Below are 54,836 nucleotides of genomic sequence, written 5' to 3'. Positions count from 1 at the left end.
ACCATGGAAGATTACGAGATTTGCCGGGTTCGAGATCGGCAGGACGAAGCTCGCCGCATTTGCCACGATGGCGCAGGTGAAGAGATAGGGCAGGGGCGGAACGCGCGCATGGCGTGTCACCGCGAGAACGGCAGGCGTCAGCACAACGACCGTGGTGTCGTTCGACAGGAAAACCGTCACGCCCGCGCCGACCAGGTAGAGGATGAAAAACAGGCGCCGTGCGGACCCAGCAGCTGCCTGCACCGCGCGGGCGGCAAGATGGTCGAAAAGGCCCTCACGACCGGCGACTTCGGCGAGAAGCATCATGCCGAGCAGGAAGAAATAGACCTCTCGGCCTTCGCCGATGGCATGCAAGGCATCGGAGAGTGGCAGTGCCCCCAGAAGAACCACCGCTGCGGCGCCGCTCACGGCAAAGATCCAGTCAGCCCAGCCAAAGGGGCGCAGGATCACGCCCGCCGTCGCGAGAGCCGCGATACAAAGACCGATAATCTCAACCATCACCAACGTGTCCGACGCATCAGGCCGTTCCCATTCGCTCCTAGGCCCCATGCAATGGCCGATCTGGCGAAAGCTGTCGATGGGTCCGCATAAAGATGACGCAAAGATGTCTCAATGGCCAAATTTCGCCTTAAAGTTGTCTTAAATGTTGAGCTCGAAGCACGTGGATGCTTCCGAAAATTTCTGAAGATTCTTTGGATTTGATATGGCTCGGAAATTTGGCAGAGGTGCAACTGCGAAAGCGCAATCTCCAAGCGCATTCGTCCGGGATCAAATGGATCGCGTTTCGACCGGCGAGCAGTTACATTTCGCCGCCCCCCTCCTCCTTCCGAAGCGCTGCATTATTTACTGTGGCGCAGGCGGTCTGATCGGCGCGGAACTCGCTGAAATTTGTGACCGCGAGGACGCGAGATTACTCATATGGCCGGAAGGGGTGTTGCCCGAAATTTGGCTGGCGCTTCATACCGACGAGATCGACGTCCTGATGGTCGACGGCGATCATTTGGGAGACATTGAAGACACGATTGATTTTTGCATGCGCGTAAGGCGCGCTTGCCCCTCGCTCCCCTTGATATTGGTCTCCAGCGAAATGCGCGCGGATGACCTTACCAGCGAACGTATGCAAGCCTGCGATGTGACCCTCAAAGTTCCAGTTTCGCAAATCCGGTTGGAAGGCGCGATTCAAGCGGCTCGTCAGAACAACGCGTATTTTCTGTCACGCCGGCATTGGGAGAATTCGTAGCAACTTATTATCGAGCGCGCTGGAGAGGTTGGGGGTTGGGCGATGCGGCCTTCACAGGATCGTGGTAATGATCGGCCGGGATGGGCTGATGTTAGGCGGCGAGGGCCAGCGGGAAGGCGCAAGCGGCCTGAACAGTCGCGGCCAAGCTGCGCACCTTGGCTGCGCACGAGCCATCTCTGTCACGACCTCATTCTAGAGTTTCGGCGCTCGGAGAAGGCCACCTTTCCTGCATCGCACCGTAATATGTTCCTGTCTTGAGTTTCAGCGTGTCCTTCGAGCCATCGCAATAGACCGGGGCGCCGTCGTTACAAAGCCATATTGCTCATAGAGCCGATCCGCAGGAACGTCCGCGATCAAACTCAGGAGTGCCGGCTCGCATAGGTTGAGACAAATCAATGACGCTGCCGCCATCTCGGCCGAGTGTAAAAGCATGTTCTGAAGAAACCGCTTTGAGAAGCCTCGCTGGGGAGTGCCGGATTAATGCCGACCAAGAAAAAAGACGTCGAGGACGATAAGCCCCTGATGACTGGCATGCTTGCGAAGTCTCGCGAAACGCTCCGCGCAGCCTGCGAGCGGCTCAACATCCATCCCGACGTCTACGAAGAGCTGAAATGGCCCCGCGAGACTTTGGCCGCAACGCTTCTGATCCGGATGGATGACGGGAGCCGCAGGGCGTTCCAGTCATGGCGGTGTCGCTATAACGATCGACGGGGGCCGACCAAGGGTGGCGTTCGTTTCCATCCAAACGTCTCGCTCGACGAAATCGAGACCCTTTCCTTCTGGATGACATTCAAATGCGCCGTCGCCAACCTACCGTTCGGCGGCGGTAAGGGCGGGGTCTGTGTGGACACGAAGACGCTCTCGGCCAACGAGTTGGAGCATTTGAGCCGCGCCTATGTCGAAGCCTTCGCTCCGTTCATCGGCCCCGATCGTGATATTCTGGCGCCGGACATGTATACGAACGGGATCGTCATCGCGTGGATGGCGGACCAATACAGCTGGATTTCAGGGCAAGCCTCCCCAAGCGCGATTACCGGCAAACCTCTCGCCTTCGGGGGCACGAACGGGCGGGTCGATGCGACGGCACGCGGCGGATATTATGCGCTGCGCTATCTGGAATCCGCACTCGCTCTCGACCCGAATACGGCCACGGTGGCGATCCAGGGGTTTGGGAATGTCGGCTTCCACTGCGCCAAGCTGCTGCATGCAGACGGGTATAAAATCGTCGCCATTTCGGATTCCGGAGGCGGTATTTATGACCCGGGCGGTTTGGACCCGCTCGCTGTCATGCAACACAAGCATCAGACAGGGGGCGTGAAAGGTGCAAAGGGTCAAGGCAAGACCAAAGAGATCTCAAACGCCGAACTCCTGGAGCTTGATTGCGAGGTGCTGGTGCCTGCCGCATTGGAACGGCAGATCACGCTTGAGAATTGCGACAGGATCAAAGCCCGCATCATTCTGGAAATGGCGAACGGACCGGTGTCTCCCGAGGCCGACAAGAAGCTGACGGAAGCGGGGCATATCGTCGTGCCCGATATCCTCGCAAATTCCGGCGGCGTTACGGTTTCGCATTTGGAATGGGTTCAGAACAGATCGGGTTTTTATTGGGACAGTTCGCGCGTCCGGGATCACCTTAAAACGACGATGGAAACCGAGACGCAATCGATCTGGACGTTGCACAACGAGATGGAACTTTCGATGCGCGATGCCGCCTACATCCATGGCCTGCGTCGGATCGCGGAATCCGTGGAAGCCCGGGGCACTCCCGCTTATTTCGAGGGGTCTTAACAGGCGCTAGCGCCCGGTTGGATTGGTGGGGGAGCCCGCAGGGCTGGTGAGGTCAGTCAGGTCGCTCCTGCGAGCGGACATATTCCTTGATCGTTTCCAGCGGGGCGCTGCCACAGCTGCTCACGAAGTAGCTCGGAGACCAGAGAGCGCCGCCAAGGCGTTTCAGGCTCGGGAAGTCCCTCCGGAGACGCCGCGAGGTGGTGGTCTTCACCGCATTCGCAAAATCGGCGACCGCCTCGGCGGGCGGCAGCGAGAACAGGATATGGATGTGATCGGCTTCCGCGCCGAACTCCTCCAGCGCGCCGCCGCGAACATCGCAGCGCTCCCGGATCGCGACCTCGGCCGCCCGCAGCATTTCGGATGTCAGCACTGCGCGGCGCTGCTGCGTCACTAGAACCATATGGTAGTGGAGACTAAAAACGCAATTGTTTGTGCGACTATAGGATTGATCCGACATGTCGGAACCAATATAATAAAAGGACCATGACCGCAACTCGATCCCTCTCCTTCAAGCTTTACCCCTCGCCCGCCCAGGCGGCGGCGCTGGCGCGCAAGCACCTGATGCTGAAAGACCTGTGGAACGCCGCGCTCGAGGAGCGGATCGGTGCCTGGCGGCATAGCCAAACCCGGGTCTCGCGCTCCGACCAGGAAAAGGCGTTGAAGGAGATCCGCCTCGGTCTCGAGGGCTGGTGCGGGCTCGTCCACACGCATGAGGCCCAGGTCGTTCTGAAGCGTCTGGATCTCGCCTTCCAGGCTTTCTTTCGCCGCTTGCGCGCGGGGGAAACGCCGGGCTTCCCGCGCTTCAAGAGCGCCGAGCGCTTCCGTGGCTGGGGCTACAAGGAGCACGGCAACGGCTTCAGGGTCGAGATGCGCGACGGGGGCCGGCATGGCCATGCCACGCTGTTTGGCATCGGGCGGATGCGGATGCGGGGCATCGCGCGCACGCCGGGCCGCGTGCTCAAGGCCGATGTGACCCGGACAATCCGCGGCTGGAGGCTCAACGTCGTCGTCGAGACCGGCTGCGCCGAGCGCGCGCCGGCCGAGGGGCAGGCGGTGGGGCTCGACTGGGGCGTCTCGACTTTTGCCACGCTCGCACATGAAGACGGCGCCTTCGAGGAACTGCCGAACCCGCGCCACTGGGGTCTCGAGGCCGAGGACCTCAAGGCTGAGCAGCGCCGGCTCTCGGCCGCGGCCCGGGCGCGAAAGATCTCCCAACGGGCGCTGCGGAAGCATCGCCGCGCTCTGGCGCGTCGTCATGCGAAGATCGCTGCGCGACGGAAGGACTTCCTGCACAAGACGAGCGCGCGGATCGTCGGGCGGCACCGTCTGATCGCGACCGAGGCGCTGACGGTGCGCAACATGACCGGCTCGGCCCGGGGCACCGCGGAGGCGCCGGGCCGGAATGTGGCCCAGAAGGCGGGCCTGAACCGATCGATCCTGGACACGGCCCCGGCCGGGTTTTTGAACATGCTCCGATACAAAGCGGAAGAAGCTGGTGCGGAGTTCCTCGAGGCGAAGACGCGAGAGCTGAAGCCGTCACAGCGCTGCCCGGACTGCGGCGCGGTGCGGAAGAAGACGCTCGCGGAGCGCCACCATGATTGCGACTGCGGCTGTCGTCTCGGGCGAGACGAGGCCGCGGCCCTCGTTTTGCTGCGGTGGGGGCTCGTGGAGAGCCGACGTCGCCAGAACGCGGAAACGATCAACTCGGCCGGGACGGTCGGGGTTCAGGCAGCTGCCTGATCCGAAACCCCTTCCAGCCTACGAGATTGGTAGCGGCAGGTTCATGAAGAATTACAAGTCTGGCGGCCCCCCGCGGTGTTCTACGGCCTGTCCGAGACGCAAGCCGAGAAGCGTCCGGTCAAGCCCGGCTACGTCCCGGCGAACTGATCGAAGCGGCTCGGGTCGAGGGCGCGAGCTGGTTCCGGCTCTCGACCGGCATAGAATATTCGGGACACTAGACCATCGAGAACGCCTAAGCCTTCGCGATCAACGGGACTCGGTCGCGGAGTGCCTATGTTTGCGACGGTCAAGCTTTCCAACTTGGTCGACTGCTTGATCTCCGGTTCGACGAGCCGGGCAAGGTTCTCCAGTGACTGTTGCCAGCCGAGGTAGCAAGCCTCGACCGGGATAGCGTCTGGCACCCCGGCCCATATTTCCCATTGGGTGGCCGAACATCCGCGCGAAGATCGGCGTCACAGTGAGGATGCCGATGATTTCGAAACACACGGCTCGGCGAATACGATCTGTGGTGCAGCGCATGGGAAGGCTGCAGTCCCTCCCGCGGCTTTGTCTTCCATCGTCACGCGATCCGTTCGCGTCCTTGCGGCGGAAAGATCGTATCGTATCCCCAAGTGAAGACGAAGGCGTAGCCGAGATAGAAGCCTGCAAAAGACGCTTCCATCATGAGAATGGTCAGCAGGGAGGTCTCGAGCCACCATGCGAATATCGGAAGAAGCAGCGCGAGCAGCGTCGCCTCGAAAAGCACCGCGTGAACGATCCGGAGCGGTATCGTCTTGCGGACATCGCCGCGACGCCAGAGCAGGATGTGATCGAAAGCCAGGTTGAAAAGGTAATTCCAGGCGGTGGCCGCGGTCGCCCCGAGAACGACCAGCACGCCCATATCTCCCATGGGGTGATCGAAGACCCAGGCGAAGAGCGGCGTCACGATGAGGATGCCGATGATTTCGAAACTCACGGCTTGGCGGATACGGTCTGGGATGCTGCGCATGAAAAGTCTTCGTTAGGTCAGGCGGTCAAGCGTGCAGACCGTGTGCTCGGGCAGGGGGACGGGTCTCCCTATGGTGGGTCCCGCGGGCTGGCTTTTCAAGCCGGACCCGACGCTGATCGCGCCGGCCCGCAATTCAGCCGTTCAAGAAAGCCAGCAATGGTCGGTCTCATAGCTAGCTTTTCGCCTCAGCATCTGGCGTCAGTTCTCGCAGATGCGTTCCTGCTCGTTTTCTGGTCTGCCGAGCATCCTCTCAAATACCAGCTTTCAAATGGGGAGTGCTCAATAAACGATATTGCCACATCGCGAACCGCGAACTTCTAGACTGTTTATCGAGCACTCGCGGTCCAGGCGCTTTTTGTGCTCGATCATCTACCTTCCTGGCGTCATGTGGCGTTAATCGAGCTCCAGGGGTGGCCTCTGCGGCTCCCACAGCGCGCCGGATCTTTTGACGCCTTGCCCTGGGGATGCCGGAGATGGTCAGCGGTCTGAAGGCGGCTTCAGGCCGCAGCCGCATAGCTCGATTGAAGACCCGAACCTGCGCTCCTTCCCACAAGCGCCGGCCCGTAACAGGTGATTTCTGCAATTCAATCAGGGGCATCGTCGTGTTCCCGCGTGTTTGCGCTCATGAATTTCGAAGTTTTGGCGGGGTTCTTCCGAGCCTTTTCGCCCCGCGGAACGGCAATTACCTCATCCGTGTTCTCCTCCTGTCGGCCGATGGTCGGCGCATGAAATGCCGAGTGGATGGCGATGGAATACGAGTCTCTTGGGCGTTCGGCGACCGTCTCGGCCCTTCTCGAGAGCGCATCCATTCAGGACGCGGCTTATCGTGCGCGGTTTGCGGAAGGGTTTCGCAAGGCGGGTTTGGCCGAAGAGTGAGCGTTGAAAAGGCGCGCGACAAGGGGGCACGCGCTTAGCCGCCGAACTCCTTGCGCGCCGTCGTCGCGGCTGCGTGCAGGTGGGTCCGCATCGCTGTCTCCGCCCAATCCGGGTCGCCCGAGCAGATCGCGTCGGCGATTTCCTGATGATGCGCCGCGGAGCGCTGGATTGCCGTCTCGTCATAGCTGTGGAAGGTGCGCGCGACGAGGGCGAGGTTTACTACGAGAGACAGCATCGCCTCCAGCCGTGGCGAGCGCGAGGTCGCGAGGATCAGTTGGTGGAACTCCCGGTTCGCCTCGGTGATCTCCTGGAAATCCGCATCGCCGCGCGGCGGCACATGGTCGGCCATGCGCTTGGCCAGGCGCTGCAACTCGGCGCATTCGGCTGCGTCGGCAAAGCCTGCGGCGCGTTTCGCGGCATAGGATTCCAGCAGCAGGCGGATCTGGAAGATCTGCTCGATCTCGTCGGGGCCGAGGCCCACGACGCGCAGGCCGGGGCCTGCCTCGCGGGTCAGCAACCCTTCGAGCAAGAGCCGCTTTACCGCCTCGCGGATCGGCGTGCGAGACATCTTCAGGCTCTGCGCGATTTCGGCCTCGGTGACACGCTCGTTCTCGGCGTAATGGCCCGAAAATATTCGTTTCCGAATGGCAAGATAGGCCTGCTCGGCGGCGCCGATTTTTTCGCCGCTTTCCTCCTTGTGTCCCATTCCCCCCTCCTTCGCCGGATCAGGCCGTCTGAGGCTTCGGGAAGCCGCCTGCTTTCATGAGCATCCCCGGCACCGTGTGCCCCACGGCCTCTTCGAGGGCCTTCGCTGTCTCGATCGCCTTGTCCAGATCGTATCCGGTTGTAATACCGGAGCGTTCGAACATGTAAACAAGATCCTCACTCGGGACATTGCCGGTCGCGCGCGGTGCGAAAGGGCAGCCGCCGACACCGCCGAGCGCCGCATCGAAGGAGCGCACGCCCGCCTCAAAGCCCGCCCATGCATTCGCCAGCCCGGTATTGCGGGTGTTGTGGAGATGCAGGCGGATCGGCAGGTCGGGGTAGCGCTCGCGCACAGCCGCTACGCGCTCTGTGACGTCGCGGGGCGAGGCTACGCCGATCGTGTCAGCTAAGGTCAATTCGTCGGGCGCGGTCTCCATAACCTTATCGAGCACCCAAGTGAGCCGCGATACCGGAACCTCGCCCTCGAAAGGACAGCCGAAGCCCGCGGCGAAGGTCACGTTGGTCTTCTGCCGTCCCTTCGCGCCAGCGGCGATGTCGCGCCATTGCGCGATGCCCTCCTCGGTCGTCATGCCCTGATTGCGCTGGCTGAACGTGTCGCTGAGAACGATCGCGTAGTTGATCTCGTCGACGCCAGCGACCTGCGCGCGCAGGAAGCCGCGATGATTTAGCACCAGCCCTATATAGCGCATCCCGTCTCGGGGAAGTCGTGCGCAGATTTCCTCGGCATCGGCCATCTGCGGCACCTTCTTGGGATTAACGAAGCTGGTGATCTCCACCCGGCGCGCGCCGGCGCCGATAATGCCCTTCAAAAGCTCCAATTTTGTATCCACGGAGAGGGTCCGCTTCTCATTTTGGATACCGTCCCTCAGAGAAACGTCCACTATTTCAACGTTATTTCTCAATATTTCGCCCTCCCGAAGAAAAAATGTTGCCATGCAACTTCAAAAATGTATGCATTATTTTTGAGGAGAGTCGAGTCCGCTCTGGTGGGCCGACGTGAGGAAGAGGATGACAAACCCTATGGCCACGAAGGCAGAAACCGCGCGCAGCGGGCCGCTTAATGATGTTCGCGTGCTCGAGATGGGACAATTGCTGGCAGGCCCCTTCTGCGGTCAGTTGCTTGCCGATTTCGGCGCCGAGGTCATCAAATGCGAGCAGCCCGGCTCCGGCGATCCGCTGCGGGTCTGGGGGCAGGAAAAGCCCTATGGGAAATCGCTCTGGTGGCCGGTCGTCGGGCGCAACAAGAAATCGCTGACGCTCAACCTGCGCACAGAAGAGGGGCAGGAGATCGTGCGCGATCTGATCCGCTCGACCGACATTCTGATCGAGAATTTCCGCCCCGGCACGATGGAACGCTGGAATCTCGGCTACGAGGATCTGAAGAAGATCAATCCGCGCCTCATCATGGTGCGCGTCACCGGCTTCGGCCAGAGCGGGCCGTATTCCAAGCGCGCTGGTTATGGCGCGATTGGCGAGGCGATGGGCGGTCTGCGCTACGTCGTGGGTGATCCCTCGACCCCGCCGAGCCGCATGGGCATCTCAATCGGTGACGAACTCGCGGCAGTCTATGCCTGCATGGGCGCGCTGATGGCGCTGCATGCGCGCGAACGCACCGGGCAGGGCCAGATCGTCGATAGCGCGATCTACGAGGCGGTGCTGGCAATGATGGAAAGCACGGTCAGTGAATACGACGTGGCGGGCTACGTGCGTCAGCGGACAGGCGCGACCCTGCCGAATGTCTCGCCTTCGAACGTCTTCGAGACCCGCGACGACAAGTTGCTGCTGATCGCGGCCAACCAGGACACGGTGTTCCGCAGATTGGCGGCCGCGATGGGGCAGCCCGAGCTCGCCGAGGACGAGCGCTACGCGACCCACTCGGCGCGCGGCAAGAACATGCGCGCGCTCGACGGCAAGATCAACGAATGGACCAAGACACTCGATCTCAAGCCGCTGGAGGAGTTGCTGCACGAACATGGTGTGCCCTGCGGTCTGATCTACAGCGCGGCCGAAATGATCGACGATCCGCATTTTCAGGCGCGCGAGGCGATCGTGGAGCTGCCGCATCGCGATTTCGGCTCGATCAAGATGCAAAACGTCGCGCCACGCCTGTCCGACACCCCCGGCGAGATCCGCCATGTCGGGCCGGAACTGGGCGAGCACACGGAGGAAATTCTGGGAGGTGAGCTTGGCATGAGCTCCGACCGTATCGCGGAGCTGCGCGAGGCGGGGATCGTCTGAGCTTTTCGTTCGGCGCGTGCCGAGGAGGAGCGGCGCGCGTCGGGCATTGATGGCATTTCGCCAGATTAAGGCCGGCTGGAGGTCGGCATTCATTGGGAGGACTATCATGAAATCATACGCAATTGCTGCGATGCTCGTCGGCAGCGCGCTGATCGGCACCACTGGACAGGCGATGGCCGAAAAGACCCTGCGCGCGACCGTTCAGGTGTCGGTCGATCATCCGATCGGCGCGAACCTCGTAACTTTCAAGAACGAGGTCGAGAAACTCTCGGACGGCGATATCAAGGTCGAGATCTATGATAGCGCGCAGCTCTTCAAAGGGAGCGAGGTCCCGAAAGCAGTGGCGAGCGGCGCGATCGACATGGGCGTCGTGCTGGCGGACGAGTATTCCGGCACCGTCCCCGCCGCCGGCATCTTCAGCGAGCCCTTCCTGTTCCCGAGCTATGATGTGCTCGCCAAGGCGGCCGAGCCCGACAGCCCGGTGCGCAAGACCTTCGACGAGCTGATCGGCAAGACCGGGACGAAGGTTCTCTGGTGGCAGGATTACGGCCCGGTCCAGATCCTCTCGAAGGACGAGCCGATCCGCACCCCCGCCGACATGAAGGGCAAACTGGTGCGCGCTCTGGGCAAGCCCTCGGGTGACTTCATCGAGGCTGTGGGTGGCACACCGGTTGTGATGGGCGGCTCCGAGCAGTTCATGGCCTATCAGCGCGGCACCGTCGATATCGGCATGAGCGGCACGACCGCCACAAAATCGCGCAAGCTCTATGAAGTGATGAACAACGTTACAATGACGAACCACGCGCTGGCCGAGTTCATCGTTGTCATCAATCCCGATGTCTACGCTTCGCTGAGCGACGAGGAGAAGGGCTGGGTCGATCAGGCCGCGCATGATGCCGAGATGTCGATGCGGGCCAATACCCGGCAGGAGAACGAGGATGCCGCGAAATGGCTGCAAGAAAGCGGCAACGCGACGGTGACCGACCTGACCGACGATGAGATGGAGCAGTGGCGCAAGGCTTCGGCCCCGGCGATCGATATCTATATCAAAGATGCGGGCGATGTCGGCCAGAAGTTGGTTGACGAAGTTCGCGCGCTCTACTGATCGCGGCTCCGCGCCATTATGGATGAGCATATTCCTCAGCGGTCGGAGGCCCCTTCGGGGGGCTCCGGTTCCCCGGGCGGTCCGCGCGCCTTGCGGGCCGTCGACGCTGTTTCCTCCATCGCAGCGTGGGGGGCTGATATCACCATCGTCGCGATCTGCTGCATGGTCAGCTACGAGGCGCTCGCGCGCTATGTTCTGCACGCGCCGACGCGCTGGACGGCGGATGTCGCGACGACACTGATGCTGTGGCTGACCTTCATCGCGATGGCGCAAAGCCTGCGCCATCGGCGGATGATCCGGATCACCGCGCTGATCGCAAATCGCAGCCCCAATGTCGCTCGACTGGTGGAGCTGTTCTCGCTGGTCGTAATTGGCGGCTTCTCCGTCATGGCGGTCTGGCTCTGCTGGGGCGAGTTGATTGAAAGCTTCGAGATGGGGCGACGAACGGCGAGCATGCTGCAGATGCCGCAATGGATCGTGGAGGCGCCCGTCGTCGTGGGCTACGCATTGCTCGCGCTGCAGGCCTTCGCGGATGCAGCCCGGCTCTGGATGCGGCCGCCGCCCGAGTTCAGCCATGCTGAAGATCCGGAATTTCACGAAGACGAGGGGCAGGGCGCATGATCCCGGTTATGATTATCCTCGGCCTGATCGCGTTGCTGCTGACAGGGCTGCCGGTGGCTTTCGGCCTCGCCACCTTCGGCACGCTTCTGATCGTGCTCAAGGGGCTGCCGCTTGCGCTGATCCCCGCGAACCTTTTCGGCGGAGTAAATGACTTTGTCCTGCTCGCGGTGCCGCTGTTCCTGCTGATGTCCAACATCCTGCTGCGCGGCGGGGTAGGGCGCGATCTGTTCGTGGCGCTGCAAAGCTGGGTGGGCCATCTGCCCGGAGGGCTCGGCATCGCGGCGCTTCTATCCTGCGGTGTCTTCGCGGCGATCTCGGGCAGTTCGGTGACCACCGCCGCGACCGTCGGCACCGTCGCGATCCCGGAGATGACCAATCGCGGCTACGGCAAATCCTTCACGCTGGGGCTGCTTGCGGCGGGCGGCACACTGGGCATCCTGATCCCTCCCTCGATCCCGCTGATCGTCTACGGGGTGATCGCCGAGGAAAGCATCGGCAAACTTTTTCTCGCCGGGATCGGTCCGGGCCTCGCCCTGATCGTCGCCTTCGGTATCTACGCGGTGTTCGCCTCCACCATCGGTTCGCGCGCGAGCGCCACGCCGAAAGCTACCTGGCCCGAGCGCTTCCGGGCGAGCCGCCGGGCCATGCCGACCGCGATCCTTGCGGTGATCATGCTGGGAGGCATCTACTCCGGCGCTTTCACGCCCACCGAAGCCTCGGGCATCGGCGCCTCGGTCGCGCTGCTAATCACGGTGCTGCAACGCTCGCTTAGCTGGAAGGGCTTCCTTGCCGCGGTGCGGGATTCCGTCATGACGACCTCGGTGATCTTCCTTATCGTCATCGGCGCGAAGATCTTCGGTCGCGCGATCACCCTCTACCAGATCCCCGCGCAGGTCGCGCATATGTTCGAGATCGCCGGAGACAACCGTTGGGTCTTTCTGCTGATCGTGTCTATCATCCTGCTCTTTGTCGGGCTGTTCCTCGAGAGCATGTCGATGCTGCTGATCATGGTGCCGGTGTTCCTGCCGACCGTGATCGGGCTGGGGATCGATCCGGTCTGGTTCGGCGTCTATTTCGTCCTGCTGATCGAAATTGCGCTGATCACGCCGCCGGTCGGGCTCAATCTCTTCGTCATACAGGCGATCGCGAAAACCGGGATCGGCACGGTGATCAAGGGGGTGACGCCCTTCGTGTTGCTCATGCTGCTCGTCGCGGTGACGATGTGCCTGCTGCCCGGCCTCGCGCTTTTCATACCGTTTCGCTTGTGACCGGGTCGGGCGGTGCGACATATTGCGGGGCCGCGACCGAAGCGTGGCCCGGACGCTCCGCCCGCGCGGGGCCGCGGGCGTGGCGCGGGATTTGTCGGGGTCGGGGAGGGCTGCGACAGTCTCGCGAAGACAGATGGTCAGGGAGAGACCAGAGGGAGGAGAATATGCGTCTTGGATTTTCACAGGATAGGCCCGCCGGATGATTGAACCTGTCATCGTGGTGATTGCCTTGATCGGCCTGATCGGCATCGGCGCGCCGATCTTTCTCGCATTGGGCGCAAGCGGGCTGCTCGGGCTTTGGATGGCGCGTGGATCGCTCGCCTTCTTCTTCGCGCCGACCTCGTTTTTCGGCCAGCTCAATTCGTTCGAACTGATCGCGCTGCCGTTGTTCATCCTAATGGGCAACTTGCTGGGTGCGACGCCTGTGGGCAAGAACCTGTTCAAGGCGGCTGCGCTGTGGCTGCAATGGCTACGCGGCGGGCTGGCGATCGCGACCGTGGGTGCGTCTGCGATCTTCGGCGCGGTGTCCGGGGTTTCCGTCGCGGGTGTCGCGGCAGTGGGCTCCATCGCAGTGCCGCAGATGCTGGAGCGCGGCTATTCTCGCGGTCTCGCGGCTGGTTCGGTCGCCTCGTCGGGTGCGCTTGCGATGCTGATCCCGCCCTCGGTGCCCTTCATTATATACGGCGCGGTGTCGGGCGTCTCGGTCGGCTCGCTCTTCATCGGGGGTATCCTGCCCGGGATCGCGTTGGCGGCGGCGCTGTCGCTCTACATCTATATCCGCGTGCGACTGAAGCCCGAGCAAGCCCCGCGCGAGGAAGGTCCCGCCCCGTCGATGGGAGAGAAGTTTCGCTCGCTCGCCGGTATCTGGCACGCTTTGCTGCTGGTCGCGATCGTGCTGGGCTCGATCTATTCCGGCATCGCGACCCCATCCGAGGCCGCGGCCTTCGGGGCGTTGGGAGCGTTTCTCATCGCGGTTCTGGTGTTCCGCGCACTGACATGGCGCAGCTTCGCGCTGATCCTGTCTTCCTCGGTCAAGGTTTCCTGCACGATCCTTCTGATTATCGGCTGCGCGAAAATTTTCGGCGATTACCTCAATCTCGTGCGGGTGCCCGAGATCGTGGCGGAGAGCCTGACCTCGACCAGCCTGCCCAACTGGGGAATCCTCGTGATCCTGATGCTGGCGCTGATCCTGTTGGGGATGCTGGTCGATGCCGTGTCGCTGATCGTGGTGACGACGCCGATCCTGCTGCCGCTGATCCAGACCTTGGGATACGACCCGCTCTGGTTCGGGATCATTCTGGTGATGAACCTCGAGATCGCGGTGGTCACGCCGCCGGTCGGGCTGAACCTCTACGCGCTTCGCGGGGTCTGCCCGATGCTCAGTGTCGAAGAAATCGTCCGCTCCATCGTGCCCTTCGTCGCGGTGCAATTCGTGATGCTGATGATCTTCGTGCTGTTTCCCGGGATCAGCCTCTGGCTGCCAAGCCTGCTGTGACCGGACCGTTGCTGCAAATTCAAAGGGAGGAGAACCTAAAATGACGCAGACAAGACGCAATTTCCTGAAAAGCGGGGCCGCACTCATGGGAGGGAGCGCGGTTCTGGGGATGGCTGGCAGTCCGGCCTTCGCGAGCACTACGCTGACGGGCGTGAGCTACCTTCCGCCAAGCTACAAGGCGCTGGCCTACGGCTCGGCGGGTTTCGTCGAGCGGCTCAACAAGAGCGATGCCGTCACGGTCGATTACTACGACAGCGCGAAGCTGCTGAAGGCCGACGAGCAGCTGCCTGCCCTGCGCGCCGGCACGATCGACTTCATGTTCCATACCACGAGCTACATCACACGTTCGGTGCCGATCCTCGGTGTGACCGGTCTGCCTGGCGTGGTAGAAGAGCTTTACGAGAATCCCGACCGTCTGAAGAAAGGCAGTCCGCTGTTCGACCTGATCAACGAGCAGCTGGCGAAGGAAGACCTCTACATGGTCTCGATGATGGGCAACATCCTGCAGCCGGAATACATCTGGTCGAGCTCGGACGCCCCAGTCCGCTCGATTGCCGACGTGAAGGGCAAGAAGGTCCGCGTCGTCAGTTTCGAGGGCACGAAGGTCATCGAGAACTTCGGTGGCGCGGCAGTGCGTATCCCTTCCTCGGAACTCTATCTGGGTCTGCAGCGCGGCACAGTCGACGCAGCAGTCGCCAACATCTCGACGATCATCGGCCGCTCGCTGCAAGAGCAGCTGCACCAAGTCTACAAGCTGCCGATTACCGGCTTTGGGATCGGTCTCTTCGTCACGCCGAAGCGCTGGGAGGCGATGGATGCCGACGCCAAGGCCGCGTTCGAAGCCGCCGCAGACTGGTTCGACGAGAACGGCGCGAAGGAGGCCAATGACGTCATCTACAAGGATGAATACTGGCCGATGGTCGAAGAGGCAGGGATCGAGGTGATCGAGCCCTCGGAGGAAGATTTGCAGGCTCTGACCAAGGCGGCCGAAGAGGTGCGCGCGGCTTGGATCGACGAGGTCGGCAAGGACCTTGGCGAGCGCGCCATCGCGCTTGCGACCGGTCGGGCGAGCTAAAGGGAGGGCGCCGTGAGGACGATTTTCAACCGTATCGTGCGGGGCACGCGGTTCCTCGGCCAGCTGGTTCTGGTCTTCATGGTTCTGACGATCTGCTACGATGCGATGATGCGATACATCTTCGCGGCGCCGACCTCCTGGTCTCTCGAGATCAACACGTTCCTGATCGTCTATGTCGCCGTGCTGGTGGCCGCGGACGTCCAGCGAACGGATAGCCATATCCGGATCACCTTCTTCGTCGAGACTGCGCGCCCCCTGATGAAACGAGGTTCGCAGGCGATCATCGCGCTGGCGGGAATGGCGTTTGCGGGGATCATGACATGGCGGGGCTTCCTGATGGCCTTTCAGGCTTGGGATTACGGCGAGCGGGTCTCGTCGAGCTTCGGCACGCCGATGGTGATCCCCTACGCGCTGCTGCCGCTCGGTTTCGGGACGCTGACATTGCAGTTCCTTTTCGACTTGCTCGACGCGACGATCTGGCCGGATAGGGATATCGGCACCGGTCAGCAAGACCTCCAATAGCGCATGACCATCAAGCGCCAAGACGACCCTCGCTTCGGTATCTGAAAGACCCTTGGTTGACCTCTGGGTAAAGCCCCTCTTTTCGTGACGGTTGGTGAACCGACTTCGAACTAAACGCTCATACTCGTTGATCGCGCGATCTGAAGGCAGTTCATACCATCAGCTCATCCTTCGCTGCGCTGTCGATCTGCGAGGCGATGAACGATCGTGGTTTGCTGTCTGAGGCCGAGGTCGTCGGCGTGCTCGAAGATGCGGCCACAAGTCGTGAACACGCGGCGGCCGCATCTCTCGCAGGGGAGGTGTATCTGACCACGGCAGAGCTGATCCGCGCAATCGTCGGAGGCGGAAATCCCGTGCGCAGGCTTTGGTCGGGATTTAGGGATCTTTCGAGAGCCGGAGTCGGCGCAACAACGCGAACAGGACTGCCCTTTAGATCTTCCTGAAACCGGTTTTTCTCAGGAGGTGAGGCTCCGCATAAGGGGGGCGTTCGAGCGAGGATATCTAGGGCAAGCTTTGCCTAGTCGAAACCCGTGGTCTTTCGCCATTGACTGGGCCGCGAGAATGAATCGGATATCGGATCGAGAGGCGCGTCAGGAGTTCGGGGTCCGGACCGGAGATTGAACTAGATCTTAGATTCCTCGGCGCCTGACCATCGTAAAGCAGATCCTTGGTCCCCATATAGATCACACCGGCGACAAGCATCCCGGTCCGACATGGACCAAGAATTGACGTCGGTCGATAAAAGGATCGATGACATGTCCTTCAAGGACCTGAATACTCGGGCCGCAGCGGCGCTGAAGCCTGCGCCCGAGAAGACTGCCAAGCCTTCTGCCGAGAAGAGCGAGCCTAAGGCCGCCAGCAAGGAAGCGCCGGCGAAATCCAAGACTTCTTAAGACCTGCGCAGACCCGCGCCCCGGCCCTGGCAAGGGCGCGGGTCATTCGCTCATGATGTGAGAGGATTAGGCCAGTGGAAGAACTTACACGCAAGACCGTCGCGGTTTTTTCCCGCCCGTTCAACATTCCGGGGTTTGCCGAGACACTCCCGGCGGGAGAGTATGAGATCGAGACGGAGCTGGTCTCGCCTCCGGATCGGAAGGACCCCGAAACCTGGAAAGCTTCCGTCATGGTGAAGCTTCATCCCAGAGCCACACATCCCGGATTGGTAAGGACGCTGACCGTTTCCCTGGCCGATCTCGATCACGCGCGTGCCAGAGACAAGCTTACGGGCCGTGCCCTGTCGGACTTTTTCGTGGAAGAGATGCTTTCGGATCCGATGGTGCGCCTCGTGATGGAAGCCGATGGTGTCTCGGAGGCGCATCTGCGCCATCTCTACTCGGTATTCCGATCGCCTGATCCTGATCTATCCAGACTGGAGCCCCAGCCGGCTCCCGAAAGACGGCGCTACGAAGCCTCCATTCTGGCCGCCGAAAACGAAGGGATGCCGACGAGTCCGGAAACACGACCGAGAAATTAGCGGCTTAGCGAGGCGTCTGGCTGCCCCATTGCTAGCCGACATGGCTGTGGGCGTGGCTGCCACTCTTATCTGACCGTATTGGAGCGTCATTTGGCCTGCCTCGACATTCTTCACACAACGACCTACCGATACCGGGGAGACGTCTCTCTCGGGCCGCACAGGTTGATGCTGCGCCCGCGCGAGACGCGAGAATTGCGGCTGCTCTCGCACGCGCTCTCCATTACGCCGACGGCGCACATAACATGGGCGCATGATGTGGCGGGCAACGCCATCGCCACTGCCGTGTTCGACGGTCAGACTGATCATCTGGCAATCGAAAGCCGTGCGACCGTGGAATTGACGGCGTCGGCCTGGCCGGTCTTCGCCATCGCTGCATCGGCAGCCCAATATCCTTTTCTCTACGCTGCGGACGACTGGACGGACTTGGGGGCGCTGACCAAGCCGCAATATCAAGACATCCAAGGCCGCCTTTCTCGCTGGGTCGAGAAGTTCGTCATGGGGCGCCCGACTGACACATTGTCTCTGCTGAAGGACATCAGCACCGGGGGGGTCACGCAGATTTCCTACCAGAGCCGGGAGGATGAGGGCACCCAATCGCCGGCCGAAACACTCGACCGGTGCTGGGGTTCGTGCCGCGACTTCGCAGTCCTGCTTGCCGAGGCCGTCCGCCATCTCGGTTTCGGAGCCCGCATCGTCTCGGGGTATCTCTTCAATCCCGAAATGAACCTTGTGGGATTGGCTGGCTCAGGGGCGACCCACGCATGGGTCGAGATATTCGTCCCCGGCGCCGGATGGATCGCATTCGACCCGACAAATCGCAGCGTCGGGTCGCAGAACCTGATACCGGTCGCGGTCGGTCGAGGCATCCATCAGGTCTCACCGATTTCGGGCAGCTTCTCAGGATTTGGCAACGCGCTCTATGATCTCTCTGTTGAGGTCTCCGTTCAAAACGGGCGCGCCGCCGTGTCCGTGGCGGAGGAGGCAAGTTTCGACGACCTGCCAAGGCGTTAATCAGGTGATGGGTGCTTTGCGCGTTCAGTCGCGATGAAAGTCGATATTTCCGAATTCTTTCCGGGTGCGCTTTTTGACCGCTTGAATACAATCCTCTGGCACGTCGCAGGTGAAGCCGCCTGATCCGCTAATACTCACGAAGCCATCCCGTGCGCGTCCTTCAAACCGGAAGATCGTTTTTTCTGCGCCAGTCACAAGAACGCCTTGGCCGGGCTGAATTGCATCTTCCATTTTCAATCTCCCTCTCGTTTCCGCCCTCAGGCAGCTAATGAAACGAACCGCCATACTCCTGCAAAGAGCCTCAACCTTTGCGGTGCGGATTGACATGGCCGCACCGGGGAGGCTCGCGGGTCAAGAAAGCAGCAATAACTCAATAACCCCTGACATGCTCCCCCGAAACGTCCTCGTTTTGAGACGAGCCTGTTTCCCAAACGAGGAGAGTCGAGTTGGGCTTAGGGCTGCTTCATTGCCGCGATGACGCGCGTCTGCAATTCTGAGGGCAGGGTGTCTATCGCGCGTGCAATGGCAAAGAGGTCCTGTCGTGCGGCATGCAGCTGGTCAAGGAGCGACATCACGATCGCCAACGCCGTTTCGTCGAGGTCAAGATCATGGGAAAGATCGCATAATAGCTCCAACCGCGCGATGTCGATGCGGCGGAAAATATAACCGGTGTCGCCCTTTGCCGGCCGAACGAGTTCGCCTTCGATAAAGCTCAAAAGCTGACTTCTTGTGAGCCGGGTGACGTTGGAGATCACGTCCTCTTCGGAAAACCCGTCCGTCATGCGCTGGCCCTCTTCATCAAATCAACACGCGGATCGAAGCGATGTGTCTTGCGCCACTCGGTGAGGAAATTGCGCAGATCCTCGTCAATGCTTGGCGGTGTCACGATCTTCAGCTCAACTCGCTGATCACCCTTGGTTTTGCGCTTCGCGTTGGCGATGCCACGTCCACGCAAACGTAAGACCTGGCCCGAATTCGCGCCCGCTGGGATCGTGAGCCCAACGGGGCCGTCAATGGTCGGTGTGGTGACTTTGCCGCCGAGAACGGCCTCTTCGATGGTGATGGGGAGCATTACCAGGATATCATCGCCGTCTCGGTCGAAAACCGGATGCGCCCCCACCAGAACGGTGATCAACGCATCCCCCGCAGGAGCACCGCCATAGCCAGGCGCCCCCTTGCCGCGCAACCGAAGTGTCTGGCCGTCTTCAGTGCCCCGTGGGATCTTGACTGTCAGGCTTTGTCCATCGGGCAGCGTGATGTGGGTTTCCGCTCCGCGCGCAGCATCCAGAAACGGCACGTTGAGCGAATAGCGCGCGTCGGCGCCGCGCGCGGAAAAACCACGGTCGCCGAAGTCGCCAGCGCCAGACCGTCCGCGATTGCGCAATATGTCAGCGAAGATATCTGCCGGATCGACATCCGGTCCAAACCCGCGCTGTCGATGATAGCCGTTGTCGGATGAGCCCGAGAAATCACGGTAATACTGGCGCTGCGGACGTTCTGCACCGAGGCCATCGATTTCTCCGGCGTCATAGCGCGCACGGGTTTCGGGATCTTTCAGGATGTCGTAAGCGGCCGATATCGCCTTGAACCGCGCTTCGGCGCCTGCGTCATCCGGGTGCAAATCAGGATGGCTTGTCCGCACAAGTTTGCGATACGCCTTCTTGATTTCGTCAGCTGTGGCGGCCTTGGTCAGGCCAAGGACTTTGTATGGATCATCGGGCATCCAGGTTTCCTGTTCGGCGAGCGATGCATCGTAAGACAGAGCGCGTGCGAAAATGCGTTCACTTGTCGTTGGATGCCACGAGAAGAGGTCTTAGGTCCGTGATCCACGTCAATGTGGAAATGCCGTGAGCTGAGCGATGTGGGGCCAAACGGCTGCGAACCCACGGCAAACGCGGCGAGCGAGGAGGCTGCCACCCATGAGGGAGCCTTGACCCAAAGCCAGCATCAAGACGTCTCAATAAGCATTCAGGAAAATGGCTCGTGCTGAACGTCGACTGATCAGCCCCGTCTCTTGGGGAGCGGCCATCAGGTAGGTTCACTCGGGGAGCGGGGAAATCAGTTAACTCGGTGCGGCTGTTTATTTCGTCACAGCCTGTTTTGCGCCGGTTTTGACAGGGGTCGGATTTGTCGGCGCACGACGAAAACCGACGCCTTTCCGGAAGCCTTTCTTGGCGGGCTGGCTCAGGAAATCCTTGAGGTCGAGTTGTTTCTTTTGAGGGGAATAGCCCATGATCGTTCTCCGCGTAGACAGGTGAATTTTGAACCCGCCCGCACATCCTGATCCGCAATGCCGGATGGGTGGTTCTACAGATGTTTCGAACCTGGACTGCGCAAAGGTATTCGAGCAGAGAAGACTCTCGCCCCATGGGCGCGTTCGCGGACCGGAAGACACCGGTCCGCGAACGGTTTTATCAGGCGAGTTCGAGATCCTTGGCGGATTCCCGACCATCGCGGCCGGTTTCGATCTCGAAGGTCACTTTCTGACCGTCGTCAATCTGGGAAAGGCCCGCCCGTTCGAGCGCGCTGATGTGCAGGAACACGTCCTTGCGACCGTTCTCGGGTTGGATAAAGCCGAAGCCTTTGCCGGGGTTGAACCATTTCACGGTGCCATTGGCCATCGTGTCGTCTCCTTGTTTGGAAATCTGCCCGCAGGATGCGGCAGGTCGGCCGGTCAGATCGAAAAGCAAACTGAGGCCGATGAAGGAGACAGGGTGCGGTCGGAATAACGAAGCTCCCTATAGATGGGGCGGGCGGGCGGCGATACAAGGTGCAACCGAGAAATGAGATGAGAAATGCGTCTCTCAACCCAGATGCGCATTCGGGGGGAGGGCGGGCGGCCTTGCTCGAAATCGAGAAACGCCTCGACCTGCGCGCTTACTTCGGCGGCCGGAGGCCCGGACGGTATCACCAGGGAGCAGGCGCCCGTGCCCTTGCGCCAGCCCCATTCTCCACGATCGGCAGGATCAGCTTGCGGTGAAGCGAAAGGGCCGTAAAAAAGCTTCGATCACATAGCCTGCAGCCTTGGCGCTTCGCGCGGCGGGCCCCGTTACGGACGGGGTGCCGCAGGGGCGAACCGGTCAGGCCGCAAGGGCACGAGCCGCTGGTTCAAATGGCACGAAACCGGCGGTGCCTGCGGCACCGAGGAAGGCGCTGCGGGCATCGCCCACGGAACCCAGGCAGTCCATCGCGGCCTCGATGCATTCGATCGCATGGTCTTGCGCGGTGTCGGCGACGGGCCACTTCTTGCGAAGCCAGTAATGCACCTGTTCGATGGTGCTGAAGTTCTTGACGTCGCCTTCGGGCGACACGACGAGAGAGATGGGTTTGCCCCAGTAAATTTCGATCATGTTTCGTATCTTTCCACGAGTGCGTGAAGGGACCAGTCTGACTGGTCGCGCGATCACGGAGGCACGGTGCGGGCGAGGCCTGCGCCATGCGGTGAATTGGGTCGACGCGCGGTATTGCGCGCCAGATGTCTTTCCGTTCGGATCGTGACGCTTCAGCGTCAACGCGCGCGGATCACGATCCGGCACTTTCGATGTGCGAAGCTCGCGGCGAACCCGCAAGGGGTGGAATATGTGCTATCGACCAGAGCCCGCGAGGCATGGTTGCTGAGAGGCTGGTCTGCTCGAACGGCGTCACGGCGCTATGGGCCGGGTGAGGCTCCTTTTCCTTATGCCGCCTTCGAAAACGCGCGGCCCGACAAAGCTCAAGATCGTCGCTGAGCCGGAAGGAACAGGGTCCGAGAATTAAGATATGCAAGTTCACAGATAAGCGATCGGCGCCGCGATTGCGAGGAAATTGCAGTGCGCGCCCGCGTTTTCGCACAACAGATTGATTGTGCCCGATATTAATCGGCTTTCGTCAGGGGGAGGCCGGGTAGCGCGATGGAGTGCCGCGCATTTCCTTTGCTTAATGGGTCAAACTGGCGTAGACAGATCGAGATACGTTATTCCCTTCTGCAACCTGTCTCCCTACTTGGCTTCAGTCTGCCTTTTTGAATTGACTGAGCCGGGCTGTCGCATTCCGCGGACCGCAATATTTGAGGAGACATCACGATGGCCAATGGCACCGTGAAGTGGTTCAACCAGACCAAAGGCTTCGGCTTTATCGAAGCGAAGACCGGTGGGCGTGACATTTTCGTCCACATTTCGGCCCTCGAGCGCGCGGGCCTCTCGCAGCTCGATGACGGACAGGCCGTCACCTACGAGATCGAAACCGGACGCGACGGGCGTGAGTCCGCCTGCGATCTGGCGCTCGGCTGAACGCAAAGGTTCCATATCCGGCCCGGTGGGCCGGATTTCGCAACCAAGGAGGGCATATGCCCCGCAATTACAATGTGGACGGCTTTTTCCGTGATCTGCCCAAGAAAGCCACGACGGCTCAGGACAAGACGGATGCTGCAGTGCGCCTCATCCGTGACGATGACGCCGAGAAAAGAGCGGAGCTGACCGCGAGTTTGCGCGCGGCGCGCATGGAGCGGGATGCGGACGAAAGTGCCGCGGCAGAGGCTCCGCGCGGGAAGAAGCCGCGACGCTGACCGGATATTTCGGTCATCCACAGGAATTCCCCGAGTATCTCTCGGGGATTAAAGGGAGGGCCGAAATATGGCTGTCGAAAAAATGCCTGCGGGCAAGAAGTCCCAGACGAAGGACCACGCGCATTCCAAGGGCCATGCAGCCCTTGCTTGGCACCACTTCTTCCGGAGTTTGTCCGAAGAAAAGATATCGGACGAGCGCAGCGCCCTGTCGGGCGGTGTTCAGGAATAGTCTTCCCTGAAAATAGGGACCGGAGTTCCTGGCAAGAGGGCTGAGCGATGTGAGGTTTCACAAGAACTTAACGATGCTCGCCTCACGACTTGTCGGGAGGCAAAGCGGCGGGAGGAAACTCCTGCCGCTTCGCTTTCTTAGCGAATGGGTTTTCTGCCTTCAGAATTCTAAAACCGAGAATCGGATAGAGCGATCCGACGAGCAGAGCGGCCATCGTGAAATTGAAGACGGTTCGACAACCAGCGCCGAACGACCGTTCCGCTCAAGAGCGATATCGACCTGCCAAATCCGATCGTCGCGGATCCGCAGCGGCCCGGGCAATTGCTGTCGAACCTGTTGGGTAATGCGGTAACGCATGGCGACCGGAGCCAGCCGATCCAGGTGCGGGGCTTTGAAAGAAGCGGCGAATTGTTCCTCTCGGTCAATAACCGAGGCGCGCCGATCCCAGATGCGGTTCGGGCTTCGCTGTTCCAGCACTTTTCGCGACCCGGAAAGCAGAGCAGCCTGCAGGGATTGGGGCTCGGTCTTTACATCGCGGCCGAAATCGCGCGCGCCCACGATGGAGAGTTGACCGTCGAGTCCAGCGCTTCAGCCGACACGACCTTCAAACTGCGGATGCCGTCTCAGGCGCAATAGAGGATATTGAGAGTCTTTCGTCAGGTGACGGCCGCGGCGAGTTCGCCGGGGCTGATCGGTTTTGACACAAAAGCACTGCGCTTGGGCAGGTCTAATGTTTCGTGCGCTGAATGCCCCGACATGATGATGATCTGGCACGCGGAAAATCTGCGCCGCACCTCATGCGCGAGTCCCACTCCGTCCATTTTGCCTGGCATATCGATATCGGTAATTAGCAGGTCAATTTCATGCCGTGCTTCTAGCAGGTTGAGTGCAGCATCAGCGGAGTTCGCCTCGATCACATCGTAGCCCAGTTCTTCGAGCCCGAGAACGAGATCCATCCTTATGATGGCCTCGTCCTCGACGACGAGCACCTTGATTGCGTCATTGCGCATCGCTTCACCTTGGTGCCTGAGGAAGAGGTGCGCTTTGCCAAGACACAAGGACAACACGCCATAGCGGAAGAGCATCTGGCATACAGAATACGTTGGCTAACGCTGTCGCACATGAGAGGTTCCCTTGCGAATTTAATATTTATCTATTCTCGGTGCGTGTCGCGTCAGTCACGGTCAAAACGGCGGGGTCGGTATGGGACGTCACGGGGCGCTCGGCAACAAATGCGGCAGTCGTGTCGAGATCGGCGCTAATCCGCGAGATGATCCGCGATCGGAGCCCGGTCCGTGTGGCTTGGAACCTGGCTGCGGCCATTGGGGATGGCTTTGAAGACTTGCCGCGAAGTAGGGGCTCGCTTTCTAGTATCCAATAAACGGCTGCTGGTCGGCACGTGCCCTCGCGAGCGTCTAAAGTGGCCAGACGATCAGTAGCAGCGGCAAGCTTACGGCCACGACGATCATCTCGAGCGGCAGTCCAAGCTTCCAGTAGTCGCCGAAGCGAAAACCGCCCGAGCCGAGGATGAGCGTGTTGTTCTGATGCCCGATCGGCGTGAGGAAAGCACAAGACGCCCCGATCGCCACCGCCATCAGGAAACTGTCGGGGTTCACGTCGAGCGAAGCGGCGATGCCCAGGGCAACTGGGCTCAGCACCGCTGCCGTGGCCGCATTGTTCATCAAGTCGGATAGGAACATCGTGGTGATCAGAATTGCCGCCAGAGCAGCGATGGCGTTCCCGCGTGCGATCGTCTCGACCAGAAAACGCGCCAGAACATCTGCCGCGCCAGTGGTCTGCATCGCGCCAGCCACCGGGATAAGCGATCCCAGCAGGACGATGACTGGCCAGTCGATGGCTTTGTAGACCTGCCCGGGCGGCACGGTTCGCAGGAGCATCGAGCCCAGCACCCCCAACGTAAAGGCCACGGATGCTGGCAGCAGGCCGAAGGTGGCAATGCCGATAGAGCCAAGCAAGAGCGCGCTGGCGATGATCGCCATTCGCGCGTTGGGAAGATGCAATTCCCGCTCTCCCAGAGGCGCGCAGCCGGTCTCGTTCATGAAATCGGCCATGATCTCGGCGGGCCCCTGCATCATCAGCAGATCGCCGGGCTTCAGCTTCAGCGTCCGCAGCCGCGTCCGCGGGGGGCGGCCTTCCCGTGAGACGGCCAGAAGATTGAGGCCGTAGCGCGTCCGCAGCCGCAGGTCTGTCGCGGACTGCCCGACGATTGTGGAGCCCGGAAGCACCGCGAATTCGCGCAACACGATATCCTCGTCGCGGTCCGAAGGCTTCGTCGCTGCAGCGGTGTCCTCGGCGAACGTGTTGCTCTCGGCTTCGTCGTTTTCGGTCTGTGGCGTCGTCTCTCCGGCTTTCCTTTCCGCTCGCGCCGACCCGCTCTCCTCCTCTTCCAGCGTGATGCCGAAGGCCGACAACACTTCGCCCAGCTCTTGAGCTTCGGCCTCCAGGATCAGAACGTCGTCCGCCTGTATGCGCCGTCCGCCATGTGGCGCGGTCATCCGCACGTCGTTGCGGATTAGCCCGATGATCTGCGCACCGCTTTTTTCAATCCCGCGTTCGAACTTGCGCAGGGTCAGCCCCACGGCCTTACTTTTATCGGGCACCCGAACCTCGGTCAGATAGCTGCCGGTGTCGAAACCTGCCGTGCTCATCGGTTTGCGGGCAGGCACGATGCGCCATCCCAGAAGCGCGATGAACGCCACGCCGACGACGGCGACCCCCACACCTACGGGGGCATAGTCGAACATACCGAACTGCCCCGATCCGGCTTCGGCGCGAAAGCCCGAGACGATCAGGTTAGGCGGTGTGCCGACCAATGTCGTCATGCCGCCGAGGATCGTGCCGAAGGCCAGAGGCATCAGCATCTGCCCAGGTGTCAGGTCCAGCCGCCCGGCGAGCCGGATCGCGACCGGCATGAGAAGCGCCAGCGCTCCGACGTTGTTCATGAAGCCAGAAAGAACAGCCGAAAGGGCTATGAGCGCCGTCATGCTGGTCAGACGCTTTGCCTCGGAAGGTAGAATTGCCCCCGCCAGCCAGTCTACCGCCCCGGTATTTTGTAATCCCTGACTTAGTATCAGAACGCAGGCCACCGTGATCACGGCAGGATGGCCAAATCCCGCAAACGCCGCATCGCCCGGAACCAACCCGGTCAAGACGCAGGCCATCAGCGAAGCCAAGGCAACCAGGTCGTGGCGAAGCCTCCCCCACAGAAACAGCGAGAGGGTTCCGGCCAGAATCGCAAACAAGGTGATTTGTGGCGCTGTCATCATGCGATCCTTGGTCGTGAGGTCCGCTGCTATGATGGCAGGAACCACATGCCTTCGATACGCACCAGATGGAATTTCGCACGCATTTATCTTGCCTTGCCAGCGTGAAGGTCGGAATTCTTTGCTCTGTTTTTTGCTGATCGCCAGACGACCTGGTCCCGGTCCATCCGATCTGACCAAAAGACCTCACCACAAGCCCCTTCCCACCTGCGGGATTGGTGGGGGAGCCCTTCGGGGTGGTGAGGTCAGTCATCTCGCTCCTGCGAGCGGACATATTCCTTGATCGTTTCCAGCGGGGCGCTGCCACAGCTGCTCACGAAGTAGCTCGGAGACCAGAGAGCGCCGCCAAGGCGTTTCAGGCTCGGGAAGTCCCTCCGGAGACGCCGCGAGGTGGTGGTCTTCACCGCATTCGCAAAATCGGCGACCGCCTCGGCGGGCGGCAGCGAGAACAGGATATGGATGTGATCGGCTTCCGCGCCGAACTCCTCCAGCGCGCCGCCGCGAACATCGCAGCGCTCCCGGATCGCGACCTCGGCCGCCCGCAGCATTTCGGATGTCAGCACTGCGCGGCGCTGCTGCGTCACTAGAACCATATGGTAGTGGAGACTAAAAACGCAATTGTTTGTGCGACTATAGGATTGATCCGACATGTCGGAACCAATATAATAAAAGGACCATGACCGCAACTCGATCCCTCTCCTTCAAGCTTTACCCCTCGCCCGCCCAGGCGGCGGCGCTGGCGCGCAAGCACCTGATGCTGAAAGACCTGTGGAACGCCGCGCTCGAGGAGCGGATCGGTGCCTGGCGGCATAGCCAAACCCGGGTCTCGCGCTCCGACCAGGAAAAGGCGTTGAAGGAGATCCGCCTCGGTCTCGAGGGCTGGTGCGGGCTCGTCCACACGCATGAGGCCCAGGTCGTTCTGAAGCGTCTGGATCTCGCCTTCCAGGCTTTCTTTCGCCGCTTGCGCGCGGGGGAAACGCCGGGCTTCCCGCGCTTCAAGAGCGCCGAGCGCTTCCGTGGCTGGGGCTACAAGGAGCACGGCAACGGCTTCAGGGTCGAGATGCGCGACGGGGGCCGGCATGGCCATGCCACGCTGTTTGGCATCGGGCGGATGCGGATGCGGGGCATCGCGCGCACGCCGGGCCGCGTGCTCAAGGCCGATGTGACCCGGACAATCCGCGGCTGGAGGCTCAACGTCGTCGTCGAGACCGGCTGCGCCGAGCGCGCGCCGGCCGAGGGGCAGGCGGTGGGGCTCGACTGGGGCGTCTCGACTTTTGCCACGCTCGCACATGAAGACGGCGCCTTCGAGGAACTGCCGAACCCGCGCCACTGGGGTCTCGAGGCCGAGGACCTCAAGGCTGAGCAGCGCCGGCTCTCGGCCGCGGCCCGGGCGCGAAAGATCTCCCAACGGGCGCTGCGGAAGCATCGCCGCGCTCTGGCGCGTCGTCATGCGAAGATCGCTGCGCGACGGAAGGACTTCCTGCACAAGACGAGCGCGCGGATCGTCGGGCGGCACCGTCTGATCGCGACCGAGGCGCTGACGGTGCGCAACATGACCGGCTCGGCCCGGGGCACCGCGGAGGCGCCGGGCCGGAATGTGGCCCAGAAGGCGGGCCTGAACCGATCGATCCTGGACACGGCTCCGGCCGGTTTTTGAACATGCTCCGATACAAAGCGGAAGAAGCTGGTGCGGAGTTCCTCGAGGCGAAGACGCGAGAGCTGAAGCCGTCACAGCGCTGCCCGGACTGCGGCGCGGTGCGCAAGAAGACGCTCGCGGAGCGCCACCATGATTGCGACTGCGGCTGTCGTCTCGGGCGAGACGAGGCCGCGGCCCTCGTTTTGCTGCGGTGGGGGCTCGTGGAGAGCCGACGTCGCCAGAACGCGGAAACGATCAACCCGGCCGGGACGGTCGGGGATCAGGCAGCCGCCTGATCCGAAACCCCTTCCAACCTACGAGATTGGTGGGGGAGGTTCATAGAAGAGAAACTCAGCTTCGGCTTCATCGGACTCAGTATCATGGGCCAGCACATGGCGGGGCATATCTTCGCCGCCGGGCATCCGCTCAACATCTACAACCGCACCCGCGCCAAGGGCGATGCCCTCGTCGCGAAGGGGGCGACATGGTGTGACAGTCCCGGCGCCGTGGCCGAGGCCAGCGACATCAAGATCACCATCGTGGGCTACCCCGCCGATGTCGAACAGGCCTACCTCGGTGAGGGCGGGATCATCGCCAAGGCGCGCTCTCGCCCGCAGTTAGGCCTTCCGACTTTTCAAGAAGCGCCGGACGTAGAAGCCGAGGCCTACCAGGATCGCAACCAGCACCACACCGTTGAGGGCGTGCATCGTGTTGCGCAGGGCCGGGCTTTTGTCCCACTCTTCGCCGAGTTTGAGGCCGACATAGGCAAGGACGAGGCACCAGGGCCACGAGCCCATGAAGGTGTAGATCTGGAACTTCCAGAACGGCATCCGTGCGATGCCGGCGGGGAGGGAGATGAAGGTTCGCACCAGCGGCAAGAGCCTCGAGATAAAGACGGCGGCGCTGCCGAAACGGGAGAACCATCGATCGGCCCGGTCCAGATCCGAGGGGCTAAGCAAGATGTATCGCCCCCAGCGTTCCACGGCCTTGCGACCGCCATAGGCACCGGCGAGATAGGCGATCGTCGAGCCGATATTGCAGCCGATCGCACCGACGGTGGCGACAAGGAGCAGCGAGAACTGACCGGTGGACGCGAGATAGCCCGAGAAGGGCATGATCACTTCAGATGGGAGTGGGATGCAGGCGGATTCAATCGCCATCAAAGCAGCAATCCCGGCATAGCCCATGGAGCTGATTGCATGGGTTATGAAGCCCGCGATGGCTGCCATCAGTCCTGAAAACATGTCCTGTTCTTTCCACTGCTAAACGAGGTCGGATCGCCGAGCGGCGCGTTGTCGAAGCGACTTTCCAAGACGCTCGGCACGGAGCCTGTCCCGCGGCTAGGCGCGTTAGATGAAGGTGTGGTGGCGACGAGGACGGGAAAGAAATCTCGCGAAAGCGTGTCCAAGCCGCGCCCCTTCGGCTTTCGTTTTTCCGATGAGCTGCGAGGGCGGGCTTTTTCGCAGGGCGCGGATGCTTGGTCCATTTAAGATGCTTGGTCCAATTAAACTGGCGAACAGCTCGTCGCGCCTCATTTCCGTTAGGTGACCTCAAACAGGTCGTTGGTCTGACGGCAATTGTCTGCGCCAGTCACAAGTCAGTGCAAGGCGCGGCCCGTGCTGCGATCGGGAGCCATTAACAAGAAGACGGACATGCCGCGGCCTCTCACAGTGCTCGGCAAGCGCACGAAAGACCGGAGGATACAGACAATCCCTATTGACGAACCCGGTCCACTTAGAGGGTTTTCTGCGATTCAGGGTCATAGGTCCAGGCAACAAACCGGCTTGTCTTCTGCCCCTGTCCCATTTCGACGACCTTGAATTCGGCAACCTTCGCATTCCTCAGCAGTCTGGAGAGTGGCCGCAGGTTGTCTTTCTTGGAGACCAGGGAGGTAAACCATAGACATTGATCGGCGAAATCGATGCTCTGCTCGATCATTCTGGCGATGAAGCCGATCTCGCCACCGGGGCACCAAAGTTCTGCGTTCTGGCCACCGAAATTGAGTTTTTTCGAGTGCCCTTTGCCAAGGTTCCGCCACTTCCGCCGGCTGCCCTTGTCTGCCTGTTCAAGTGACGCGTGAAACGGCGGATTGCACAGGGTGACGTGGAAGATGTCATCGGGCTCGATGACCCCTTTGAAGATATCTTCCGGATTGTGCTGGCGCCTGAGCCTTATGCTCAGGCCGTTTCGCTTGCAGATCTGGCGCGCCGATTTGATTGAGACAGGATCGATGTCGACTCCGGTGAAATCCCAGCCATATTCATGCTGACCGATCAGCGGATATACGAGGCTAGCACCTGTCCCTATGTCCAGAGCCTTGATGTCGGGTCCGTGCGGGATCTTTCGGCCATTACTCTCGGCAAGAAGATCCGCCAGGTAATGGATGTAGTCGACCCGCCCGGGGATCGGGGGGCAGAGGTAAGTGGCGGGGATCTCCCAGAACTCAATATCGTAATGCGTGAGCAAGAGCGCCTGGTTGAGCATGCGGACCGCGTCCACGTCCGAAAAATCGATCGTCATCCGGCCGCGGGGATTTCTTGTCGTGAAGGCCTCCAGTTCGGGTGACCGCACGATCAGCCGTTCGAAGTCATACCCCTCCCGGTGTTGATTGCGTGGGTGCAACATCGGTTTGATGGCCATGGAAAAACCTTCATGCATATTGGTGGTGAAAACGCGTCCAATTGGATGCGATCATAGGTTTTCATGGCGGCGTGAGGAACGCCCGAACGGCCATACCAAAACTTCGCAAAGACACCAACCGCTGCGGCGGCGCTCCTCGGGGCCTGCTACAGGGCATCAACCGCCCCGAAAGACGTCGTCCTTGGTAAAGTTCGGGTCGCAAACTGGACTGACAATTGGCCAAGATATTCTAAAAATTCTTTGCCGAGGGAGACGGATGCCGAATTTCCCTTTCGACCCCCGAGAAGGAAAGTGACGACACGGTGAAGAAGCTGGGCCTCGACGCCACCGATATCCGTATCCTGAGTGCCGTTCAGCGCCATGGGCAGTTGAGCAAGACGCGACTGTCCGAAATCGTGAATATTTCGGCGACGCCTTGCTGGGCACGGCTCGATCGGCTGAAGGCGGCGGGGTATATCAGGGGCTATCACGCCGATATCGCGCTTGAGCGGGTCGTCGACTTTACGCAAGTGGTCGTCACGGTCTCCCTGACCCATCATCGCAAGGCCGATTTCGAAAGGTTCGAAGCGTGGTTGTATCGCCACGACGAGATTACCGAATGCATCGCGACGGGCGGCGGAATGGACTACGTGATGAAAGCTGTTTGCAGGAGCCTCACGGCATTCCAGGTGCTGATGCAGGACATGATGGATGCCGAGCTCGGCGTCGATCGTTACATGACCTACATCGCCACTCGCGTGGTCAAAGCCTCCCACCCGAACATCGCAAAAATGGCGGGGCCGGTTCCGGCCGACCGAACGGCCTGAAACGGGCTGCGATTTCAGTCCGAACGGTCCTGAAAACGCCCGTCATTTGGACCGCTGCGCGCCGATTTCGTCGCTTAAATCCGAGTCATCTACCACCGCGTCCCGGATCGACAGATCGGGCTTCAGCAAAGGCGCAAAACGATGAAGGCAGACGAGTTCGGCTTCGGCACCCAGATCCGCAAATCCCCCTATTTCGACGCCACCGTCCGGTGGGGCGCGAAGGGGTTTTCCGTCTACAATCATATGTATATCCCGCGCGACTTCGGCGACCCCGAGCAGAACTTCTGGAACCTGGTCAACGATGCCATCCTATGCGACGTGGCCGTCGAGCGTCAGGTCGAGATCACGGGTCCCGATGCGGCGCGCTTCGTTCAGATGCTCACGCCGCGCGACCTGTCCAAGATGGCTGTCGGACAGTGCAAATACATCCTGATTACCAATGCACAGGGCGGCATCCTGAACGACCCGATCTTGCTGCGGCTGGCCGAAAATCACTTCTGGATCTCGCTCGCCGATAGCGACATCCTGCTCTGGGCGCAGGGCGTTGCCGTGCATTCCGGCCTCGACGTGCAGATCTGCGAACCCGACGTGTCGCCGCTGCAGCTTCAGGGGCCGAAGTCTGGCCAGATCATGCAGGCGCTCTTCGGCGACGAAATCCTCAGCCTCAAATACTACTGGCTGTGTGAGCTGGAACTCGATGGAATCCCGTTGGTGGTCTCCCGGACCGGATGGTCTAGCGAGCTGGGCTATGAGCTTTATCTCCGCGACGGTTCCAAGGGGGATGCTCTTTGGGAACGGATCATGGCGACGGGCGTGAAGTTCGGGCTGAAGCCGGGTCACACCTCGTCCATTCGGCGCATCGAGGGAGGCATGCTCTCCTACCATGCTGATGCTGACATCAACACCAATCCTTACGAGCTCGGTCTCGACCGACTTGTGAATCTCGATATGGAGGCCGAATTCATCGGCAAGGCAGCGTTGCGAGCCATCCGCGACGAGGGTGTGACGCGGATGCAAGTGGGCCTTGTCATCGACGCGGAGCCTCTGGCGGGGCCGAACACGACCTTCTGGCAGATCAACCAGAATGGCGAGGAGATCGGCAAGGTGACGTCCGCCATCTACTCGCCTCGCTTGGAGCGCAATATCGCGCTGGCGATGGTCGGAGTGAGCCACGCGCAGATCGGCATGAAGGTCGAAGTGGTTCTGCCATCCGGTCCGACCCTCGCCACCGTGGTTGAGCGACCCTTCTTCGACCCGAAAAAAGCGCTCGCGGCAGCCTGACCCCAAAGCCCTACCACAAGCCCCTTCCAACCTACGGGATTGGTGGGGGAGTTTCATAAATGTGCGCCGGGCCATCGGCCCAGGTCGTGGGATCAAGACGAAAGTATGTCGTCAGCTGGTCGTAGAGCGCGGGTTCGGCGTGTTTGAGCTCCACCGGTCGCTCGAAGAATACCTCGACCAGAACGGCGAAAAACTCTTCCGGTCCCTCGGCGCCATAAGCGTCGATCACGGTCCGGCGCCCATGGCTCACTTGCTGAACATGGTGCTTGTATGCCTCTGCGAATACCGTCACCCAGCCAGAAAAGCTTTGGTCTTTTTCGAGCGCCGGAATTCCATCAGTGCGTCCCGAAAGATCGTCGAGCTGGTGGGCAAATTCATGAAATACGACGTTATGGCCATCGTGATCGTTGAAGGCCCCCCTCTGGGCGTGCGTCCAAGACAGAACGACCGGACCGCGCGCCCAGCTCTCGCCGGTCCGGATCGTCTCGCGTTCTGTCAAAACATAACCGTTGCGCTGAGCCTGCCGGGACTTGAAGGCTCCGGGATAGATCAGAATAGTGCGAAGGTGGTCATACCAGCTCGGTGAATTGACGATGAGCAGACAGGCCTGGGCGGCGATGGAAAGCCGCATTTCATCGGTCACGTCCAAGCCATCGCAGCCGATGAAGTCGACCTGGTCCAACAACAGACTGATCTTGCCTTCGAGGCGATCTCGTAGGTCGGGCGGTAGTTTCCGGATCAAAGGGACCTGCTGCTGCACGATGACACGCTGAGGCTCCGGAAGCGCGGTATTCAGTAGATGAGCGCGCTTCTGTCGCTTGAACCAGAAGATACATCCAATGCAGCCTGTGGCAAGGATCACGAGGATAAGCAAAGCTGTCATTACCGCGGTCCAATCTCGGCTGGTCTATTTGATGGCGCAGATATCTGCAGAGAATAATGCAAATGGCGCATCCAAACAGACGCGCCGGACCGGTTAGTCTAACAGCCCGAAAGCTCTGATATCCTGCCTCCCCAATGCGATTCCGAAAAACCGCGTAGGTTGCCAAGCTGGTCCCGATCCCCGAAGATTCCGGCCGAATGCGAAGCGGCTCGAAGCAGGGCCCACGCGGCAGCGAAAAGAGGATGCGATGAAACTGAATGTCTATCTGGCGGGCGAAATTCATACCGATTGGCGCGAAGCGGTGAAGTCGGCCTGCGAGGGGTTGGATATCGAATGGTCGGGGCCTGTCACCGATCACGGCGCTTCGGATGATTGCGGGGTCGAAATCTTCGGCGCGGAAGAGGACAAGTTCTGGCATGACCGCAAGGGCGCGTCGCTCAACGCGATCCGGATTCGCACCGGGATAGAGCGCTGCGACGTGCTCGTCGTCTGTTTCGGCGAGAAATACAAGCAGTGGAACGCGGCCTTCGACGCGGGCTATGCGGCGGCGCTCGGCAAACCGATCATCGTGCTTCAGCCGCCCGAGCATGACCATGCGCTCAAGGAGGTCGATGCTGCGGCCAATGCGGTCGCGCGCACGCCCGAACAGGTGGCCCGCGCCCTGCGCTATGTGACGACGGCGGCGCTGTAAGGCGCAACGGTGCCCCGCCCGGATCAGCCGCGTGAGCGGCCCGGGCAGCGCGAGCGAATTTGTGATGAGGGCGGCGCCCTCCCGGGGGGAGGTCGGGCGCTGCCCGGGGCTGGTCGCCCCCGGCGTCGGTCTGAGCTGGGACCGGAGTCTCGCTGGTCCCCAAACGAAGACGCCCCCCGCAGGCAGTCCTGCGAGGGGCGCGACTTTTTCAAGCCAGGCGATCAGGCGAGATCGAAGCGATCGGCGTTCATCACCTTCGTCCAGGCGGCTACGAAGTCTTCCACGAACTTCTCGCTTGCGTCGTCCTGAGCGTAGACCTCGGCATAGGCGCGCAGGATCGCGTTCGAGCCGAAGACCAGATCGACGCGGCTCGCGGTCCATTTCACCGCGCCGGTCTTGCGGTCGCGGATCTCGTAGGACCCGTCGCCCACCGGATGCCAGCTATAGCCCATATCGGTCAGGTTGACGAAGAAGTCGGTCGTCAGCTGGCCTTCGCGGTCGGTAAAGACGCCGTGCTTGGTGCCGCCATGGTTGGTGCCGATCGCCCGCATGCCGCCGATCAGGACGGTCATTTCAGGCGCGGTCAGCCCCATCAGCTGGGCACGATCCAGAAGCATCTCCTCGGGCGAGACGACGTAGTCCTGCTTGAGCCAGTTGCGGAAGCCGTCGGCGAGCGGTTCGAGCACGTCGAAGCTGTCGGCATCGGTCATCTCGTCGGTCGCGTCGCCGCGACCCGGTGCGAAGGGCACTGCGATGTCGTGACCAGCCGCCTTGATCGCCTTCTCGACGCCGACATTGCCCGCGAGCACGATCACGTCCGCCAGCGATGCGCCTGCTTCCGCCGCGATCGGCTCGAGCACCGAGAGCACCTTCTGCAGACGCGCAGGCTCGTTGCCTTCCCAGTCTTTCTGCGGAGCCAGACGGATGCGCGCGCCATTGGCGCCGCCCCGCATGTCCGAGCCGCGATAGGTGCGTGCGCTGTCCCATGCGGTCGAGACCAGCTCGGCCACAGACAGATCCGACGCCGCGATCTTCTCCTTCACAGCCTCGACGTCCCAATCGGTCGAACCGGCGGGGACCGGGTCCTGCCAGATCAGATCTTCCGACGGCACCCACGGACCCTTGTAGCGAACCTTCGGGCCCATGTCGCGGTGGGTCAGCTTGAACCAGGCGCGGGCGAAGGTGTCCTTGAAATACTCCGGGTCGGCCATGAATTTCTGGCAGATCTCGTTGTAGATCGGGTCGACCTTCATCGCCATGTCGGCGTCGGTCATCATCGGCATCCGGCGCTTGGTCGGGTCCGACGGGTCCCGCGGCATGTCTTCTTCGGCGATGTCCACCGGCTTCCACTGTTTCGCGCCAGCGGGGCTCTGGGTGACTTCCCATTCGTGACCGAAGAGCATCTCGAAATAGCCCATGTCGAATTCGAGCGGGTTCGTCGTCCACGCGCCTTCCGGCCCGCCGGTGATCGCGTTGCTCGCTTGCCCTTTGAGGTTCGGGTTGAACCAGCCGAGGCCCTGCTGATCGACATCGGCCGCTTCCGGCTCCGCGCCGAGGGCCGACGCGTCACCATTGCCGTGGCATTTGCCGACGGTGTGACCGCCCGCCGTCAGCGCGGCGGTTTCCTCGTCATTCATCGCCATGCGCGCGAAGGTCTCACGGACTTGCGCCGCGGTCTTCATCGGGTCGGGCTGGCCGTTGACGCCCTCGGGATTCACGTAGATCAGGCCCATTTGCACGGCGGCGAGCGGGTTTTCCATCGTGTCGGGCTTGTCGACATTGGCGTAGCGTTCGTCCGACGGCGCGAGCCATTCCTTCTCGGCGCCCCAGTAGGTGTCCTTCTCGGGATGCCAGATGTCCTCGCGACCAAAGCCGAAGCCGAAAGTCTTCAGCCCCATGCTTTCATAAGCGACGGTGCCAGCAAGGATGATCAGGTCCGCCCAGCTGAGCCGGTTGCCGTATTTCTTCTTGAGCGGCCAGAGCAGGCGACGGGCCTTGTCGAGGCTCGCATTGTCGGGCCACGAGTTGAGCGGTGCGAAGCGGATATTGCCGGTGCCCGCGCCGCCGCGGCCATCGGCGAGACGATAGGAGCCCGCCGAGTGCCAGGCGAGGCGGATCATCAGCCCGCCGTAATGGCCCCAGTCAGCCGGCCACCACTCCTGGCTTTCGGTCAGCAGCGCATGCAGATCGGCTTTCAGCGCCTCATAGTCGAGCTTCTCGACCTCTTCGGCATAGTCGAAGCTGCGCCCAAGCGGGTCCGTCTTGGTGTCATGCTGGTGCAGGATGTCGAGGTTGAGCGCCTGCGGCCACCAATTCATCACGTTCGAGCCAAGCTCGGTATTTCCGCCATGCATCACCGGGCACTTGCCGCCGGTGTTCACTTCGTTTCCATCCATCTGTGCTTCCTCCTGCTGAGCACGGGGTTGATCGAACAGACCGGTCGAGGTCTGACGTGCCGCAGCTTACTCGAATGGAGCCCGGGCACGTGAATTCACATCTTAGATGATGGTGATAGCAGGCGTTGTGATAAATAAAAATTTGTAAATTATAATTATGGACATAAGCTAAAGTTATGGCTTCGTGGTGTAGTGGCGAAACCGAAGTTCTCAGGGCGTTTTTCGCTCGTCGCCGTAAGGCTCTCGGTCTTTCCTGGTTTGGAGAGGGTTGCCAAGGAAGGCTGCCCTGCAAAACGCTTCTATGCGAGGGAACGGCCTCGGTGATCTCTCGCGACGAACCTGTGGACTAATTTTATTCGGGTGACGGCCCGGGCTAACGAGCAACTCGGACATGCTGATAGAAGTCCGTCCCCTGGACGGGCAGATGTTACGTGAAAAAAGCCGGGAAGCTTTCGTCGATTTTGTCTTGGCGGATCGCGGGTCGGCGTGGTTGGCGCGCCGGAAAAGGTTGACCGGGCGAGGCCCCGGCAATACCAACGATCGAAGGGCGAGATGGCGTCTCGCCCCGATCCCGTTTTTGTCCTGAACGCCCGGACCTGTCGCGCGCGCCTACCGATACCTCGGACGGCGCCGAGGAGGCATCATGGCATTATCCGCAACTCCCAGCACCGCCACCTTCGAGCACAAGCGTATCGGAATGGCGTCTATGGCGCTCGCAATGGCGCTCCTGCCGGTGGGGGACGCGATCTCGAAATCGCTCACCACGGTCATTGCGCCTTTCGAGGTCACCTTGCTGCGCTCATTGGCACAGGCCGCGTTCTTCCTGCCGGTTGCGTGGGTCATGCGTCGTCACCTCGCGGGTCCGATCCTCTCGGGGGCGTCCCTCATCTCGGCCGGGCTGATCGTGACCGTGCTCTATTCGCTCATCACCGCTTTCGAGGTCATGCCCATCGCCACGGCGATCGCGATCTTCTTCGTCGAGCCGCTGCTTCTCACCTTGCTTGCCGGGCCGTTCCTTGGGGAGGTTCCGGGCCCGCGTCGCTTCGCTGCCGTTGGGGTCGGGCTCGTCGGCGCGCTGATCGTGATCCGGCCGAACTTTGCCGTGTTCGGTCCGGTCGCGTTGCTGCCGCTGCTGGCCGCCCTGTGCTATGCGCTCAACATGATCGTCCTGCGCAAGGCGCGTGGCGGGCAATCCCCCCTGAGCTTCCAATTGGGCGCCTCGCTCTGCGCCGCGGGCCTCCTGCTGTTTATCGAGATACTCCGCCATCTCAGCGGGCTCGCTCCGGACCTGCCTCTCTTGCCCGGTTGGACGGGCTATGCGGTGCTCGCCGCCGGGGCGCTGTCGACAGTGACGTTCCTGATGATCACTTTTGCGTTCTCTCGCGTCGAGGCGAGCCTACTGGCCCCGTTCCAGTATCTCGAGATCGTTGGTGCGACAGTCCTCGGGTTTCTGGTGTTCGGCGACATTCCCGACGCGCTCACGTTCCTCGGCACCGGGATCATCCTGGCATCCGGAATCTATGTCTTCCATCGCGAAAGGGTGCAGGACGGGCCTGACGAAAAGGAATTTCGCGCGCGCTCCTGAGGCGGCGGCGTCGTTCTCCGCGCCAAGAATTCGGAGACGGCTATCTCCTCCTTGCTGGCGCATCACATTCATCCAATGGCTCGCCATTATCCCACGGAAGTGGCTTCCATCAGGGGGAGATGGCCTTGCCCGAAGGCTTGCATTCGGGGGTGGTATGGCGTTTTGCTGCCGTTATCCGCAACAGCCGAAAGGCAGAACCGTTGAAAACCCGTAGCTTCGCCGTAATCGGCCTTGGGACGTTTGGAAGCACTGTGGCGAGCGAACTCGCCCGCTTCGGCAATCCTGTCCTGGGGATCGACATCGAAGGGCGAAATGTTACGAGGCTCGCAGAAACCCTGACAGAGGCCATAATCGCCGATGGCAAGGACGAGGCGGCGTTGCGTGAGGCGGGAGTCGGTAATTACGACGTCGCCGTCGTTGCGATTGGTGAAGACCTCGAGGCCAATGTGCTTTGCACGATGAACGTCAAGATGCTCGGTGTCGAGACGATCTGGGTCAAAGCACTCAATCGCACGCATCACCGCATTCTTACCAAGTTGGGTGCGGATCGTGTGATCCTGCCAGAGCAGGAAGTCGGTCAGCACATCGCGCAGATGCTCCACAATCCCTTGGTGCGGGACTATGTTAGCCTCGGGAACGGTTATCACGTGGTCGACCTGAACGTTCCGGCGAAGCTCGATGGCAAAGTCGTCGGCAGCGCCGCAATTCTCGAGAAATACAACCTCAGGGCCCTCGGTGCCATGCGCGAGAACCAGTATCTGTCTTGCGATAGTGACGAGCTCACGCTGCGTGAAGGTGACAAGCTTCTGCTGCTCGGCAAGCGGTCCGATCTGCGGCATTTCGGAGACGACTTGCGTGACGGTAAATGACCGATGGCGCGCATTTATTCCAAGCGTCAGGCTCCGCATCTCGCACCACCTCTTGTCCTGATCCTCATTTATGCTGGACTCATCGTGCTTGGCTGCGCTGCGCTGAAGCTGCCCTTTGCGACGACCACCCCGATCACGTGGTCTGATGCGGCCTTCACTGCCACGTCCGCCGTAACCGTGACCGGTCTGGCGGTTGTCGATACTGGAAGCGCCTTCACTCTGTTTGGTCAGGCCGTGGTGATGCTGCTGATCCAGCTCGGCGGTCTCGGGCTGATGACTTTTGCCGTGCTGATCCTGTCGATGTTCGGGCTGCCAGTGGGGTTCACCCATCGGCTCTATCTGAGAGAGGATCTGAATCAGACGTCCGCGACGGATTTGCTGGCACTGACCCGGATGATCCTCAAGGTCGTTTTCATTTGCGAATTCGTTGGCGCCGCTCTCCTTGCATCGGTTTTCGTGCCTGAGGCAGGGTGGGGCGAGGGTCTCTGGCAAGCGCTCTTCCACTCGGTCTCCGCTTTTAACAACGCTGGATTCGCGCTTTTCCCGGACAGTTTGAGCAAATGGGTTGGAAACCCGATCATCAATCTTACCATTCCAGCGCTCTACATACTTGGCGGCCTCGGCTTCACGGTCGCCTCCGATATCTGGCGGGTAAGACGTTGGCATCGCTTTTCGTTGCACACCAAGCTGATGCTTGTCGGCACAATAGCGTTGCTCATTTGGTCCGCACTGGCATTCGGGATTATGGAATGGACAAATCCGGGCACGCTGGGGAGCCTCTCGTGGTCCGATCGGCTCTGGGCCAGTTGGTTCCAGGGAGCCACAACGAGAACGGCGGGCTTCAACACCGTCGAGATCGGCAATCTCACAGACGGCACTTCGCTCATGTTCATGACGCTGATGGTCATCGGCGCGGGCAGCACGTCGACCGGCGGCGGCATAAAAGTCACGACCTTCATCGTCCTGCTGCTCGCCACGGTCGCCTTCTTCAGGCAGCGTTCCAGTATCCAGGTCTTCGGGCGCGAGCTCGGTCTCGATCAGGTCATGAAAGTTCTCGCCCTCTCGATTATCAGCGTTCTGCTGATCCTTTGCGCGCTCTTCGCACTGCTGCTCTGCCATGAAGGCGATTTTCTCGATCTTGCCTTCGAGACCACCTCTGCCTTCGGCACCGTCGGCTTGTCGCGCGGCATCACTGGCGATTTTGATGGTGCCGGGCGCGCTATCATCATGGCGGTGATGTTCGTGGGCCGCGTAGGTCCTCTCACCCTCGGTTTCCTGCTTGCCACGCGGCGGCCCCGACGGATCGGCTATCCGGCCGGAACGGTGTATCTCGGCTAGGACCAATCATGAATTTCGTATCTTTCATCAACGGTCTTACACTGGTTTTCTTCGCCGCCTTGATGGGCATCGATGCGCTTCTTTTTTCGGATACAGCCAAGGTTTTTGCTCTCTCCGGCGCACTGGTGGGCGCTTTGGGTGCGACGATCAGCGTCGCCTCCCGCTCGTCCTTTCTCGGTTTGGGGCGGCTTCACGCTTTCCTGCTCACGTCGTCGGTTTGGCTTACCGCCGCAATTGCCGGCGCCGTTCCGCTCGCAATGTGGTCGCTCACTCCCGTGGATGCTCTGTTCGAGGCGATGTCGGGGATTACGACGACGGGCTCTACGGTGATGAGCGGTCTCGATACCACACCGCGCGGCATCATCATGTGGCGAGCGCTGCTGCAGGCTGTCGGTGGCGTCGGGTTCATCGTCACCGGCATCGCCTTGTTGCCGATCCTGAAGGTCGGCGGCATGCAGCTCTTCCGCACCGAGAGCTCGGACAAAGGGGACAAAGAACTGAGCAACACTGCGAAGTTCGCCTCGGTGACGCTGCAGATTTACGTAGCCCTCATCGGGCTTTGCACGCTTGCCTACCTTGCTGGTGGCATGAACTTCTTCGACGCGGTGACCCACGCCATGACCACGTTGTCGACCGGTGGATATTCGGGCTATGACGCGTCCTTCGGCCATTTCGACAGCCCATTCCTGCAATGGACTGCGACGCTTTTCATGCTGCTTGGGGCCTTTCCGTTCGCATGGTATATCCGCGGCATCTATCGGCGGACGGTTCGAAGCGAGCAGGTCGAAGCCATGCTGCTCACCTTGGGGGGCGTCATCATCGGGCTGACGGTTTGGCTCGTCTGGACAAGTGGAACGCCGCCGCTGACCGCTCTTCGCATGGTCGCTTTCAACGTCGTCTCTGTCGTGACGACCACAGGCTACGCCACGACCGACTACACTGTCTGGGGGCCGTTCGCGGTTGTTGCCTTTTTCATTCTCTCTGCAGTAGGGGGCTGCACCGGATCGACCGCGGGTGGCGCCAAGGCGATGCGTTGGATCGTATTTTCCAAGGCGGCGCGCGCACAGATGAAAGTGATTAGATTACCGCGTCGGGTTGTTTCCATAAAATACGAAGGGCGCGTGATCGAGAATGACGTCCTCGCGGGCGTTATCGCCTTTTTCGTTATCTATATGGCGACGTTCCTAGGGCTCACCACGCTTCTGGGCTTTTTCGGTCTCGACTTTGCGACGGCAACCAGCGGAGCTTTGACGGCTTTGGCAAATGTCGGACCAGGGGTCGGACCAATCATCGGTCCGGCTGGGAATTTCTCCTCTCTCAGCGATCCCGTGAAGATAATTTTGACCTTCGGGATGTATCTCGGACGTCTGGAAATTCTCACCGTATTGGTGCTCTTCAAGTCGGAATTTTGGCGTGAAATCGCGGTTTTGGGGGGGCGGGCATGATTTCCCAGGGGGACAGTCCGTCACTCTGGACAAAGCTGAGAAGCTCGATCCACGGGCCGTGGAAGTCTCGGGATCGGGTCACAGATCATCGCCGACGCAGCTTCGCGTCATCTTGTGCTGCGTCTCGATTTCCTCGTCCGTCACGTAGGCGTTGAAACCAGGGACCGCCTCTCCCGAAGCATCAGCCCGTGGGGGGCGCCGGTCGCGCGGCGGCGAAGGCCGGAAGTGTCTCGAGATGCGCGGCGATCCGCGAGATATTCGGCATCGGCGCAAGGTCGATCCCCCAGCGCCGCGCATTGTAGATCTGTGGCACGAGGCACAGATCCGCGAGCGTCAGCTGGTCGCGCCAGCAGAATCGCTCGCCCGATATCATTTCCTCGACCGCGGCGAGGCCGGGGGCGATGAAAGTCTGCATCCAGCTTTCCATCGTGATCGCACCGTTCGAGGCCGCCACGGCGTGTTTCGCGACGCGCAGATTGCAGACAGGATGGATATCGACCGCGATAGCCTGGGCAAGGGCGCGGACATGGGCGCGGTCGGCCGGAGCTTCGGGCAGCAGGCCGAGCGCGCGGGTCTCGTTGAGATATTCGACGATCGCAAGGGATTGGGTAAACCGGTCGCCATCGATCTCAAGCGTCGGCACGAGCCCCTGCGGATTGACGGCGAGATAGTCGGGATCGCGCTGTGCGCCGATCGTCAGATCGACCGGAGCGGCCTGCCATTCAATCCCGGCGAGTGCGAGGGCGATACGGACACGGTAGCTTGCCGAAGACCGCCAGTAATCATGAAGTCGTGTCATTCGATCGGCGTCCCCAGCAGTTTGTCCATTGCGCGCTGCAAGCCGGCGAGATCGGATCCGAGCACCGCCTCCAGCTGCCGCTGATAGGCGATCGCGCGCGGCAACAGCTCCGCCATCAGACGTCGCCCCTCGCGGGTCAGACTCAGCGCGACCAGCCGGGCGTCCACGTCGTCGGGCCGTTTCTCGACCAGACCTTTCGCCTCGAGGTGGCTCGCTGCGCGGCTGACCTTTGGGCGCTCCAGCGAGGTGCGTCGTTCTATATCGCGCACCGAGACCCGGCCCGCATGGGAAAGATGCACCATCACCCGCCATTGCGGCATCGTCAGCCCGGCGTCGCGATAGCCCGCCGCCAGTTCCTGGCTCAGCTTCACCGAGAGCTCCGCGACCAAATAGGGCAGGAAACGCTCGAGATCGAACCCCGGGAGGGGGATCTCTTCATCAGCGGTTTCACGAACTTTTTGTTCAACGGTCATGGGATTCGATGCGGCTTCAAGTTGTTGCGACTGCAACGAATGAGCACGAAATACGTTGCGATTGCAACGAAAATCGTGCGCCGTCCGGAAATATGGATGTGTAACCATCAGTAAATAATTGATTTTTTACCAAGCCTCCCTCGCTCTTCGTTGCGAATGCAATAAAATCCTTGACTTCGTTGCGAATGAAACGAAACTTGGGCGGAGTTCGACGCCGGCATTTTTGCAAGAGGCCGGCGAACAGGGAGTGGAGGATCTCATGACCGAGCAAGCTCTGCCGAGCGGCATGGTGCGGGCAACCGGCACGTCGGGGCCGCATGAAGGCTACATGCCGGGTTTCGGCAATGATTTCGAAACCGAGGCGCTGCCGGGTGCGCTGCCGCAGGGCCAGAACAGCCCGCAGAAATGCGAATACGGCCTTTATGCCGAGCAGCTTTCCGGCACCGCCTTCACCGCGCCGCGCGGTCAGAACGAGCGGACCTGGTGCTATCGGATCCGGCCATCGGTCAAGCATGTCGGTCGCTTCACCAAGATCGACGTGCCCTATTGGAAATCCGCGCCGAATGTCGATCCGGACGTGATCTCGCTCGGCCAGTATCGTTGGAACCCGGTGCCCCATTCCGATGAGCCGCTGACCTGGGTCACCGGCATGCGCACGATGACCACGGCGGGCGACGTGAACACGCAGGTCGGCATGGCGAGCCATATCTATCTCGTGACGCAGTCGATGGAGGACGAGTATTTCTTCTCGGCCGACAGCGAGTTGCTCGTCGTGCCGCAAGAGGGGCGGCTGCGCTTCTGCACGGAGCTCGGGATTATCGATCTCGAGCCCAAGGAGATCGCCATCCTGCCGCGCGGTCTGGTCTATCGGGTCGAAGTGCTCGAAGGGCCGGCGCGGGGCTTCGTCTGCGAAAACTACGGCCAGAAGTTCGATCTTCCGGGCCGCGGCCCGATCGGTGCGAACTGCCTCGCCAATCCGCGCGACTTCAAATGCCCCGTCGCGGCTTTCGAGGATCGCGACGCGAAAAGCCGGGTCGTCATCAAGTGGTGCGGCCAGTTCCACGAGACCTTCATCGACCACAGCCCGCTCGACGTGGTGGCGTGGCACGGCAATTATTGCGCCTATAAATACGACCTGCGCACCTACAGCCCGGTCGGCGCGATCCTGTTCGATCACCCCGATCCGTCGATCTTCACCGTGCTCACCGCGCCTTCGGGTCAGGAAGGCACCGCGAACATCGATTTCGTGCTGTTCCGCGAGCGCTGGATGGTGGCCGAGCATACGTTCCGCCCGCCGTGGTATCACAAGAACATCATGTCCGAACTGATGGGCAACATCTACGGCATCTACGACGCCAAGCCGCAGGGCTTCATGCCGGGCGGGACCAGCCTGCACAACATGATGCTGCCGCACGGCCCTGACCGTAACGCCTTCGAACATGCCTCGAACGAGCCGATGGAGCCCGCGTTCCAAGGCAACACGATGCAGTTCATGTTCGAGACGCGCTTCCCGCAGCACCTCACCGAATTCGCCGCGAAGGAGGCGCCGTTGCAGGACGATTACATCGATTGCTGGGACAGCATCGAGAAGAAATTCGACGGAAAACCGGGGACCAAATGACCGACCAGACCAGCTGGGTGGCGTCCGCTCAGGGCGACACCGACTTTCCGATCCAGAACCTGCCCTACGGCGTCTTCGACGACGGCAATGGGGCGCGGATGGGCGTCGCGATCGGGGATATGATTCTCGACGTCGCCAAGGTGGATCACGGGCTTTCGGCAGATCTGTTCGCCGAGCCCGCGTGGAACCGCGTCATGGAGGCGGGCCCGGAGATCTGGGCCAAGCTGCGCGCGCGTCTGACCGAGCTTCTCTCCGACGAAGGGCACAAGTCCGCGGTCGAGCCGCATCTGGTGTCGCAAGCCGGGGCGAAAATGCTGATGCCGTTCCGCGTGACCGAATACACCGATTTCTACGCCGGCAAGAACCACGCGACCAATGTCGGCACGATCTTCCGTGGCCCCGAAAACGCGCTGCCCGCGAACTGGCTGTCGATCCCGATCGGCTATAACGGCCGGGCCTCGTCGGTGGTCGTTTCCGGCACGCCGGTCATCCGTCCCAACGGGCAGGTCAAAGGCCTGAACGAGGAGCTGCCGCGTTTCGCCCCTTCGGCGCGTTTCGACATCGAACTGGAATTCGGCGCCATCGTCGGCCAGCCCTCCGAGGGTATGATCTCGGTCAGTCAGGCCGATGAGATGATCTTCGGCTACGTGCTGCTCAATGACTGGTCGGCGCGCGACATCCAGGCGTGGGAATACGTGCCTCTCGGACCGTTCCAGTCCAAGGCGACGGCGACGACGATCAGCCCCTGGATCGTGACGAAAGCGGCGCTGGAGCCGTTCCGCGTCAACACGCCCGAGCGTGAGCGCGAATTGCTGCCCTATCTGCGCGAGCCGGGGCCGATGAATTACGATATCAAGCTGGAAGTCGCACTGCGCCCGGAGGGCGGCGAGGAGGCGGTGATTTCGCGCACCAATACCTCGATGCTCTACTACTCCGCCGCGCAGCAGCTGGCCCATCACACGACCTCGGGCTGTCCGATGCGCGCGGGCGATCTGTTGGGCTCGGGCACGATCTCGGGCACTGAAAAAGACAGCCGGGGCTCGCTGCTCGAACTGAGCTGGTCGGGCAAGGAGCCGCTGGAGCTTCCCGATGGCACGACACGCAGCTTCATCGAGGATGGCGACACGCTGACCCTGCGCGGTGCTGCGCAGGGCAAGGGATACCGCATCGGGTTCGGAGATTGCACGGGGCAGGTGCTCCCTGCGCGCGCTCTGCCCGACTGGGCTAAGGAATAAGGAGGCATCTGATGGCCAAGGCATTCGCGTCGCAAGGCGACATGGAAGAGAAGAAGATCAGCTTCACGGAAGTGGGCGAGGGCCTCTACGCCTTCACCGCGGAGGGCGACCCGAACACCGGTGTCATCATCGGCGACGACAGCGTGATGATCGTCGAGGCGCAGGCCACCCCGCGTCTTGCGCGCAAGGTGATCGAATGCGTCCGCTCGGTGACCGACAAGCCGATCAGCCACCTGGTGCTGACGCACTACCACGCGGTTCGCGTGCTGGGCGCCAGCGCCTATGGCGCGCGCGAGATCATCATGTCCGACACCACCCGCGCGCAGGTCGCAGAACGTGGGCAGGAGGACTGGGACAGCGAATTCGGCCGCTTCCCGCGCCTGTTCCAGGGCCATGAGGAAATCCCCGGTCTGACCTGGCCGACCACGACCTTCAGCGACCAGATGACGGTTTACCTCGGCAATCGCCGCGTCGACATCATGCATCTGGGCCGCGCTCATACCGCAGGCGATGCAGTGATCTGGGTGCCCGATCAGGAGGTGATGTTCACCGGCGATATCGTGGAATACCACTCGGCCTGCTATTGCGGTGACGGTCATTTCGGCGACTGGCCCGAGACGCTGGCCAATATCGCAGCCTTCGAGCCGCGCGCGATCGCGCCGGGTCGTGGCGATGCGCTGGTGGGCGGGAAGATGGTCACCGAAGCGCTGGAGAACACCGCCGATTTCGTCCGCTCCACCTTCAAGCCGGTGGAACGCGTCGTTGCCCGTGGCGGCACCCTGAAAGAGGCGTGGGACGCGGTGCGCGAAGCCTGCGATCCGAAATTCGCCGATTACGCGATCTATGAACATTGCCTGCCGTTCAACGTGGCGCGCGCCTATGACGAGGCCCGCGGCATCGACACCCCGCGTGTCTGGACGGCAGAGCGCGACCGCGAGATGTGGGACGCGCTTCAGGGCTGAGGCGCGCCGGCAGGGGAGGAAGAACCGATGCCATATGATTACAAGCCGTTCGACTATGTTGCGCCGAAGGGGCTGAGCGCCCCGGAGCCGCGTCACAAGGTCATCGTCGTTGGGGCCGGGCCGATCGGTCTCGCCGCTGCGCTGGAGCTTGCGAATTACGGCGTGGCGTCGGTCGTGCTCGACGACAACAACGTGGTGTCGGTGGGCAGCCGCGCGATCTGCTGGTCGAAACGCTCGCTCGAGATACTCGATCGGCTGGGCGTGGGCGATGCCTGCGTGCAGAAGGGTGTGACCTGGAAGGTCGGGCGCACCCACCATGGCGCGCGCGAAGTGTTCAACTTCGATCTGCTGCCCGAGGACGGCCACAAGATGCCCGCCTTCGTGAACCTGCAGCAATATTACGTCGAGGAGTATCTCGTCGCCGCTGCGCAGGCGAACCCGCTTGTCGACTTGCGCTTCAAGAACAAGGTCACCTCGCTCGAGCAGGCGGCGGATCACGCGACGGTCTCGATCGAGACGCCGGATGGGGACTATACGCTCGAAGGTGAGTATGTACTGGCCTGCGACGGGGCGCGCTCGCCGATCCGGCAGATGATGGGGCTGGAATTCGAGGGCGTTCTGTTCGAGGAACGCTTCCTGATCGCCGATATCGAGATGCAGGCCGATTTCCCGTCGGAGCGCTGGTTCTGGTTCGAGCCGGATTTCCACGAGGGCCAGTCGGCACTGCTGCACAAACAGCCTGACAATATCTACCGCATCGATCTGCAACTGGGCTGGGACACCGATCCGGAGGAAGAGCGCAAACCCGAGCGCATCATCCCGCGGATCGAGAAGGCGCTGGGCCATTCGAATTTCAAGCTCGACTGGACCTCGATCTACACGTTCCAGTGCCGTCGGCTGAAGAACTTCGTCCATGACCGGGTGATCTTCGTGGGCGATAGCGCGCATGTGGTCTCGCCCTTCGGCGCGCGTGGCGGCAATGGCGGGCTGCAGGATGTGGACGCGTTGGGCTGGCGTCTGGCGCGGGTCGTGAAGGGAGAGAGCACGCCCGCGCTGCTCGCCCGCTACGACGCCGAGCGGACCTTCGGCTCTGACGAGAACATTGCCAATTCCAGCCGCACCACGCGGTTCATGTCGCCGCGCCCGGGGGCGGAGCGGTGGTTCCGCGATGCGGTTCTGGCGCTGTCTGAGCATGCGGATTTCGCGCGCCCGATGGTGAACTCGGGGCGCTTGAGCCTGCCGTGCCGCTACCCGCTGGACCAGGCGCCCGATGATGCGGCCTTGCCGAGTGGCACCCGTCCCGGCGCGGTCGCCCCCGATGCTCCGCTTGGCAACGAATGGCTGCTCGATCGGCTTGCGGGCGGCTTCACGCTTCTGGGCCTCGGTGCCGAGGCGCCCGAGGTCGCGGGGCTGCGCAGAATGACGCTCGATCCGACGCCGGAGCTGCGCGCCCGCTATCTCGGCGATGCGCCCTCGGCGCTCTACCTGATCCGGCCCGATCAGGTCGTCGCGGCGCGTTGGCAAAAAGCGGGGGCCGAGCAGATCGCCGCGCAACTGGCTGCAATCGAGGAGGGCAGCGCATGAGCCTGATCACCGACCTGAACCTTGCCGATCACGACGCGCTCTACGAGCGGCTTATCGCTGCCCATGAGGGGCTGAACGAGGCGGAAAGCGCTGCGTTCAACGCGCGGCTGATCCTGATCCTGATGAACCATATCGGCGACCGCCGCGTGCTCGAGGAGGCGTTCGAGCTCGCCGCGCGTGCCGGGCGTCCCGATGCCAGCCCGAAAACCGGGCAGATGCGCGCCGATAGCTGATGCCTTTACCGAACGCGGGAGCTCCGCGTTCGTCGTCATTCTTGGGAGGAAACAATGACGCATAAACTGACGAAACGTGCTTTCCTGGGCTCCGCCGCCGCAGTGGGGGCGACCCTCGCGATGCCTGCGATCCCGGCACGGGCCGAGGGCGTGGACCTCGTCCTGTCGAGCTGGTTGCCGCCGCGCCACCCGATCGTGGTGGACGCGATCAAGCCCTGGGCGAAGGACATCGAGAAAGCGACCGAGGGCCGCGTGCGCATCCGCGTGCTCGCCAAGCCGCTGGGCTCGCCGCCAGCGCATTTCGACATGGCGCGCGATGGCGTGGCCGACATCACCTACGGTCTGCACAGCTTCACGCAGGATGACCGCTTCAAGAATTCGCGCGTTGGCCAGTTCAGCTTCCTCGGCAATGATGCCGTGTCGATGTCGGAGGCCTTCTGGACCGTCTATACCGAGAAGCTCGGCGCCGAGAAGGAACATGCCGGCACCCATCTGCTGGGCCTGTTCAACCATGGCCCCGGGATGGTCCACAACAACAAGCGTCCGATCAACAAGATCGAAGACCTGCAGGGTCTGAAGATGCGTGTGCCCGGCGGCTACATCGCCGATCTGATGAGCCATTTCGGCGTCGAGACGATCTTCACCCCCTCGGGCGAAGTCTATGAAAAGCTCTCGCGCGGCGTCGTCGATGGCGTGACCTTCCCCTATGACGCGATCGCCTCGTTCAACCTCGCGGATTACCTGAAATACACCACGACGATCCCGGGCGGCATCTACAACACCACCTGGTTCCTGGTGATGAATTCCGGCAAGTGGGACGCGATTTCCCCGGCCGATCAGGAGGCGATCAACAAGCTCTCCGGGCTCGCCTTCGCAACCCGCGTCGGCAAGGCTTGGAACGGCGCGGACGAGCGCGGCAAGAAGGCAGCGAAAGAGGGTGGCATGGTCGCCGAGACCGCGCCGCAGGGCGTGCTCGACGCGATCAAGCAAGAGGCCAGCGTGCTCGAAGGGCAGTGGGCCGACAGCCTGGGTGGCGACTATGACGGTCGCGCCGCGCTTGCCGAGTTCCGCAAGATGACGGGCGTGGACGTATGATCGCACGCGGCCGCTTCGTTCTCGAGGCAATCGCCGCGGGCCTGGTGACGGGGTTGATCCTCGTCACCTGTTTCGACGTGGTCGGCAGGTATCTGTTCAACAACCCGCTGACCGGCGCCTACGAGATCACCCAGGTGCTTCTCGGCGCGCTCGTCTTCGTCGCGATGCCTCTCACCACGGGCAAGGGAGGCCATGTCGAGGTCGACCTGCTGATGCCGATCCTGCCGCCGGTGCTGCGGCGTATGCTCGGGCGGATCGGGAGCGCGATCGCGGCGCTCGTCATGCTCTATTTCGCATGGCGGCTGGTGATCCTGACACAGGATCAGTTCCACACGCAGCTCGCGACCTCGGGTCTCGGGATCAAACTCTGGTATTTCGGTGTGATCGGCGTACTCAGCTTCGCCGTCTCCGCCCTTGTCGCGGTGCTTCGGAGGCCGGAATGACGATATCTCTCGTGGCATTCGCCATACTTCTGGCGCTGGTCTTCCTGCGCGTGCCGATCGCCTTCGCGATGGCGCTTGTCGGCGGGGCCGGGTTCGCATGGATGCGCGGCGCCGAGGCGGCCGGCTCGATGGTCGGCAGCGCCGTCTTCGAGACCGGGATGAACTATTCGCTTTCGGTCGTGCCGCTCTTCATCTTCATGGGCAATGTGCTGGCCGGATCGGGGATCGCCAGCGGTCTCTTCACGGGCGCCGACCGGGTCTTCGGGCGGATGCGTGGCGGGCTCGCGATGGCCACGATCCTCAGCTGCGGCGGCTTCTCCGCGGTCTGCGGTTCGTCGCTCGCGACCGCGGCCACGATGTCGAAGGTCGCGATGCCATCGATGCGCCGCTTCGGCTATCACGACTCGCTCGCCACCGGCGCCATCGCCGCGGGCGGCACGCTGGGCATTCTGATCCCGCCCTCGGTCATCATGATCATCTTCGGCCTTCTGACCGAGAGCGACATCGGCAAGCTGTTCATCGCGGGGATCGTTCCCGGGGTGCTCGGTATAGGACTGTATCTCGTGTCGGTCATGGTCGCAGTGCGGCTGAACCCGAAACTCGCCCCGGAAGTACGCGAGCCCCTTGCCATGAAACGGCAGGACATCGTCGGCGTGCTCGCGACGCTCGGGCTGTTTGTCTTCATCATGGTGGGCATCTATGGGGGGTTCTTCACCCCGATCGAGGCCGCCGGCATGGGCGCCGCTGCGGCCGTCTTGATCGCGGCTGCGGTCGGCGGTCTGAGGCTCGGCGCGCTCTGGCGGGCGCTCACCGATGCGGCAATCGCCTCCGCGATGATCTTCGCTATCGTCATCGGAGCCGAGATCTTCGGCAATTTCGTCACCTTCGCGGGTCTGCCCGACGCGCTGGCCGAACTGGTCTACAATCTCGGGCTGGGCGGCTACGAGGTGATCATCATCATCGTACTGATCTACATGCTGCTGGGCATGGTGCTCGAGAGCCTGTCGATGATCCTGCTGACGGTGCCGATCTTCTACCCGGTGATCTACCAGCTCGATTTCGGTTCAGGGCTCTTGGCCAATCCCGACAATGCGTTGATCTGGTTCGCCGTGATCGTCGTGGTCGCGACGGAGATCTCGCTGATCACGCCGCCTGTTGGCATGAATGTCTTCGTGCTGCGCTCGGTTCTGCCGGACGTGACGCTGGGCACGATGTTCCGCGGCATCCTGTGGTTCTGGGTGGCAGATATCGTGCGGATCTCGCTGATCGTGGCCTTCCCGGTGATCTCTCTCTGGCTGGTCGGCTAGTCCCGCTCGGGCTCGGTGCGGATATCGAGTTCGAGCGTGTCGATCAGCGCATTCACCCCGGCTTCGAGTCCGGCGCGCGCTTCCTCGGGCAGGGCGGAGAGCATCGTCTGGGCCCGGGCGTTCACCTTGGGCCGGGCCTCGCCATAAAGCGCACGGCCCGCCTCGGTGCATTCATACTCACGCAGCCGCCGATCACTGTCGGGCACGAAGCGCCGGATCAGCCCGCGCGCTTCGAGACGCGCCGCTGCCCGGCTTACCTGAACCTTGTCGAGCGTGGTGCGGCGCGCGATGTCGAGCGATGAAATCCGGCCGACCCCGTCGAGGATCGACATCAGCCTCCATTCCTCTCGCGTAAGCCCGTATTCGCGCGCATAGACATCCTGGAGATTGCGCGAGAAGGCCTCGGCGGCGATCGCGAGACGGTAGGGAAAGAATTCCTCGAGCTTCATGCGGTGCAAATCCTCCTCGGGGCAGGATGGCAGTGTTTCATGTGCAATGAAATGACTTTCGTGAGGCCGCTCCCGGCGCGCTCTGCGCTTAGATCGGCAGCGGCGCGTCCTGTTTGAACTGGTGCATGACGATCTGGCTCTGCACCCGGGCGACGGTGGGATGGGCAAGCAGCACGTCGTGGATCAGCCGGTGCAGTGCTGCCAGATCCGCGCAGTAGACGCGCAGCAGATAATCCGCCTCGCCCGTCAGGGTCCAAGCGGAGGTGATCTCGGGCTGCAAGGAGACGAGGCGCGAGAATTGCTGCGCCGGTTCCGCCCCGTGTCGCTGCATCTGCACCTGCACGAAGGCTTGCACGGCGAGCCCAAGCCGCGCCGCATCGAGCCGCGCGCCGTAGCCGCGGATCAGCCCCTCGGCCTCGAGCCGCTGCCGCCTGCGCCCCACTTGGCTTGGCGACAGGTTCAGCCGCTCGCTCAAGTCCTGCGAGGTTAGCTGGGCATTCTGCTGCAGTTCCGCGAGCAGGCGTTTGTCGATATGGTCGATCATGCGGAGATTTAGCGCCGAATTCCACCTGGATGCAATATTTGCGCAAAAATTGGCGCCCCTATGCGCTACTTCGCGCGGAACGAGCATTCGTCCCAGGTTACCTTCTTCTTAGCGCAAACAGGAGGAGAAACCCATGGGACCGTTCCCCCACGACGCCCCGCAATCCACCATCACCGAGGAGAATCCCGCTGGCACGGACGGGTTCGAATTCGTCGAATTCGCACATCCGGATCCGCAGGAACTGCGCGACCTCTTCGCGAAGATGGGCTATGAGCATGTAGCGAACCACAAATCGAAGCCGGTCGAGCTTTGGCAGCAGGGCGACATCACCTATGTCATCAACGCTGACCCCGACAGCTTCGCGGCCCGTTTCGTGGAGGAGCACGGGCCCTGCGCACCCTCAATGGCATGGCGCGTCGTCGATGCGCAGCACGCCTTCGATCACGCGGTGAAGAACGGCGCGGAGCCCTACGAGGGCACGGACAAGACCGTCGACTGGCTCGCGATCAAGGGGATCGGCGGCAGCCTGATCTATTTCACCGACCAGTATTACGACACCTCACCCTATAACGCGGAATTCGACTGGCTGAAGACGTCGAAGCCGAAAGGCGTGGGGTTCTATTACCTCGACCACCTGACCCACAATGTCTTCAAGGGCAACATGGACAAGTGGTTCAACTTCTACGGCGACTTGTTCAATTTCCGCGAGATCCGTTTCTTCGATATCGAGGGGAAATATACCGGTCTCTATTCCCGTGCGCTGACCTCGCCCTGCGGGCGCATCCGCATCCCGATCAACGAGGATCGCGGCGAAACCGGCCAGATCGTCTCCTATCTCAAGAAGTACAAGGGCGAGGGCATCCAGCACATCGCCGTGGGCGCCCGCGACATCTACGAGGCGACCGACGCGATTGCCGATCGCGGCATCCGCTTCATGCCTGCCCCGCCCGAAACCTATTACGAGCTCAGCCATGACCGCGTGACCGGGCATGAGGAGCCGGTCGATCGGATGAAGAAGCACGGCATCCTGATCGACGGCGAGGGCGTCCTCGGCGGCGGCGAGACCAAGATTCTGTTGCAGATATTCTCGAAGACGGTAATCGGGCCGATTTTCTTCGAATTCATCCAGCGCAAGGGCGACGATGGGTTCGGCGAAGGCAACTTCAAGGCGCTCTTCGAGTCGATCGAGCGCGAGCAGATCGAAAGCGGCGAACTCGTCGCCGAATGATCGCGCCACAAATCCAAGTTGCGACGGGGCAGGCTGGAGCCTGCCCCGTATGCATTTCGGCGGCGCTGCGGACGGAACCTTGCCGCTCAGCGAAATCCAAAAGCACGCACCACGCCGAGCAGAGCCTGGCGAGCTCGACGATCGGTCGGAGCCGGTTGGGTTGTTTGGGCCCCGAGGCCGACGGCGCCATGCAGAAAGTTCGATCAACTCTCCGTTATAGGCGCTGAAAGTCTGGAATTCCTCAGGTGAATGCTGCCGTCTTCCTTTGATAGCAAATAGGTATTCGAGAGAATTTATTTTTCAAAAAGACTTTCCTGTGCGCCCGGGGCCGGATCGCAAGCCCTCCGGCCCCAATTACAAACAGGCGGAGATTTTCATGACGGAGCCTTCTATCGAAATCGAATACTTGGATGACGGGGCGATCCGACTGCGCAAAGGCGCGTGGTCGGACAAGGTGCCGCGGTCGCAGATTGAGCGCTGGGCGGACCATTATGAGTTGATGCATCGAAATAACAGCAATGCCGGGTATCTCGAAATGGCCCGCGCGCTGCGGGAAGCCAGGGCGAAGTTTCTGCTTTGATTGGCTGAGCGGACAGAGAAAAATCCGCTGAGAAAAACCTGAAAGAGTGCGCCGAGGCAGATCAGTTGGGCCTTGTCGGCGTCCGCCCTTTCCTTCCGAATCCACAAATCGTAAGCTTCGGCAAAACGGCTCAGAATACGCCATAGGGATCGGCGCAAAATAAACTGAACTTGTCAGGAGGCGAAGATTGGATCAGCTGCGTGTAATCGAAGACCGCTTGCAGCGCCTTAATCGGATCACCGATTGGAAATTCGCCTTGGGTTTGCACATTCGCTTTGCCAATCCGACCCTGAGCTATGTGACGTACCCGAAAGAATGGGTGGATTACTACACCGAAAAACAGCTCGTTTTCGTGGACCCGACCGTCCGATGGGCGATCTCCAATCAGGGTATTTGCGATTGGGCGGACCTCTCCGACGGCGATGAGAGTGACGTGTTCGGCGCCGCTTCGCGTTTTGGATTGCGTTACGGGAAGGTCATTGCACTTGGG

60 protein-coding genes (2 of these 60 only partly in view) are annotated in these 54,836 nt (G+C 61.5%); 37 read left to right on the top strand and 23 right to left on the bottom strand.

Going from position 1 to position 54,836, the window contains the following annotated elements; genetic code table 11:
* On the bottom strand, positions 1–498 hold the beginning of the coding sequence (locus tag B6V75_RS08105; protein ID WP_088719283.1) for an SLC13 family permease. Its footprint begins 750 nt before the window's first position; only the first 498 of its 1,248 coding nucleotides appear in the window; its start codon is at positions 496–498; its stop codon lies off the left edge, out of view.
* Between the two features lie 274 nt (positions 499–772).
* Here B6V75_RS08105 and B6V75_RS08100 point away from each other — a divergent pair, with 274 nt between their 5' ends.
* Both B6V75_RS08100 and B6V75_RS08095 read left to right on the top strand, forming a co-directional pair.
* The gene (locus B6V75_RS08100; RefSeq protein WP_088719282.1) at positions 773–1,240 is read left to right on the top strand and encodes a hypothetical protein; all 468 of its coding nucleotides are present in this window, start codon (positions 773–775) and stop codon (positions 1,238–1,240) included.
* 480 nt (positions 1,241–1,720) lie between these two features.
* On the top strand, positions 1,721–3,028 hold the full coding sequence (locus tag B6V75_RS08095) for a Glu/Leu/Phe/Val dehydrogenase (protein WP_240496931.1): 1,308 nt from the start codon (positions 1,721–1,723) through the stop codon (positions 3,026–3,028).
* Between the two features lie 52 nt (positions 3,029–3,080).
* On the opposite strand, the gene tnpA (B6V75_RS08090) is transcribed toward B6V75_RS08095, so the two are convergent.
* Entirely contained in the window at positions 3,081–3,485 is a 405-nt protein-coding gene (gene tnpA / locus B6V75_RS08090) for an IS200/IS605 family transposase (RefSeq protein ID WP_088719281.1), read from the bottom strand.
* A gap of 26 nt (positions 3,486–3,511) precedes the next feature.
* Here tnpA (B6V75_RS08090) and B6V75_RS08085 point away from each other — a divergent pair, with 26 nt between their 5' ends.
* Positions 3,512–4,768 carry an RNA-guided endonuclease TnpB family protein gene (locus B6V75_RS08085; RefSeq protein WP_088719280.1) on the top strand — a complete coding sequence of 419 codons (1,257 nt, stop codon included), beginning with the start codon at positions 3,512–3,514 and terminating at the stop codon, positions 4,766–4,768.
* A 246-nt stretch (positions 4,769–5,014) separates the two neighbouring features.
* Here B6V75_RS08085 and B6V75_RS18850 read toward each other — a convergent pair whose 3' ends face one another.
* The 4 genes from B6V75_RS18850 to B6V75_RS08065 form a co-directional block, all read right to left on the bottom strand.
* Entirely contained in the window at positions 5,015–5,287 is a 273-nt protein-coding gene (locus tag B6V75_RS18850) for a chlorhexidine efflux transporter (protein ID WP_146735113.1), read from the bottom strand.
* A 40-nt stretch (positions 5,288–5,327) separates the two neighbouring features.
* Positions 5,328–5,756, bottom strand: coding sequence for a PACE efflux transporter (locus B6V75_RS08075; protein WP_088719278.1), 429 nt, complete (start codon positions 5,754–5,756; stop codon positions 5,328–5,330).
* Between the two features lie 910 nt (positions 5,757–6,666).
* Positions 6,667–7,338, bottom strand: coding sequence for a GntR family transcriptional regulator (locus tag B6V75_RS08070; protein WP_088719277.1), 672 nt, complete (start codon positions 7,336–7,338; stop codon positions 6,667–6,669).
* A 19-nt stretch (positions 7,339–7,357) separates the two neighbouring features.
* On the bottom strand, positions 7,358–8,293 hold the full coding sequence (locus tag B6V75_RS08065) for a hydroxymethylglutaryl-CoA lyase (protein ID WP_088719276.1): 936 nt from the start codon (positions 8,291–8,293) through the stop codon (positions 7,358–7,360).
* Between the two features lie 85 nt (positions 8,294–8,378).
* Between B6V75_RS08065 and B6V75_RS08060 the strand changes: the two genes are divergently transcribed.
* The 10 genes from B6V75_RS08060 to B6V75_RS08010 all read left to right on the top strand — a co-directional run bounded on the left by B6V75_RS08060 (position 8,379) and on the right by B6V75_RS08010 (position 18,167).
* Positions 8,379–9,596 (top strand): CoA transferase, encoded by a 1,218-nt coding sequence (locus B6V75_RS08060; protein ID WP_206198474.1) that lies wholly within the window; start codon positions 8,379–8,381, stop codon positions 9,594–9,596.
* 106 nt (positions 9,597–9,702) lie between these two features.
* Positions 9,703–10,701, top strand: a complete 999-nt coding sequence (gene dctP, locus B6V75_RS08055; protein ID WP_088719274.1) for a TRAP transporter substrate-binding protein DctP — start codon at positions 9,703–9,705, stop codon at positions 10,699–10,701.
* 90 nt (positions 10,702–10,791) lie between these two features.
* A complete protein-coding gene (locus B6V75_RS08050) occupies positions 10,792–11,322 on the top strand; it encodes a TRAP transporter small permease (protein WP_240496929.1) in 531 nt (176 codons plus the stop codon).
* Positions 11,319–12,590, top strand: a complete 1,272-nt coding sequence (locus B6V75_RS08045; RefSeq protein ID WP_206198473.1) for a TRAP transporter large permease — start codon at positions 11,319–11,321, stop codon at positions 12,588–12,590. The genes B6V75_RS08050 and B6V75_RS08045 overlap by 4 nt, the downstream gene beginning before the upstream one ends.
* A gap of 199 nt (positions 12,591–12,789) precedes the next feature.
* The gene (locus tag B6V75_RS08040; RefSeq protein WP_088719272.1) at positions 12,790–14,085 is read left to right on the top strand and encodes a TRAP transporter large permease subunit; all 1,296 of its coding nucleotides are present in this window, start codon (positions 12,790–12,792) and stop codon (positions 14,083–14,085) included.
* A 40-nt stretch (positions 14,086–14,125) separates the two neighbouring features.
* Complete coding sequence (gene dctP, locus B6V75_RS08035; RefSeq protein WP_088719271.1) at positions 14,126–15,160, top strand: TRAP transporter substrate-binding protein DctP; 1,035 nt, start codon at positions 14,126–14,128, stop codon at positions 15,158–15,160.
* Positions 15,161–15,172: 12 nt separating this feature from the next.
* Complete coding sequence (locus B6V75_RS08030) at positions 15,173–15,682, top strand: TRAP transporter small permease (RefSeq protein ID WP_206198472.1); 510 nt, start codon at positions 15,173–15,175, stop codon at positions 15,680–15,682.
* Positions 15,683–16,437: 755 nt separating this feature from the next.
* Complete coding sequence (locus B6V75_RS18645; protein ID WP_168174454.1) at positions 16,438–16,575, top strand: hypothetical protein; 138 nt, start codon at positions 16,438–16,440, stop codon at positions 16,573–16,575.
* Positions 16,576–16,649: 74 nt separating this feature from the next.
* Positions 16,650–17,156: a hypothetical protein gene (locus tag B6V75_RS08015; protein ID WP_088719269.1), complete on the top strand. Its 507-nt coding sequence runs from the start codon at positions 16,650–16,652 to the stop codon at positions 17,154–17,156.
* Positions 17,157–17,246: 90 nt separating this feature from the next.
* A complete protein-coding gene (locus tag B6V75_RS08010) occupies positions 17,247–18,167 on the top strand; it encodes a transglutaminase family protein (RefSeq protein WP_088719268.1) in 921 nt (306 codons plus the stop codon).
* Positions 18,168–18,191: 24 nt separating this feature from the next.
* Here B6V75_RS08010 and B6V75_RS08005 read toward each other — a convergent pair whose 3' ends face one another.
* The 6 genes from B6V75_RS08005 to B6V75_RS07985 all read right to left on the bottom strand — a co-directional run bounded on the left by B6V75_RS08005 (position 18,192) and on the right by B6V75_RS07985 (position 21,517).
* Complete coding sequence (locus tag B6V75_RS08005; RefSeq protein WP_088719267.1) at positions 18,192–18,398, bottom strand: hypothetical protein; 207 nt, start codon at positions 18,396–18,398, stop codon at positions 18,192–18,194.
* Between the two features lie 221 nt (positions 18,399–18,619).
* On the bottom strand, positions 18,620–18,949 hold the full coding sequence (locus B6V75_RS08000) for a chaperone modulator CbpM (RefSeq protein WP_088719266.1): 330 nt from the start codon (positions 18,947–18,949) through the stop codon (positions 18,620–18,622).
* The gene (locus B6V75_RS07995; protein ID WP_088719265.1) at positions 18,946–19,890 is read right to left on the bottom strand and encodes a J domain-containing protein; all 945 of its coding nucleotides are present in this window, start codon (positions 19,888–19,890) and stop codon (positions 18,946–18,948) included. Before B6V75_RS07995 ends, B6V75_RS08000 begins: the two co-directional genes overlap by 4 nt.
* Before the next feature lie 357 nt (positions 19,891–20,247).
* Positions 20,248–20,400, bottom strand: a complete 153-nt coding sequence (locus tag B6V75_RS18640) for a hypothetical protein (RefSeq protein WP_168174414.1) — start codon at positions 20,398–20,400, stop codon at positions 20,248–20,250.
* A 181-nt stretch (positions 20,401–20,581) separates the two neighbouring features.
* The gene (locus tag B6V75_RS07990; RefSeq protein ID WP_075777126.1) at positions 20,582–20,788 is read right to left on the bottom strand and encodes a cold-shock protein; all 207 of its coding nucleotides are present in this window, start codon (positions 20,786–20,788) and stop codon (positions 20,582–20,584) included.
* 459 nt (positions 20,789–21,247) lie between these two features.
* Positions 21,248–21,517 (bottom strand): DUF982 domain-containing protein, encoded by a 270-nt coding sequence (locus B6V75_RS07985; RefSeq protein ID WP_088719264.1) that lies wholly within the window; start codon positions 21,515–21,517, stop codon positions 21,248–21,250.
* A 711-nt stretch (positions 21,518–22,228) separates the two neighbouring features.
* On the opposite strand from B6V75_RS07985, the gene B6V75_RS07980 reads away from it, so the two are divergent.
* The 4 genes from B6V75_RS07980 to B6V75_RS07970 all read left to right on the top strand — a co-directional run bounded on the left by B6V75_RS07980 (position 22,229) and on the right by B6V75_RS07970 (position 23,575).
* The gene (locus B6V75_RS07980; RefSeq protein ID WP_075777127.1) at positions 22,229–22,435 is read left to right on the top strand and encodes a cold-shock protein; all 207 of its coding nucleotides are present in this window, start codon (positions 22,229–22,231) and stop codon (positions 22,433–22,435) included.
* A 56-nt stretch (positions 22,436–22,491) separates the two neighbouring features.
* Positions 22,492–22,710, top strand: coding sequence for a hypothetical protein (locus B6V75_RS07975; RefSeq protein WP_088719263.1), 219 nt, complete (start codon positions 22,492–22,494; stop codon positions 22,708–22,710).
* 67 nt (positions 22,711–22,777) lie between these two features.
* Complete coding sequence (locus tag B6V75_RS18635) at positions 22,778–22,939, top strand: hypothetical protein (protein ID WP_157771557.1); 162 nt, start codon at positions 22,778–22,780, stop codon at positions 22,937–22,939.
* Between the two features lie 273 nt (positions 22,940–23,212).
* Positions 23,213–23,575, top strand: coding sequence for an ATP-binding protein (locus B6V75_RS07970; protein WP_088719262.1), 363 nt, complete (start codon positions 23,213–23,215; stop codon positions 23,573–23,575).
* A 20-nt stretch (positions 23,576–23,595) separates the two neighbouring features.
* Here the strand turns inward: B6V75_RS07970 and B6V75_RS07965 are convergent, their stop codons facing one another.
* The 3 genes from B6V75_RS07965 to tnpA (B6V75_RS07955) all read right to left on the bottom strand — a co-directional run bounded on the left by B6V75_RS07965 (position 23,596) and on the right by tnpA (B6V75_RS07955) (position 26,873).
* The gene (locus B6V75_RS07965; RefSeq protein ID WP_206198471.1) at positions 23,596–24,024 is read right to left on the bottom strand and encodes a response regulator; all 429 of its coding nucleotides are present in this window, start codon (positions 24,022–24,024) and stop codon (positions 23,596–23,598) included.
* A 330-nt stretch (positions 24,025–24,354) separates the two neighbouring features.
* Entirely contained in the window at positions 24,355–26,403 is a 2,049-nt protein-coding gene (locus B6V75_RS07960; protein ID WP_240496928.1) for an SLC13 family permease, read from the bottom strand.
* A 65-nt stretch (positions 26,404–26,468) separates the two neighbouring features.
* The gene (tnpA, locus tag B6V75_RS07955) at positions 26,469–26,873 is read right to left on the bottom strand and encodes an IS200/IS605 family transposase (RefSeq protein ID WP_088719261.1); all 405 of its coding nucleotides are present in this window, start codon (positions 26,871–26,873) and stop codon (positions 26,469–26,471) included.
* Positions 26,874–26,899: 26 nt separating this feature from the next.
* On the opposite strand from tnpA (B6V75_RS07955), the gene B6V75_RS07950 reads away from it, so the two are divergent.
* Positions 26,900–27,880 (top strand): RNA-guided endonuclease TnpB family protein, encoded by a 981-nt coding sequence (locus B6V75_RS07950; RefSeq protein ID WP_088719260.1) that lies wholly within the window; start codon positions 26,900–26,902, stop codon positions 27,878–27,880.
* A gap of 2 nt (positions 27,881–27,882) precedes the next feature.
* Positions 27,883–28,155: a zinc ribbon domain-containing protein gene (locus B6V75_RS07945; RefSeq protein WP_088719259.1), complete on the top strand. Its 273-nt coding sequence runs from the start codon at positions 27,883–27,885 to the stop codon at positions 28,153–28,155.
* A gap of 321 nt (positions 28,156–28,476) precedes the next feature.
* Here the strand turns inward: B6V75_RS07945 and B6V75_RS07935 are convergent, their stop codons facing one another.
* Positions 28,477–29,103: a DedA family protein gene (locus B6V75_RS07935; RefSeq protein WP_075777142.1), complete on the bottom strand. Its 627-nt coding sequence runs from the start codon at positions 29,101–29,103 to the stop codon at positions 28,477–28,479.
* A 490-nt stretch (positions 29,104–29,593) separates the two neighbouring features.
* A complete protein-coding gene (gene rlmF / locus B6V75_RS07930) occupies positions 29,594–30,499 on the bottom strand; it encodes a 23S rRNA (adenine(1618)-N(6))-methyltransferase RlmF (protein WP_088719258.1) in 906 nt (301 codons plus the stop codon).
* Between the two features lie 302 nt (positions 30,500–30,801).
* Between rlmF and B6V75_RS07925 the strand changes: the two genes are divergently transcribed.
* Together B6V75_RS07925 and B6V75_RS07920 are read left to right on the top strand one after the other, a co-directional pair.
* On the top strand, positions 30,802–31,305 hold the full coding sequence (locus B6V75_RS07925; protein ID WP_088719257.1) for an Lrp/AsnC family transcriptional regulator: 504 nt from the start codon (positions 30,802–30,804) through the stop codon (positions 31,303–31,305).
* 141 nt (positions 31,306–31,446) lie between these two features.
* Positions 31,447–32,586: a glycine cleavage T C-terminal barrel domain-containing protein gene (locus B6V75_RS07920; RefSeq protein ID WP_088719256.1), complete on the top strand. Its 1,140-nt coding sequence runs from the start codon at positions 31,447–31,449 to the stop codon at positions 32,584–32,586.
* A gap of 31 nt (positions 32,587–32,617) precedes the next feature.
* Here the strand turns inward: B6V75_RS07920 and B6V75_RS07915 are convergent, their stop codons facing one another.
* On the bottom strand, positions 32,618–33,469 hold the full coding sequence (locus tag B6V75_RS07915; RefSeq protein ID WP_088719255.1) for a M90 family metallopeptidase: 852 nt from the start codon (positions 33,467–33,469) through the stop codon (positions 32,618–32,620).
* A 247-nt stretch (positions 33,470–33,716) separates the two neighbouring features.
* Here B6V75_RS07915 and B6V75_RS07910 point away from each other — a divergent pair, with 247 nt between their 5' ends.
* Positions 33,717–34,160: a YtoQ family protein gene (locus B6V75_RS07910; RefSeq protein ID WP_078604465.1), complete on the top strand. Its 444-nt coding sequence runs from the start codon at positions 33,717–33,719 to the stop codon at positions 34,158–34,160.
* Between the two features lie 221 nt (positions 34,161–34,381).
* Here B6V75_RS07910 and katG read toward each other — a convergent pair whose 3' ends face one another.
* Positions 34,382–36,556: a catalase/peroxidase HPI gene (katG, locus tag B6V75_RS07905; protein WP_088719254.1), complete on the bottom strand. Its 2,175-nt coding sequence runs from the start codon at positions 36,554–36,556 to the stop codon at positions 34,382–34,384.
* Between the two features lie 643 nt (positions 36,557–37,199).
* Between katG and B6V75_RS07900 the strand changes: the two genes are divergently transcribed.
* The 4 genes from B6V75_RS07900 to B6V75_RS07885 all read left to right on the top strand — a co-directional run bounded on the left by B6V75_RS07900 (position 37,200) and on the right by B6V75_RS07885 (position 41,793).
* Positions 37,200–38,141, top strand: a complete 942-nt coding sequence (locus tag B6V75_RS07900) for a DMT family transporter (protein ID WP_240496926.1) — start codon at positions 37,200–37,202, stop codon at positions 38,139–38,141.
* Between the two features lie 173 nt (positions 38,142–38,314).
* Positions 38,315–39,010, top strand: coding sequence for a TrkA family potassium uptake protein (locus B6V75_RS07895; protein ID WP_240496939.1), 696 nt, complete (start codon positions 38,315–38,317; stop codon positions 39,008–39,010).
* Positions 39,011–39,013: 3 nt separating this feature from the next.
* A complete protein-coding gene (locus B6V75_RS07890; protein WP_075777551.1) occupies positions 39,014–40,348 on the top strand; it encodes a TrkH family potassium uptake protein in 1,335 nt (444 codons plus the stop codon).
* 8 nt (positions 40,349–40,356) lie between these two features.
* On the top strand, positions 40,357–41,793 hold the full coding sequence (locus B6V75_RS07885) for a TrkH family potassium uptake protein (protein WP_088719252.1): 1,437 nt from the start codon (positions 40,357–40,359) through the stop codon (positions 41,791–41,793).
* Positions 41,794–41,974: 181 nt separating this feature from the next.
* Here the strand turns inward: B6V75_RS07885 and maiA are convergent, their stop codons facing one another.
* Entirely contained in the window at positions 41,975–42,592 is a 618-nt protein-coding gene (gene maiA / locus B6V75_RS07880) for a maleylacetoacetate isomerase (RefSeq protein WP_088719251.1), read from the bottom strand.
* Positions 42,589–43,065 carry a MarR family winged helix-turn-helix transcriptional regulator gene (locus B6V75_RS07875; protein ID WP_075777554.1) on the bottom strand — a complete coding sequence of 159 codons (477 nt, stop codon included), beginning with the start codon at positions 43,063–43,065 and terminating at the stop codon, positions 42,589–42,591. Before B6V75_RS07875 ends, maiA begins: the two co-directional genes overlap by 4 nt.
* Positions 43,066–43,324: 259 nt before the next feature.
* Here B6V75_RS07875 and hmgA point away from each other — a divergent pair, with 259 nt between their 5' ends.
* From hmgA to B6V75_RS07835, 8 genes are read left to right on the top strand one after another with little or no spacing between them, the layout of a single operon-like run.
* Positions 43,325–44,686, top strand: coding sequence for a homogentisate 1,2-dioxygenase (hmgA, locus tag B6V75_RS07870; RefSeq protein WP_088719250.1), 1,362 nt, complete (start codon positions 43,325–43,327; stop codon positions 44,684–44,686).
* Entirely contained in the window at positions 44,683–45,921 is a 1,239-nt protein-coding gene (gene fahA / locus B6V75_RS07865; protein WP_088719249.1) for a fumarylacetoacetase, read from the top strand. Before hmgA ends, fahA begins: the two co-directional genes overlap by 4 nt.
* 11 nt (positions 45,922–45,932) lie before the next feature.
* Entirely contained in the window at positions 45,933–46,883 is a 951-nt protein-coding gene (locus B6V75_RS07860) for an MBL fold metallo-hydrolase (protein ID WP_088719248.1), read from the top strand.
* A 27-nt stretch (positions 46,884–46,910) separates the two neighbouring features.
* Complete coding sequence (locus B6V75_RS07855; protein WP_088719247.1) at positions 46,911–48,467, top strand: FAD-dependent oxidoreductase; 1,557 nt, start codon at positions 46,911–46,913, stop codon at positions 48,465–48,467.
* The gene (locus B6V75_RS07850) at positions 48,464–48,700 is read left to right on the top strand and encodes a DUF2783 domain-containing protein (protein ID WP_075777559.1); all 237 of its coding nucleotides are present in this window, start codon (positions 48,464–48,466) and stop codon (positions 48,698–48,700) included. Before B6V75_RS07855 ends, B6V75_RS07850 begins: the two co-directional genes overlap by 4 nt.
* Before the next feature lie 54 nt (positions 48,701–48,754).
* Positions 48,755–49,795, top strand: coding sequence for a TRAP transporter substrate-binding protein (locus tag B6V75_RS07845; RefSeq protein WP_075777560.1), 1,041 nt, complete (start codon positions 48,755–48,757; stop codon positions 49,793–49,795).
* Positions 49,792–50,238, top strand: coding sequence for a TRAP transporter small permease (locus B6V75_RS07840; protein ID WP_075777561.1), 447 nt, complete (start codon positions 49,792–49,794; stop codon positions 50,236–50,238). The genes B6V75_RS07845 and B6V75_RS07840 overlap by 4 nt, the downstream gene beginning before the upstream one ends.
* Positions 50,235–51,545: a TRAP transporter large permease gene (locus tag B6V75_RS07835; RefSeq protein WP_075777562.1), complete on the top strand. Its 1,311-nt coding sequence runs from the start codon at positions 50,235–50,237 to the stop codon at positions 51,543–51,545. The genes B6V75_RS07840 and B6V75_RS07835 overlap by 4 nt, the downstream gene beginning before the upstream one ends.
* On the opposite strand, the gene B6V75_RS07830 is transcribed toward B6V75_RS07835, so the two are convergent.
* Positions 51,542–51,994, bottom strand: coding sequence for a MarR family transcriptional regulator (locus B6V75_RS07830; RefSeq protein WP_075777563.1), 453 nt, complete (start codon positions 51,992–51,994; stop codon positions 51,542–51,544). The genes B6V75_RS07835 and B6V75_RS07830 overlap by 4 nt on opposite strands.
* Positions 51,995–52,082: 88 nt before the next feature.
* Positions 52,083–52,538: an Lrp/AsnC family transcriptional regulator gene (locus B6V75_RS07825; protein ID WP_075777564.1), complete on the bottom strand. Its 456-nt coding sequence runs from the start codon at positions 52,536–52,538 to the stop codon at positions 52,083–52,085.
* A 133-nt stretch (positions 52,539–52,671) separates the two neighbouring features.
* Between B6V75_RS07825 and hppD the strand changes: the two genes are divergently transcribed.
* From hppD to B6V75_RS07810, 3 genes are all read left to right on the top strand, one after another.
* Positions 52,672–53,766 carry a 4-hydroxyphenylpyruvate dioxygenase gene (gene hppD / locus B6V75_RS07820; RefSeq protein ID WP_088719246.1) on the top strand — a complete coding sequence of 365 codons (1,095 nt, stop codon included), beginning with the start codon at positions 52,672–52,674 and terminating at the stop codon, positions 53,764–53,766.
* 376 nt (positions 53,767–54,142) lie between these two features.
* Positions 54,143–54,346 (top strand): hypothetical protein, encoded by a 204-nt coding sequence (locus tag B6V75_RS07815; protein WP_075776434.1) that lies wholly within the window; start codon positions 54,143–54,145, stop codon positions 54,344–54,346.
* 187 nt (positions 54,347–54,533) lie between these two features.
* A protein-coding gene (locus tag B6V75_RS07810) for an autoinducer binding domain-containing protein (protein ID WP_088719244.1) crosses the window boundary here: on the top strand, positions 54,534–54,836 show its 5' portion. 171 nt of this gene lie beyond the right edge of the window; only the first 303 of its 474 coding nucleotides appear in the window; its start codon is at positions 54,534–54,536; its stop codon lies beyond the right edge, outside the window.

It is taken from the genome of Thioclava sp. F1Mire-8 (assembly GCF_002213165.1).
GTDB lineage: Bacteria > Pseudomonadota > Alphaproteobacteria > Rhodobacterales > Rhodobacteraceae > Thioclava > Thioclava nitratireducens.
Note: the sequence above shows the minus strand (reverse complement) of the source record. Positions and strands in the feature narration are given on the sequence as shown.

Excerpts from the sequence above, each read along its gene's own strand:
- B6V75_RS08100 (WP_088719282.1), top strand. The coding sequence starts at position 773 with ATGGATCGCGTTTCGACCGGCGAGCAGTTACATTTCGCCGCCCCCCTC.
- B6V75_RS08095 (WP_240496931.1), top strand. The coding sequence starts at position 1,721 with ATGCCGACCAAGAAAAAAGACGTCGAGGACGATAAGCCCCTGATGACT.
- tnpA (WP_088719281.1), bottom strand. The coding sequence starts at position 3,485 with ATGTCGGATCAATCCTATAGTCGCACAAACAATTGCGTTTTTAGTCTC.
- B6V75_RS08085 (WP_088719280.1), top strand. The coding sequence starts at position 3,512 with ATGACCGCAACTCGATCCCTCTCCTTCAAGCTTTACCCCTCGCCCGCC.
- B6V75_RS18850 (WP_146735113.1), bottom strand. The coding sequence starts at position 5,287 with ATGCGCTGCACCACAGATCGTATTCGCCGAGCCGTGTGTTTCGAAATC.
- B6V75_RS08075 (WP_088719278.1), bottom strand. The coding sequence starts at position 5,756 with ATGCGCAGCATCCCAGACCGTATCCGCCAAGCCGTGAGTTTCGAAATC.
- B6V75_RS08070 (WP_088719277.1), bottom strand. The coding sequence starts at position 7,338 with ATGGGACACAAGGAGGAAAGCGGCGAAAAAATCGGCGCCGCCGAGCAG.
- B6V75_RS08065 (WP_088719276.1), bottom strand. The coding sequence starts at position 8,293 with ATGGCAACATTTTTTCTTCGGGAGGGCGAAATATTGAGAAATAACGTT.
- B6V75_RS08060 (WP_206198474.1), top strand. The coding sequence starts at position 8,379 with ATGGCCACGAAGGCAGAAACCGCGCGCAGCGGGCCGCTTAATGATGTT.
- dctP (WP_088719274.1), top strand. The coding sequence starts at position 9,703 with ATGAAATCATACGCAATTGCTGCGATGCTCGTCGGCAGCGCGCTGATC.
- B6V75_RS08045 (WP_206198473.1), top strand. The coding sequence starts at position 11,319 with ATGATCCCGGTTATGATTATCCTCGGCCTGATCGCGTTGCTGCTGACA.
- B6V75_RS08040 (WP_088719272.1), top strand. The coding sequence starts at position 12,790 with ATGATTGAACCTGTCATCGTGGTGATTGCCTTGATCGGCCTGATCGGC.
- dctP (WP_088719271.1), top strand. The coding sequence starts at position 14,126 with ATGACGCAGACAAGACGCAATTTCCTGAAAAGCGGGGCCGCACTCATG.
- B6V75_RS18645 (WP_168174454.1), top strand. The coding sequence starts at position 16,438 with ATGTCCTTCAAGGACCTGAATACTCGGGCCGCAGCGGCGCTGAAGCCT.
- B6V75_RS08005 (WP_088719267.1), bottom strand. The coding sequence starts at position 18,398 with ATGGAAGATGCAATTCAGCCCGGCCAAGGCGTTCTTGTGACTGGCGCA.
- B6V75_RS08000 (WP_088719266.1), bottom strand. The coding sequence starts at position 18,949 with ATGACGGACGGGTTTTCCGAAGAGGACGTGATCTCCAACGTCACCCGG.
- B6V75_RS07995 (WP_088719265.1), bottom strand. The coding sequence starts at position 19,890 with ATGCCCGATGATCCATACAAAGTCCTTGGCCTGACCAAGGCCGCCACA.
- B6V75_RS18640 (WP_168174414.1), bottom strand. The coding sequence starts at position 20,400 with ATGGGCTATTCCCCTCAAAAGAAACAACTCGACCTCAAGGATTTCCTG.
- B6V75_RS07990 (WP_075777126.1), bottom strand. The coding sequence starts at position 20,788 with ATGGCCAATGGCACCGTGAAATGGTTCAACCCCGGCAAAGGCTTCGGC.
- B6V75_RS07985 (WP_088719264.1), bottom strand. The coding sequence starts at position 21,517 with ATGATCGAAATTTACTGGGGCAAACCCATCTCTCTCGTCGTGTCGCCC.
- B6V75_RS07980 (WP_075777127.1), top strand. The coding sequence starts at position 22,229 with ATGGCCAATGGCACCGTGAAGTGGTTCAACCAGACCAAAGGCTTCGGC.
- B6V75_RS07975 (WP_088719263.1), top strand. The coding sequence starts at position 22,492 with ATGCCCCGCAATTACAATGTGGACGGCTTTTTCCGTGATCTGCCCAAG.
- B6V75_RS18635 (WP_157771557.1), top strand. The coding sequence starts at position 22,778 with ATGGCTGTCGAAAAAATGCCTGCGGGCAAGAAGTCCCAGACGAAGGAC.
- B6V75_RS07965 (WP_206198471.1), bottom strand. The coding sequence starts at position 24,024 with ATGCTCTTCCGCTATGGCGTGTTGTCCTTGTGTCTTGGCAAAGCGCAC.
- tnpA (WP_088719261.1), bottom strand. The coding sequence starts at position 26,873 with ATGTCGGATCAATCCTATAGTCGCACAAACAATTGCGTTTTTAGTCTC.
- B6V75_RS07950 (WP_088719260.1), top strand. The coding sequence starts at position 26,900 with ATGACCGCAACTCGATCCCTCTCCTTCAAGCTTTACCCCTCGCCCGCC.
- B6V75_RS07945 (WP_088719259.1), top strand. The coding sequence starts at position 27,883 with ATGCTCCGATACAAAGCGGAAGAAGCTGGTGCGGAGTTCCTCGAGGCG.
- B6V75_RS07935 (WP_075777142.1), bottom strand. The coding sequence starts at position 29,103 with ATGTTTTCAGGACTGATGGCAGCCATCGCGGGCTTCATAACCCATGCA.
- rlmF (WP_088719258.1), bottom strand. The coding sequence starts at position 30,499 with ATGGCCATCAAACCGATGTTGCACCCACGCAATCAACACCGGGAGGGG.
- B6V75_RS07920 (WP_088719256.1), top strand. The coding sequence starts at position 31,447 with ATGAAGGCAGACGAGTTCGGCTTCGGCACCCAGATCCGCAAATCCCCC.
- B6V75_RS07915 (WP_088719255.1), bottom strand. The coding sequence starts at position 33,469 with ATGACAGCTTTGCTTATCCTCGTGATCCTTGCCACAGGCTGCATTGGA.
- B6V75_RS07910 (WP_078604465.1), top strand. The coding sequence starts at position 33,717 with ATGAAACTGAATGTCTATCTGGCGGGCGAAATTCATACCGATTGGCGC.
- katG (WP_088719254.1), bottom strand. The coding sequence starts at position 36,556 with ATGGATGGAAACGAAGTGAACACCGGCGGCAAGTGCCCGGTGATGCAT.
- B6V75_RS07900 (WP_240496926.1), top strand. The coding sequence starts at position 37,200 with ATGGCATTATCCGCAACTCCCAGCACCGCCACCTTCGAGCACAAGCGT.
- B6V75_RS07890 (WP_075777551.1), top strand. The coding sequence starts at position 39,014 with ATGGCGCGCATTTATTCCAAGCGTCAGGCTCCGCATCTCGCACCACCT.
- B6V75_RS07885 (WP_088719252.1), top strand. The coding sequence starts at position 40,357 with ATGAATTTCGTATCTTTCATCAACGGTCTTACACTGGTTTTCTTCGCC.
- maiA (WP_088719251.1), bottom strand. The coding sequence starts at position 42,592 with ATGACACGACTTCATGATTACTGGCGGTCTTCGGCAAGCTACCGTGTC.
- B6V75_RS07875 (WP_075777554.1), bottom strand. The coding sequence starts at position 43,065 with ATGACCGTTGAACAAAAAGTTCGTGAAACCGCTGATGAAGAGATCCCC.
- hmgA (WP_088719250.1), top strand. The coding sequence starts at position 43,325 with ATGACCGAGCAAGCTCTGCCGAGCGGCATGGTGCGGGCAACCGGCACG.
- fahA (WP_088719249.1), top strand. The coding sequence starts at position 44,683 with ATGACCGACCAGACCAGCTGGGTGGCGTCCGCTCAGGGCGACACCGAC.
- B6V75_RS07860 (WP_088719248.1), top strand. The coding sequence starts at position 45,933 with ATGGCCAAGGCATTCGCGTCGCAAGGCGACATGGAAGAGAAGAAGATC.
- B6V75_RS07855 (WP_088719247.1), top strand. The coding sequence starts at position 46,911 with ATGCCATATGATTACAAGCCGTTCGACTATGTTGCGCCGAAGGGGCTG.
- B6V75_RS07850 (WP_075777559.1), top strand. The coding sequence starts at position 48,464 with ATGAGCCTGATCACCGACCTGAACCTTGCCGATCACGACGCGCTCTAC.
- B6V75_RS07845 (WP_075777560.1), top strand. The coding sequence starts at position 48,755 with ATGACGCATAAACTGACGAAACGTGCTTTCCTGGGCTCCGCCGCCGCA.
- B6V75_RS07840 (WP_075777561.1), top strand. The coding sequence starts at position 49,792 with ATGATCGCACGCGGCCGCTTCGTTCTCGAGGCAATCGCCGCGGGCCTG.
- B6V75_RS07835 (WP_075777562.1), top strand. The coding sequence starts at position 50,235 with ATGACGATATCTCTCGTGGCATTCGCCATACTTCTGGCGCTGGTCTTC.
- B6V75_RS07830 (WP_075777563.1), bottom strand. The coding sequence starts at position 51,994 with ATGAAGCTCGAGGAATTCTTTCCCTACCGTCTCGCGATCGCCGCCGAG.
- B6V75_RS07825 (WP_075777564.1), bottom strand. The coding sequence starts at position 52,538 with ATGATCGACCATATCGACAAACGCCTGCTCGCGGAACTGCAGCAGAAT.
- hppD (WP_088719246.1), top strand. The coding sequence starts at position 52,672 with ATGGGACCGTTCCCCCACGACGCCCCGCAATCCACCATCACCGAGGAG.
- B6V75_RS07815 (WP_075776434.1), top strand. The coding sequence starts at position 54,143 with ATGACGGAGCCTTCTATCGAAATCGAATACTTGGATGACGGGGCGATC.